The sequence below is a fragment of the Zobellella sp. An-6 genome (genome assembly GCF_052487945.1).
The window spans coordinates 1,985,524-2,042,179 of sequence record NZ_CP199259.1; the positions used below are offsets into that span (position 1 = coordinate 1,985,524).

A 56,656-nucleotide genomic window follows, 5' to 3' on the forward strand; every position below is an offset into this window, starting at 1 on the left:
GGCATCGTGCTTGCCGCCGACATGGAGGACAGGGCCCGGGAGGCCAAGCGCGAACTGGAAAACGACCTGGTGCAGACCCGCAACCGGCGCAGCCAGACCGAGGCCCAGCGCCAGGTGACCAAGCGCGAGATAGAATCGCTCGGCCAGCGCCTGGGCAAGGACGGCCAGGGCTACTTTGCCGCCCGCAAGGCGCTGGTGGCCCACAAGGCCAACTGGGCGAAAGTGGAGCGGCTGGCCCGTGAGCACGGGGTGGAGCGCAGCCTGAGCCGGCCGGAGCTGGCCTACCTGGACGCCGAGGAGCTGAGATCCATCTCCGACAAGGCGCTGGGCGCCCTGCGCATGGCGGTGAACCACGACGAGGAGCTGCGCGACGCCCTGCGCCTTAGCGAGGGCAACCGCAACACCCTGCAGAAGGTGCAGTTCTACATACTGGTGTTCAGCTACCTCAAGGCGCGCATCCGCCACGACATCATCCGCGCCGACGATCCGGTGGAGGCGCTGGAAGAGATGGAAGTGGAGCTGGGCCGGCTGGCCGACGAGCTGAGCTTGCGCGAAGGCCAGCTGTCGCTCTCCTCCCACGAGGTGGCGGCCAAGATCACCACCATCATCCGCCGGGAGCAGAACCGCATCCGCCTGCTCAACCAGGGCCTGCAGAACATCAGCTTCGGCCTGGTGGCCGGGGTGCGGCTCAACGTGAACATCCGCGACACCTACCAGCGCCTGCTGGAGGCCCTGAGCGACCCGGAGGGGCGCCACCAGGACCTGTTCAACAGCAAGGAGCTCAGCTTCTCCGAGGCCATGGGCAAGCTGTTCCAGCGGCTCAACCCGCAGCTGGAGCAGGGCGATCGCAGCCCGCAGGTGCTGGGCCAGGCGCTGCTGGACTACCGCAACTACCTGGATCTGGACATCGAGGTGCAGCGCGGCGCCGACGGCTGGCTGCGCGCCGAGAGCGGGGCGCTGTCCACCGGTGAGGCCATCGGCACCGGCCAGGCCATTCTGCTGATGGTGCTGCAGAGCTGGGAGGAAGAATCCCGCCACCTGCGCGCCCGGGAAGTGCTGCCCTGCCGCCTGCTGTTCCTGGACGAGGCCGCGCGCCTGGACGCCCGCTCCATCGCCACCCTGTTCGAACTGTGCGAACGCCAGGACATGCAGCTGCTGATTGCCGCGCCCGAGAACATCAGCCCGGAAAAAGGCACCACCTACAAGCTGATCCGCAAGGTGCACGGCAAGCAGGAGCATGTGCACGTGGTGGGCCTGCGCGGCTTCGCCGGCGCCGCCTGAGCCAAAACGCCCGGGGTGCGTATGAGACGAGCCGTAGGGTCGACTTCAGTCGACCAATAAACCCCAAGCGGCCGCATCCGCGGGCGTTGCGGACTGCTGACAAAGCTTCGTCGTTCTCTGTAGTCACTCCCGCGAAGGCGGGAGTCCAGTGCGCCATGTTATGGATCTCCGCCTTCGCGGAGATGACCAGGGTTCAACAACGGCGACAAAGGGGACTATCTGGCAAAAAGCAGGTAATGGACGTCTCCTGAAGCCCAACAGCCCGGCACCGCGTCCGCCTGACAATAGCTGTCATGAGAGTGTCATGATCCGCTCGCGCCTTTTTCTCCCCTTCTATACTTAATAGTGGCTGACAACCCTGCTAACCGCGGCCTACAAGCAACAAGGAGTGACGGCAAAGAGTGGCCGTTGTGGGCTGAATGCCCTTATCGAACAGGAAGTTGACCATGCGGGAATGCGGAAACATCAAAGTGCTTAATCAAACGTGATGATTAATCCGAGGAATTATCATGAACATTTTCAAGAAAGTTCCGCTAGCCATCCTCATTGGATCAACCCTGCTGCCCGCTTATGCCCTGGCCCAGTCGCAGATGGGAGGATCGGGCACAGTGGGCCCCAGCGCGGGCGACAGGGAGTTTTCCCTTTCGGGAACCGGCTCCAGCAACAAGGACTTCGACAGCAGCAGTTTTGGCATATCGGTTGACTACGGCTGGTACCTGTCGGACAGAATGCTGGCGGGTATTCGCCAGAGCATCAGCTACGCCGACGTGGAAGGCGAGGATCTGTCGGATGATTTCTGGAACGGCAGTACCCGCGGCTTTGTCGACTACCACTTCGGCCAGGGGGCGGCCCGTCCCTTCGTGGGCGCCACCTTGGGCGGCATTTACGGCGACGGCGTGAAGGACACCGGCACGGCCGGCCTGGAAGCCGGCCTTAAATACTATATGCTGCCTTCCACCTTCGTGCAGGCCAGGGCCGAATACCAGTTCCTGTTCGACAGTGGCGACAGCGCCAGCGACAACTTCGACAACGGCGCCTGGGCCTATGTGCTGGGCATGGGCATCAATTTCTGATCCGGACTCCTTGGCAGGGCAGCCGCCCCGCCAAGGATCCCTCGCCATCTCCACAAAAACGGGCATCCAACGCAAACCGGCCCGTCTTCCGTAGGCTCGGCTTCAGCCGACTAATAACCCCTCATGGACCTGCCATCACCAGTGTCCGCAGCGGCGGTTGTTTGCCGTCCTGCCCGCGAAGGCGGGCATCCAGAACAACCCCCCCATTTCGCAAACCAAAATGCCCGGCATGATAAAGTTTCATTTGAATTCCATGCCGGGCGCGGCAAAATACCCCATGACTACAGGGAAGGAGAGAGGCAAGGTCGCCCGCAAGATCCGGGCGGTAGCTTGCCCGAGAATAGACAAGGCGGGCGACCGGACACATATGCGGCGATGGCTACCCGGGCAGGTTGTCCAGCGGGCTGCTGGTGAAATGCCGACCGATCACCATAAAGCAACGAAAAAATCAGCCGGTTGCGCTGGTCAAGTTGCTCCAGGATCAAAGCTACCTCCGCCTGGGTGAGTACAATACGCCGGTATTGAGAGGCATGTTGGAAACCAAGCTCTCCCTGTTCGATATTCAGCACCTTGTGGTACATAAAGGCCAGCGCGTTCAGGGCCGTTTTCTGGGTGTTTACCGCCACATGCTGCGCATTGGCCAGCCACGAAAGAAAGGCGCGTACCTCGGGCGCTCCCATCTCGGCCGGATGTGACAGATGATGGAAACGGATGTAGCGCTTTATCCAATGCAGATAAGTCTTTTCGGTGCGGAGACTGTAGCCTCGCAGCCGCAGCTCTTGCCGGATACGATTGAGAAAAGGACCGCTTCCCATGGTGGATCTTCCTGCTGGCTCGTTACTATGTGATACTGCATAAATGCACAGTATTTTGGGATTCCAGTTTGCATGCGTGAATTGATGGTATAGGTTGCATATATATCATCAATACTTAAATGAAAAACCAATATTATCCGATAGTTATAAAATAAGTGCTGTAGATTGTGTGTCTTGTCAGGTACAAATATGTGCATACGCGTTTTTCGCAGTTGCTGATGGCCAACGACGTTGAAAATGCCATTTAAATCATTCGATTAACTTGTTGTTCTCACATAAACACGGGAGTGTTTATGCGCATGCGCAGTATTATAATGTTATGTGTAACTGGCAAAGCATAATTTGCTCTACTCGTTCAAATCGACTTCAATTTCAAGTTTTTACTTTTCGTTTGTGCTCAGCTTTGAGATATCCGCAGCAATAGAGCCGCCAATCGAATACACTAGTGCAACGGAGGGCGAATGGTAGAAATCAGCAAGAAAAGCATAGAAGCTACTAAGAACAATCATCACGTTTGGGCTAACTACATGAAACGGTGGTCGCCTGATAAAAAGCATGTTTTCTACACAACCAAGAAAAACAAGAAGACCGCTTTTGATAGCGTTAAAAACGTTGCTGTCGAGCGTGATTTCTATCGTGTTCAATACCTTACACCTGAACATATAGAGGCGATTAAAAACTTCTCGAAGAAAAGCCCGAAAGAGCTTCATGAACAGCATATGTCGTATCTAAGTGACTTTATTTTGATGCAACAGATTGAGGCTATGTATCGAAAGAGCAATGTAAAAGACAATACAGCAGATAAGATGCTAGAAGCATGGAAAAGTAACGGGATTGAAAGGCTTCATTCTGCGCATGAAAAAGAAGTGCAAATCGTTCTTGCTGGGCTGGCGGGTCATGACTTGTCTGTGTTAGATGACAGTAAAAACATGTGCTGTTTTACGCAGTTTTTTGCTCAACAGATCACTAGAACCAAGACGTTTAGAGATGCTGTCTTAACTGGTGTATCAAATAAAGCAACCACCGACGAAGAAAAGCACCTAGCCAAAATGATGAAAGAATGCTGGTGGTTTATCAGTTACATGTTCGGTATGAGCATGGGGCGATCAATATTTCTAGATAGACATGATGATAATCATTGCTTGCTAATCAATGATACAGACATTCCGTTCATTACATCTGACCAGCCGATTGTGAATGTTCATCAAGCATTGACTGACGAGATTAAGTCACCAGAAAACCATGAGTGTGACATGTACTATCCGATATCACCAAGCGTTGCTTACATGGTCAATAAGTCAAATCGCTTTCCACGCGGAAAAGTTAAAATATCAGTTGATGTCGTGGAAGAAATGAATATCAAAATAGCTAAACGAGCAAATGTTCATATCATTGGGAATAGTGAAGAATCGCTTAAGCCATACAAGAAGTATATCGGTATAAATCTCAATGCTATTAAGGCGTCTTAAAATGGCTGATTCGATATACATACACGAAAAATCTCGTATTTGCAGGCTTTTAGTTATATATCGATCAGATAGATGCATGCTGAATGTGCTTCAAAATTCTCATTGAATAATACATATAATAAATACGGATAAGTGTCGCTGTGCTCACTGGGGCTGGCTAACGTCGGCTCCTTAACAAAAAGTTATAAATAACAGGAGAATTCATGCATCCAAATAGACATGCAATAGCATTTGGCAGTTTGGTCTTTTTAGTCGTCACTTTTATTGCTCTTATCGTTTTGGCTCTTTGGGTATGGCCTAAATACAAAGTATACAAGCTTGAAATGAACGGCGTTGCTGCTCTGAAGGAAGCAGAGTGGAGTAAACAAATTTTAATAGAAGAAGCTAAAGCCAGAGAACAAGCTTCTTTAATGCAAGCCAAAGCTAGAGTTACATTGGCTCAAGCAGAAGGCGAGGCCAAAATTGTTCAAGCAAAAGCTGAGGGTAGGGCTGATATTGAAAGAGCCAAAGCAGCGGCTGAAGCAAATAAAATAATTGGTGAATCGCTGAAAGATAATGAGGAATATCTTCGTTACGTTTGGATTAAGGGGCTTCAAGATGGAAAGGGAGAACGAATTTATATTCCAACCGAAGCAGGTCTGCCAATTCTTGAGGCTGGTAAGTGATTTGTAATAAATTAAGTTATCATAAGCCATTCGCCGGCCTAAGGATAATGTGCTCTCACTTTGTACGGTTTGAGATGAATGTGAACATTATCAATCAGGTAGAATTGCATACAGGTTGTGGGATAGCTGCCTTCGCTACTGTTGCTGCTATAAAAAGTTACACTGAGGCACATCAATAGATGTTGGATAACCGGTGTTGTAAAGCGGGCCAGAAAGTAACAATCCCTCAAATGAAATTAGCTTTAAGAAAATGCTTTGGTTTAAGGGTTCAGGAAAAAATAAGTAACTTGAACGTCCTGAACGTCCTGAACGTCCTGAACGTCTTGAACGTAGAGGGCACTTATCTCTGTGATGTCCATTTCAATGGTGAAAATGGTACTCATCATTGGATCGTAATGCACAACAATAAATATTATGATCCATATTTAGGAAGTAGGATGCCGAGTGATAAAGTAAAACGTTGTATGTCAAGGACTTTGAGGCTGTGCAGCTAAAGAATATTTGAGAAGGAACTGGGCCTCACCCGCTGTCACGGACAGGTCCCGATAAACGACGATGCTTATCCCATCTGTTGCGGCAGGGTGGAAAATCGGCTGGGCATGCTCTTGCCCTGAGCTCTGTTTTGAATTATTTGGTAGTGAAATCATTGTTTAAGGTATGGTGGGTTTTAATATGGGGAATATATGTTAAACATTAAAAATCTGAGCGTGACCCTGAAGCTTTGCATCGGTTTTGGGTCGCTGTTGTTCTTTGTGCTCTTGTTGTCCCTGTTCGGGTTCTACGGGCTAAACAATAATGAAGCAACGCTGAATCGCATCAGTCAAATAGGCAACCTGTTCGACGAGATAGTGTTCACCCGTGAAGACAATTACCAGCAGGCACTGGCGGGTGACTATCATGCCGGCAAGTCGCACCATCAGCGCCGTCAAATCCTCCAGGATGCCATCAACCAGCTGCACTCCGACACCCAAACCGGCCGCTGGCCATCCGAGGACATGGCGGCGGTGGAAAAACTGAAAACGGATCTGGCGCGCTACCTGAAAGAGCGAGAGGCGGCGCGTACGCAGTCCGCCCTGCTGGCCGCCAACGAGTTGCTGTCCGATCTGCAGGACAACACCAACGAGCTGTATTACGCCGAGGAGGAGCGTGCCGCCGCCCAGGCCGAAAAAGTGCATTACCTGCTCGCTGGCATCACCCTGGTGATCCTGGCCATGGGCGGCGTGGTGACCCTGGTGATCAGCCGGCAGATCGTGCTGCCGTTGAAGCAGGCCGTCGATATTTCCCGGCGTATCGCCAAGGGCGATCTGGTGCTGGAGCAGCCGGACGGCAACCGCCGGGATGAATTGGGCGTACTGCTCGCTTCCCTGGCGGTAATGAACGGTAGTCTGCGCAATGTCGTTTCACAGATCGGCTCCGCGTCCTATGAACTCACCGCCTCGGCTTCCCAATTGACCTCGGTGACCGACCGTACCCAGGCAAGGATCAACGATCAGAAGAATGAAACCTATTTTATCGCCACGGCGATGGGGGAAATTGCCACCACGGTACAGGAGGTGGCACGCAACTCCGAGGATACGGCCACGGCCGCCAGGGGCGCGGCCGAAGAGGTCGTCAACGCCCAGGCATTGTCACAGCGGGCCATCGCCCAGATAGAGTCGCTCGCCTCGGAGATCACGAGCTCGGCCGACTTCATGAACCGGCTGCAGCAGGAATGCGGACGTATCGGCAGCATCCTCGACGTGATCAAGGAAGTCGCGGATCAAACCAACCTGCTGGCGCTTAATGCGGCCATCGAGGCGGCCCGCGCCGGCGAGGCCGGCCGGGGCTTTGCCGTGGTGGCGGACGAAGTGCGTCATCTGGCCCAGCGCACCCAGGTGTCGTCGAATGAAATCGGCAAGCTGGTGTCGGGACTCCAGGCCATTGCCGACGAAAGCACCCGTACCATGCAGGAGAGTGTGAAACATACCCAGGCTTCCGTCGCCGCCGTCCGCGATACGGGAGCCGCCCTGGCCGTGATCACCCGGCAGGTATCCGATATTCAGCAAATGAGCGAGCTGATCGCCACCGCTACCGAAGAGCAGGCCACGGTCACCGCCGAGAGCAATGAGCGGGTATCGACGGTGCGGCAGTCGGCCGAAGCCTCTGCCACCGCGAGTGCGGAAATTTCGTCTGCCAGCAGCCGGCTGGCGGGGCTGAGCCAGGAGCTGAACGGGTTGGTCAGGCATTTTAGCAACTACTGATGCCGCCCGGGCAGGGGGGATTGGCGGCACCGGTGCGGAACAGGCTGCCCCCTGCTGCAACCCGGGCACCATCCGGAGCGGCGGTGGAGCCGCTTGCCCGGGAGCAATTCGCCGGGGTCGGCACCCAGGGCTTGCCCTGAGTGGGTGCGGTGTGGCGCGGGGCCGGGTGGTGCGTCGTTCGCCGGTTAACGGGCGTCGGCCGGCCTGACGGTTAACTCTCGGAGGAGGTGATAAAGACAATGAATACGATACTCGGTGCCAACGGCGCCATCGCTCAAGCGCTGTCCCGGGTGCCTGCCCTGGGCTCTTCAGCTATTCGGCAGGTCAGCCGGCATCCTCGGAGGGTGAATCCGACAGACGAAACCGTGGTGGCGGATCTGATGGATGCCAAGGCCACCGCCCAGGCGGTGGCAGGCAGTGAGGTGGTCTACCTGGTCGCCGGCCTGAAATACGATACCTCCGTGTGGCGTGAGCAATGGCCTCGCCTGATGCGGAACGTGATTGACGCCTGCAGCCGCCATGGCGCTCGTCTCGTGTTCCTCGACAATGTCTATGCCTACGGACGCGTCGACGGGCCGATGACAGAGGAAACGCCGTTTAATCCAATCAGCAAAAAAGGGGAGGTCAGGGCAAGGATCGCCAGCATGCTGCTGGATGAAATGCGCAGTGGCAACCTGCAGGCACTGATCGCACGTTCCGCCGATTTCTATGGCCCCAATGTAGCGAACAGCTTCCCCCATAATACGGTGTTTTCACGGCTCAAAAATGGCAAGGCACCGCAGTGGATAGGCAATCCGCATAAGGTACACAGCTTCACCTACACGCCGGATATCGGCCCGGCGCTGGCCGTGCTGGGCGGGTCACCGGCAGCATATGGCCAAACCTGGCACCTCCCGACCACTAAGGAGCCGCTTACGGGAGCGGATTTCGTACGGCTGGCATGCGAGTCGGCGGGGCAGGCCTACCGGTTGCAAACCCTTCCCCGCTGGCTCCTCAAGTTCATGGCGGTCTTTATGCCGGTGCTTCGTGAAAACGAGGAGATGATGTACCAGTTTGATTCCGACTATCGTTTCGACAGCAGTAAGATTGAAACCGCCTATGGTTTGCAGGCAACGAGTTACCGCTGCGGGATCGATAACGCGGTGCGGGCGGTGATGCCACCGCCGGTGTAACTCGTGGGCCAAAGGCATGCCCCATATAAATAACTGTTCCTAATAGTGCTACATCGACCGGGCACTGCACGCAGACACGCCGTAAACCCGTCCCTGGGGGCTCCGCCGCGCCATCCTTGGCGCGAAGGGTCTGCTTAACAGCCCCCGCTCGCTGCCGGCAGTGATCTACTATTCGGAGCAGCTATTTATTCAATCGCGGGCACAACATGGGAGTTGAGTGCTGTGAATAAGGTATTGATGAGTGCCTGCCTCTTGGGAAAGCGGGTCCGATATGATGGCGGAAGCCTTTCCCTGACCGATGAGATAGTCGAGCGGTGGCGGTCTGAGGGAAGGGTCATTGCCGTCTGCCCCGAAGTCGAGGCGGGAATGACTATTCCCAGAAAGCCGGCGGAAATTCTCGCAGGCGATGGGGAAATGGTGTTGAACGGCGAAGCCGATGTTGTTGAAAAAGGGGGCGACAAGGTAACTGAGGCATTTTTGGCCGGTGCCTCTGTCGCCTTGGACCTGTGCAACCGCTTCAATATCAAAGTTGCCGTGCTGGCGGAATCCAGCCCCTCATGCGGCAGCTCGGTCATTTATGACGGGAGCTTTTCAGGTAGAAAGGTTCGCGGCATGGGGGTGACGGCAGCCTTGCTGCGCCGGCATGGCGTTCAGGTGTTTAACCAATATGAAATAGCGGATGCGAACAAGGCAATTCTCGCGTGAGCGGGGTCTTGCCTGTTGCTTTTCCCTTCGCCGTCTCCGGCTGCACCGCCCGGCCGGTTGTGGCGGCATGACACATTTTAAGGAGCCATCATGATTGTCGTTTACGGGATAAAGGAAAAACTGAATCCAATCAAGGCGGAGCTGTCGGACGTTATCCATGGCTGCATGCAAGCCGTGCTCGGCATGCCGGAAGACAAGCGCGCGCATCGGTTTGTGCCCTTGGAGAGGGAAGACTTCTATTACCCGGGCGGCCGTTCCGAAGCCTACACCGTGATCGAGATCAATCTGATGGCGGGCCGCAAGCCCGAGACCCAGAAGGCACTGATCAAGGCCCTGTTCCGGGAAATGGAAAGCCGGCTCTCATTGGCGCCGATCGATGTTGAAATCACCATCAAGGAGCAGGCGCCGTACCAGTGGGGATTCCGGGGCATGACGGGGGACGAGGCTCGCGACCTCAGCTACAGGGTCAAGGTATGACAAGGCAACGACATGTCGCCGGGCCGTGCTGCGGCCAGCCCGGACAGCGGCGTGATCCACACAAGCCAGGAGGAAAATATGAAAGGAAAATGTCTTTGCGGCGCGATAGAAGTGGTAGCGAATGACCACAACGAAGTGGGCCTGTGCCACTGCTCCCTGTGTCGGCGCTGGTCGGGCGGCCCCATGTTTGCCGTTCATTGCGGTACTGAGGTGGTGTTCAGCGGCGGCCAGCCGGCGAGGTACCGCTCGTCCGACTGGGCCGAACGCGGCTTCTGCCCCCACTGCGGAACCCACCTGTTCTATCATCTGCTGCCCAATGACGAATACATCCTGCCCGCCGGCCTGTTTCAGGATCAGGAATTCAGCCTGACCAATGAGATCTTTATCGACGAAAAACCGGCCTATTACGAGCTTAAAAATGACACCCGCAAGCTCACCGGGCAGCAGGTGTTCGAGCAATTCGCGGCCAAAGACTGATACAAACAAACTGATACAAACAAAGGGATAAAAAATGAGAAGAATAGGATCATACCTCGCCCTGGCGGTGCTGGCAGGGTGCGCCCAGCATGCGCCGCAAGAAACCACTTATACTCCCGCCGCCTGCCTGGGCAGCGCGGCACTGCCGGCGGCGGTTGCCGGTCAGTTCGACGCCATCGAGGATCCCGCGCTGCTCCAGCAGGCTTTGGGCGAGCCCGAGCAGGGAAAACTCTGCCAGGGGCAGGTTTACCGGAGCAAAGCCGACACCCGGGTGGAAATATTCCGGGCCTGGAACAGCACCAACCCCAACAGCCAGTACGGGCAATGGTGGGCCTTCGATCAGCCCAGCGGCCCGGTCGCGCAATACCGGGCCGATTACGAGATCTGCTACCAATGGTCTCCGCTGGATAAGCTGGCCAGCTGTACCCTCAAGGCCGGGACCAAGGTCGTGGTCGGCACCGGGCAAAGCGCGAAGTGCTCGGAGTACCTGAGCTACCCCGTGTCCGCAACCCAGCAGATCTTCATTGTGGATGCCGCCGATGCGGTTGCCGACTGCAGCATCAGTGATGGCATGCTGAGCTGGAATCCCTAGCGTCTTTTCCTGCGCTTATCTTGGACTGATTTTTCGGGACCGCATTAAGGACAAAGAAGGGCGATTGAAGAGGGAGCTATCCGAACAGGCCGGGCCAGGAGAAGTGGTCCGCCTGAGCCCTGTTGGAGCTGTATTGTCATGTTTATCGTTATCTACGAATTCGAGGTGAAGGAAGGGCGGGAACCGGCCTTTCGCGAGGCCTGGCTGGAGCTTACCCGGCTTATTTACCGGAGGGCCGGCAGCCTGGGCTCACGCCTGCATCACACCAATACTCCCGGGCTGATGCTGGGCTATGCCCAATGGCCAAGTCGCGAGCACTGGCGGCAGGCGGGCACCTTGAGCGACCCCGACGCCGCGCGGGCCCGGCAACGAATGGGGGGTTGCCTGCTGGGCTCCCGGGTGTTGCACGAGCTGGACGTGGCGGAGGACTTTCTGCAATCCCGGGCCTTCGCCGGCGGGGAAATGAAGTGACGGGGCATGAAGAAGAGTGAGCTGTCTCCCTGGCGTCGTCTATTCAGGAGAATAAGCCCGCGTTTGCGCCCGGCAAGGTCGTGCGGCGCATTAAACGTGATATACCAATAGCCCATTAACGGAGTCTGTGTGAATAACAGCACCCTCACTGTCGGCCTGGCTCAGATCCAGGCCGAGAAAGGCGATCTCGTCAACAATCTGAAGACCCACCTGGAGTTTATTGCGGCCTCTTCCCGGCTGGGGGCGGATCTGGTGGCGTTTCCCGAGCTTTCCCTCACCGGCTATGAGCTGGAGCTGGCGGCGGAACTGGCGTTGGAGGCGGGCTCATCCGTGTTGACCGAGCTGTCCCGGGCGGCAGTGCGGCACCGCATCGTGGTGGTGGCCGGCTGTCCGCTTAAAAACGGAGCGGGCAAACCCTTTATCGGTGCCGTGATCTGTTTTCCCAATGGGCGGGTAGAGTATTACGCCAAGCAGTATCTGCATCCGGGGGAGGATCAATATTGTGCTCCCGGTCATCGGAATTATCAGTTTCCGGTCAAGGGCCACCGGGTGGCCCTGGCCATTTGTGCCGACTTTGGCGAGGCCCGGCATGGGCAGGATGCCAAGGCCGCCGGGGCCGGGTTTTATCTGGCCAGCGCCCTGATCTCGGAACAGGGTTTTGCGGCGGACAGCCGGATGCTTTCCTGCCTTGCGGCCCAACTGGGGGTGCCGGTGCTGCTGTGCAATCATGCCGGCGTTACCGGCGGCTGGGCCGCCTGCGGCAACAGCGGCTTCTGGGATGGTGCCGGCAGGCCGGTGTTTGCGGCCCGGGGCGCAAACACCGGATTGGTGCTCTGTACCCTCGGCGAAGAGCCGCAGGCCGGCCGTTTTTATCCCATCCAGGCTGAACCGGCTCCCGCATGGGTTTAAAGGCCAACAAAAAAGTCCATTTTATGTCCATCAACACAAGAAAGCTCCACCGCCTGCTGGGGCTGGTGCTGCTGCTGCCGTTGTGCGGCTGGGCGCTCACCGGCGTGGTGTTCTTCATCAAACCGGGCTACCAGGGAGCCTATGAACAGCTGGCGATCAAAGCCCGCCCGCTGGCGGAAAGGGTGGAGATCCGTCCCGAGCCCCACTGGCGGCAGGTGCGGCTGGTCGGCACCGTGCTGGGCGCGCACCTGCTGGTCACCACCGAAGGGCCACCGCTGCATCTGCAGCCGGGCAGCCAGCAGCCCTTGCCGCCGCCGGACGAGGCGGGGCTGCGGCGGTTGCTGCAGGACGCGGTCTCGGTCAACCCGGCCCGCTACGGCGACATTGTGGCGCTCGAAGGCAACCGTGCCCGCACCAGCACCGGGGTGAGCCTCAGCCTGGACTGGAACACGCTCGGCTTGCGTCAGGAAGGGCGGGACACCCGGCTTATCAACGGCCTGTACCGGGTGCATTACCTGCAATGGTTGCCCTCGGCGGGGGCCAACCGGGTGCTGGGCCTGGCGGGCCTGGCGCTGCTGCTGGCCATGGCACTGGTGGGGCTCCGGCTTTGTTTTGGGTGGCGAGGGTAGGGCATCTGGCTTCAAGATGCTGTTCCGGGGCGCGTGAGCGGGGGCGGGCCTCGCGCCGGTTCCCCCGGCACCGATGGCGGTTTGCTGCCCTGGCACTTTGCCGGCACGTTACCGGTCTAATAAGGTTCGAAGACGAAACCGACCATCGACACGGAGGACTGGCAATGCATACGTTTTTCGAACGACGGACAGGGCTCGTGCTGCTTGCGCTGGTGGCGGGCGCTTTCCTGGCGCAGGGCGCCTGGGCGCACCATGGCTGGGGCTGGGCGACCGATGAGCAGTTCGAGATCACGGGCACCATCATCGAGGTACGGCTGGGCAACCCCCACGGCGAGGTGACGCTGGACGTGAACGGCGAACGCTGGGTGGTCGAAGTGGGGCAACCCTGGCGGAATAAACAGGCGGGACTGGCGGCGGAGCTGCTCGGCCTGGGGCAGGTGATCACCGCCCATGGTCATCGCTCCGCCAAGGCGGGCGAACGCCTGATGAAGGCCGAACGGGTGGTCATCGATGGCGAAAGCTACCTCCTCTACCCGGACCGGGCGTCCTGAGCCGCGGCCGGAGGCACCGAGGTGAGTGCAGACTGGCTGGTGGCGCTGGAGGCGACGGCGCTCGCCGGGGCGCTGCGCAACTCGGTCTGGGTGTATCCGCTGGTTAATGCGGCGCACATCCTGGGGGTGGCACTGCTGGTCGGCGCCATCGTCCCGCTCGATCTCCGGCTGCTCGGGGCCTGGCGCTCGGTAGCGCTGGCCCCGCTCTGGCGGGTGCTGACGCGCACCGCCGGCGCCGGCCTTGCCCTGGCCATCGTCTGCGGAAGCCTGCTGTTCATCACCCGGGCCACCGAGTATGCCGCCTCCGGCCTGTTCATCTCCAAGATGGCCGTGGTGGCCATGGGCACGGCGAATGCGTTGGCCTTGCGCTGGGTGCGGCCCGTGGATCCCGAGCGCATCTTGCCGGCGGGCGCCAAACCGCCGGGGCGGGTCCGGCTCGCCGGTGGCGTGTCACTGGCCGCCTGGCTGACGGCCCTGACCCTGGGGCGCCTCGTCGGCTACTTCTGAGCTGCCCGGGTACCTCAATTACCACGAGCGCCTGCAACGCCATCACATCCGCACTGGCCGGTTTATCTCCGGATTGTCCAAGCCGATGCCGCATCCGGTTGTGGTACGGGAAGGGGGATATCTCAGGATCCCTTGGTGCGGTTGTGCTCCCGCGCGGTGCCTTGTCGGTGAAGCACCATTAGGATCAGCCAGTTAAATAGCTGTTCCGAATAGTAGATCACTGTCGGCAACGACCTGGTTCCGCTAAGCAGACCCTCCGCGCCAGGGATGGCGCGGAGGAGCCCCTAGGGATGGGTTCACGGCGTGTCTGAGTGCGGGGCCCGGTCGATGTAGCACTATTAGGATCAGTTATTTAACTCAAGCATCAGGCATTAAAGGAATGACCATGCAATCAGATAAGAATCAGTTGTTAATCCTCGCTTCCTGCGCTAGTGGTTTGGCGGCACTGGCGCATTTGGGTTGTGTTGTTTTTGGTGGTGAGTGGTATCGCTTCTTTGGCGCAGGCGAACAGATGGCAATAATGTCGGAGCAGGGGCACTGGTATCCAGCCGTAGTCACCTCAGTCATGGTGATGGTATTGCTGCTCTGGTCATGTTACGGGCTGTCCGGAGCGGGCGTCATCAGGCGTTTGCCACTGCTGCGCGTGGGACTCTGTGTGATCACCGGCATTTATCTGCTCCGTGGCGTGGCTTTTATTGGCATCATGCCTATGTTCCCAGAAAACAGTCTGCTGTTCTGGCTGGTAAGCTCGGGTATTTGTTTAGGTGTCGGCATGCTCTATGCGGTGGGCACATATCAAGTCTGGCCGGCATTGGCTGGCAAAAACGTCGGGTACGGGTAATGGAAAGGGTAAAGCATCGTATATTTTGATTGTAAGTTCGGGGCTGGCTCCGAATAGTCGCAGCAGGGCCTTGGGGAAAGCTGCCAAGGATATCTCTACCACCTGGTGGTAGAGACGAAAATTGAATCAGAGAGCATCATGGAAAATAACCATATCAAGCTGTTGCCGCCGTCCCTCGAGCTGGTGCCCCAGGTGTTCGAGGCGGTAAAGGAAAGCGAGCAGGCGCTGGCAGAATTCCTGCCCTGGGTGAAATATGCCCTTACGGAGGAGGACTGCCGGGAAAGCATGCGGAAGGCCATCGCCAATTTCGAGGGCTTTAAGAGCGAGCTGCGCTTTTTTATCGTCGACCGGCGCGACGAACGGCTGCTGGGCGCCATCGGTCTGATTATTCGCGACAAGTCCGTACCCTTTTTCGAGCTGGGCTATTGGCTGCGTGACTCGGCCCAGGGCCGGGGCCATATGAGCGAGGCGGTAGCGCTGCTGGAGCAGTATGCCTTCGGCGAGCTCGGCGCCAACCGGCTGGAGATCCGATGTGCCGAATGCAACCGCAGGAGCCGGGCGGTGGCCGAGCGCGCCGGCTATGTCCTGGAAGCCACCCTGCGCCACGAACGGCGGCTGCCCTCCGGCCGGCTCGATCATACGGTCATCTACGGCAGGCTGCCCTCTCATTAACCCAGGATCAGCGGCACCGAAACGGCGCCGTGGGCCCGGGCTCCGCCGAGCGGCTCGTCCCGTTTTTGCCCGGCAACATCTTTGCCCGGCAATATAGAAAGGCGTGTTCTAGGATCAAATTGTTGTCACCATGGCTTGAAAACATCCGGAACCATGTGTTGTTCAACACGACGCTGATTTTTAGTCGCTGGGCTTGCCTATGCGGCTTCAATTCGCGGTACCAAGGTGTTTCTCGGAGGAGCAAGCATGAACAGTATCCGGCTGGGCCCTGCCGTCCTGGCGGCGGGCTTTCTGCTCGGCGGCTGCGGAGCGGAGGATAAGGGCATCGAGGATCTGGTGGCGAGCCACATGGTGGCCGAGGCGCTGCTGGCCGCCCATTTCGTGGCTGCCGCCGAGCAAGGGGGCATGGAGGCCGCCGCCATCAACGCGGTGTTGCAGGAGGTGGCCGCAAAGTCCGGTATCGATGAGTTCTGGATCACCGACTCGCAGGGCCATGCCTACCTGACCAACACGGGGGTGGATTTTACCTTCAGTCCCGATCCGGCGGTGCAGCCGCAGGCCTCGGTGTTCTGGCCGCTGCTGCAGGGCGCGGAGAACATCGTCATCCAGGAGGCCCGGGTGCGCGAGATCGACAACCAGAGCTTCAAGTACGTGGCCGTGTCGGGGGTCGACAAGCCGCGCATCGTGCAGGTCGGCGTCCGGGCCGATAACTTAAGGTAGCCGGGCCGGCGGGCGATGGCTCCCTCTGGCGGCCTTGTTTGCAACCACAGGCATAAGGAGAACATCATGAGCGAGAAAGAACTGTATCGGCAAAAGGTGCAGGCCAAGCTGGACGAATGGAAGGCGGATCTGGACCAGCTCAGGGCCCGGGCGTCCGCCGCCGGGGCCGACGCCAAGCTGGAGCTGAACGAGCAGATCCACCGGCTGGAGGCCAAGGTCAAGGAAGGGGAGAAAAAGCTGGCGGAGCTGGCGGATACCAGCGAAGACGCCTGGGATTCGGTCAAGCACGGCTTCGAATCCGCCTGGGAGGCACTCAAGGCCTCCTTCAAGGAGGCGGCCGACAAGTTCAAGAAGTAAGCCATGCCCCGGAAACCGGGGCATGGCCCGTTCTCAAGCCGCCGAGCCGTTCCCACTCAGCCGTTAGCCCTGCTTTACGGCGTGCGCCTGCACCGCCGCGGGCGCCAGCCGCCGCCGGGGCCGCCAGAACATCACCAGGTTGCCGACCAGGATCAGTCCCAGGCCCGCGAGTGCCGGGGCCGTCCAGCGGTAGCCTTCGAACAGGGTGGACAGCCCCAGGGCCACCAGCGGAAACAGCAGGGTGGTGTAGGCGGCGGGGCCGGGGCCGATGCGGCCCACCAGGGCGAAGTAGGCGCCAAAGCCCACCACCGAGCCGATGATGGCGAGGTAGAAGAGGGCGCCAAGGTAGCGGGGCGAGCCATCCAGCACCAGCGGCTGGCCGCTCGCCAGCACGATCAGCAGCATGGCCAGGGCGCCGTAGCCCATGGCGTAGGCGTTGGTGGACAACAGATCCAGCCCCTTCTTCTGGTGGCGCAGGCTCAGCATGTTGCCGAGGGAGAAGCCGTAGGTGCCGAGCAGGGCCAGGCCCAGGCCGAGCAGCACCCCGGGGTTGAAGCCGTCCCGGTGGATGTCGGGCCAGAACAGGCACAGCATGCCAAGCCCCCCCAGGGCGCCGGCACCGAGCAGGCGGCGGGTGATCGGCTGGCGGAAGAAGATCACCCCGTTCAGGGCGTTGAACAGCACCGCCATGGAAAACACCACGGCGTTCAGGCCGCTGCTGATATGGCCGGTGGCGGTGTAGAAACAGTAGAAGTTCAGGCAGAACACGCACAACCCCTGCAGGGCGCAGAACAGGTGATCCCGCCAGGCCAGGCGATGCAGCCGGCGGCAGAGGGCAAGCACCAGCAGCAGGGTGAGGGCGGCCAGGGCGAAACGGTAGAAGATGGAAACGGTCACCGGCACCTCGCCCAGCTGGAAGGCGATGGCCACCCAGGTGGTGCCCCAGATCAGCACGGTCAGCAGGTAAAGCATCAGGTTCATGGCGGTCCTCCTCGTGGAAAGACACCATCATGCCGCCGGCCGCGGCCGCGGGCGCCCGGATTCTTGCGGCGGCCTTGCAGATTCTTGCGCTTTTTTGCCGGGCCGGACCGCCGCCGGCTTGGCCCGGCCGCGTCGCCGCTGTACCATCGAACAGCATCGCCCGAGAGGAAACCCATGCCGCCCCGCTATCACGTTCATCACTGCCTGAGCCAGCACAAGGCCCAACTCAAGGACACCGTCGACCTCGACGACGGCATCGCCCTGGCGCACTGGCACAACGACGACGACTTCATCGAGCTGGAGCGGGCCGAGCACCACACCCTCAGCCTCTACGTGGCCGACGGCTACGAGTCCTACCGCAAAACCGGCGGCGGCTGGCGCAACGGCGGGGCGCCGGATCGCTTCTGCCTGATGCCGGGTCTGCACGAGTCCACCTGGGATATCCGCGGGCCGCTGGAATTCGTACACCTCTACTTTACCGATGCCCATCTGCGCACCCTGGCCGAGCAGGTGTGGGACAAATCCCCCGCCGGCCTGTTGCTGGAAGAGCGTACCTTCGCCCAGGACGACAGCGTCAAGGCGCTCTATCGCCAGTTCCTGCTGGCCTGCGACTGGCGGGACAACAGCGAGCGGCTGGCGCTCAGCAGCGCCGTCACCCTGCTGCTCACCCATCTGCTCAAGGGCTATACCCAGTACCGCTGGCAGGCGCCGGCGGTCAGGGGCGGCCTGGCGCCGGTCCAGCTGCGGCGGGTAAAGGACTATATCGAGGCCCACCTGGACCAGCCCCTGCCGCTGCGGGTGCTGGCCGGGGTGGCCTGCCTCAGCGAATACCACTTCGCCCGCATGTTCCGCCAGTCCGAGGGGCTGCCGCCGCACCAGTACGTGCTGACCCGGCGCCTGCTGCGGGCCGAGCAGTTGCTGCGCCACAGCGCCTTGCCGCTCACCGAGGTCGCCCTGGCCTGCGGCTTCAGCTCCGCCAGCCACCTGGCCAACCGCTTCCGCCAGAGCCGGGGGCTGGCGCCCTCCGCGCTGCGCGGCGGCTAGGGCAGGGGGCCGCGCGCGATCCGCACCCGATCGCGGCCCTCGGCCTTGGCCCGGTACAGGGCTTCATCGGCGCGGCGCACTATCTGCTCCCAGCCCAGGCCCGGGCCGCCGGCCACCCCTATGCTGGCGCTGATCCTGAGGATGTGCGCTTCCCCCAGCCGGACCCTGTGGTGGCGGATGGCCCGGCGCAGGCGGCGGGCCAGCAGGGCCGCCTCGCTCAGGCGGTAGCCCTCGATCAACACCGCGAACTCCTCGCCGCCGTAGCGGCCCAGGTGATCGTCCTGGCGCAGCTGGGCACGCATCAGCTCGGCCAGCTCGCGCAGTACCTGATCGCCGGCCGGATGGCCGTGGCCGTCGTTGATCGACTTGAAGTGATCGATGTCGAGCAGGATCAGGTGGGGGCAGTCCTGGCGCCGGGGGCTGGCCGCCGCCCGCTCGCCCAGCTCGTCGAGGGCACGGCGGTTGAGCAGGCCGGTCAGGCCGTCGGTCAGGGCCAGTTGCTCCAGCTCCCGGGTGAGCCGACCCCGTTCCCTCAGCCGCTCCGAGACCATTTCCATGGCATTGAACAGCCGCCTGACCTCGCCGGCTTCGCCGGGCCGCGGACGGGGCACGGCGGGCGCGCCGTCGGCCAGGGTCACCACGGCGTCGGCCGCCCGCAGCAGGGGGCCGAACAGCCGGCGCTGTACCGCCAGCACCAGGCCCGCCAGCAGGCAGAGCGAGAGCAGGGTGGTCAGTCCCAGCGCGGCCAGGGCCTGCAGCGCCCTGTGCTCCCGCTGCTCGTACTCCCGTACCGTCAGCGCCAGCAGCCGCTCGCGCAGTGCCTCCAGCGGTTTCATGGTGGCCACGTAGCGGTCGGTGAAGACCACGGCGTCGAACGAGTAGCCTCCGGAGGCGGGCGCCTCCGCCAGCAGGCGGTCGATCAGGCCGAGCCCGTCGCCGAAGTAGCGCGCTTCCGCCTGCCTGCGCAATTGGCGGAACTCGGCATCGAGTGGCAGGGCCTCGGCGCTCGGCCGGAGCAGCGCCCAGAGTTCGAGCAGGCGGCCGCGGGTGATCTGGCCCTGGATGCGATTACGCAGCGGAATGGGCTCATTCGCCGCCAGGGGGGCGATCAGGTAGGAGCCGAGGCGGCCGGCGTACTCGCGCAGGTTGCCCAGCATCATGGCCTTGAACAGGGGGGCGGTCAGCTCCTTGTCCCGGCGCATCAGCCCGGTGGCCTGCCACTGGATCAGCCGGAAGTAGCTGTCCCAGGCCGCGAACATGGCCTCGATGGCGGCCTGGAGATCCTCATGGCGGCGGGTGCCGGCGGCCTGGGCCGCCACCCCGTCCACCGCCCGGCGCCCGGCATCGAGCCGGTCGTGCACCGCCGCCAGCAGCTCGGGAGGAAAGGCGTCCCGCTCCAGCCGGTGCAGTCGGTCGTCCGTCTGCCGGCGCAGCTGCGCGAGCCATGCCCGGGCCCGGGGCCGCTGCGCCGCGTCGGCGCTCATCAGGGCGTTGGCCGGCCCGCGCTCGGCGGAGATCAGGTTGGCGGCCTCGAAGACGGTGGCGAACAGGCGGATGTCCCGGGCGCTCTGGCGGGCCTGGAGGAAGTCGTCGACGGAATGGTAGAGGGTGGTACCCGCCAGTATGGCGGTGCACAGGGCCGCCACCAGGGCCATGCACCAGAGTTTCCATTTCAGGCTGTGTTGTATCGCGTGATCCGGCATCTTGATTCGGGTTTGAATGCGAGGAATGGACTCGGCACCCGCCGAGCCGGCCCGGAGCGGGTCCGGGCCGGCTCGGCGGCTCAGGGCGCGTCGGCCAGCTCGGCGGCTCAGGGCGCGTCGGCCAGCTCCGTCGCCAATTGATCGGCCACCTGCTCCCAGGCGGCGCCCAGGGCGCGCACCAGGGCGGAGTAACCGTCGTCGGCCAGGGGCTGCTCGGCGCTGAAGGCGGCCTGGGCCAGCAGGCGGCCGTTGCCATCCAGCAGTTGCCACTGGCCCTCGGCCAGGGCAACGCCGTCGTAGCGACCCTGGAAACGGCTTACCTGTACCCGCAGATCGCGTACCGGGACGCCGTCCAGCAGCGGCTGGCCGCGGCTCACCACCTGGGCTTGGGGCAGGGCGTGGCCGAGCCGCTGCTGCAGTCCCCGCTGCAACTGGCCGGCGATGTCCTCGGCCCAGAGGTGCCGGCGCGCCTGGTACACCTCGATGTCGTTCAACTGCATGACGATGCCCTCGCTGTCCAGGTGGCCGGCCAGCCGTACCGGCGCTACCTGGATGGCCAGGCGGCGCTCGTAGTGGCGCTCCGGCACCGAACTCGGCAGCAGGTAGCTGGCGCTGTCGGGCTGGCTGCCGGCGCAGCCGGCCAGGCCGAGCAGGGCGGCCAGCAGCAGGGCTGGCAGGGCTGGGGTGCTCATTCTCATCTCGGGGCCCTCGGTTGTGGGTCTTCGGTCAGTTCCTTGTCAAAGATCAGGGCGTTGGGCTGATCGTTCAGGGTGCGCACCACCGGCTGCAGCTCGCGCATCAGCTTCTCCAGCCGGGAGAGGGTCTGGGTCAACTCGTCGTAACCCTGGGAGTCGGGGGCAAAGCCCTGCAGGGTGTCGCGCAGCTGGCGCAGGGTGGCGTTGGCGTTTTCCGGCAACTGGCCGGTGGCCGGATCGGCCAGCAGCGCATCCACCGAGGCGGCGATGCCGTTCACCTTCTCCATGGTCTGGCGGGTGGCCGCCAGGGTGTCGTTGAGGGTGCCGAGGAGCGGCTCCACTTCCAGGTTGTTCAGCTTGTCCAGCAGGTTGGACACCTTCTGCTCGATCTGGGCGAAGCTGCCGGAGGTGGTGGGGAACACCGGCCGCTCCACGAAGGTCATGCGCTGGAAGGGCACCACGTCCTTATGGAAGTTGAGATCCACGAACAGGGCGCCGGTCAGCAGGTTGCCGGCCTTGAGCGAGGCACGCAGGCCGTTGTGGAACATCCGCTCCAGGCGTTGGTACCACTGCTCGGTGTCGATCTCCTGCTGCTCCTCGTCGAAGCGCCGGGGCTCGATGCGGATCAGCACCGGAATGGCGAAGCGGCTGAGGGAGTCGGGCTGGGGCGCGCTGAAGTGCCAGGGCACGCTGACCACGGTGCCGATGCGCACGCCGCGGTATTCCACCGGGGCGCCGGGGCTCAGGCCCCGCACGGTGTCGTCGACCAGCAGCACGTATTCCAGGTACTGGTCGTAGCTGCCTTCGGAGGCGCTGTCTTCGTCGGGGAAGAGCACATAGCTGGCGCCCGGCTTGGCGGGACGGCCCATGGAGGCGTTCTCCGGCACCCCGAAGCTGACGCCGCCGCCCACCAGGGATTCGAGCGATGCCACATTGACCCTGAAACCCTGGGAGTCCAGGCGCACATCCACCCCCGAGGTGCTCCAGAACCGGGTGGTGCTGGTCACCAGCACCTCGTAGGGCGACTGGATGTAGAGCTGGTGGTGCATTTCCCGCTCCTCGGGATCGAAATGGCTGTCTTCCACCCGGCCCACGGTGTAGCCCTGGTAGCTGACGGGATCGCCGGTGCTGATGGCATTGCCCACCTGGCTCACCAGGTTGATGCGCAGGCCAGGGGCGTCGGGCGAGGCCACCGGCGGCTGCTCCAGCACGGTGAAGCTGCGCTGGGATTTGTCGCCGTTGCCCGGCAGCAGCTGGATATAGGCCCCCGAGAGCACGGTGCCCAGGCCGCTGATGCCCTCCCGGCCGATGCGCGGCTTGACCACCCAGAAGCGGGTCTCGTTGTTGAGCATGGCTTCGGCCTCGGGACTCATGCGGGCAGTAATTTCCGCATGGGCCAGATCGTCCGACAGGCTCACCCGCTCCACCCGGCCCACTTCCACGTTGCGGGTCTTGATCAGGGTCTTGCCCGCTTCGATGCCTTCGGCATTGTCCATGATCAGGGTGATGGAAGGCCCCAGCTTGCTGAGGTTGTCGTAGATCATCCAGGCGCCGATCAGCACGGCCACCAGGGGCACTATCCAGATGGGCGAGAGGGATCTTTGGGTCCGGCGTTCGGCACGCTGGCTGTCAGGCATGGTTGGATTCCTTGGAAGCGTTGGCATGGCCGGCGTTTGGCCGGCCGGAGTACGGTTCGATCGCGGTGCCGGCCCAGATGGCTCTGGGGTCGAACACCATGGCGGCCAGCATGGTCAGCACCACCACGGCGGCGAAGGCCAGGGCGGCGGGACCGGGCTCGATGGACATCAGGGAGCCGCTGCGGATCAGCGCCACCAGTATGGCCACCACGAAGACGTCCACCATCGACCAGCGGCCGACGAACTCGGTCACCCGGTAGAGGCGGATCCGGGTCAGGCGGTCGAGGGCATCCGGGCGGCGGCTGACCACGTAACAGAGCCACAGCAGCGCCAGCATCTTGCTCACCGGCACCAGCACGCTGGCGGTGAAGATGATGAAGGCGATGGGCCAGTCGCCGTGCTGAATAAACAACAGTACCCCGCCCATGATGGTGGACGGCAGGCTGCTGCCGAGCGAGGTGGTGATCATGATGGGATAGAGGTTGGCCGGCAGGTACATGATGAGCGAGGCGGCCAGCAGCGCCAGGGTGGCCTGGTTGCGCACCCCCCGGTAGGGGTGCAGCGGCTCGTCGCAGCGCAGGCAGCGGCCCTTGCCGGCCTGCGGCAGGCGGTTGACCAGGCCGCAGGTATGGCAGCCCACCAGTCCCTGCTCGGCGGCGGTGAGGCCGGTGCGGCTGCCTTCCGGCGCCATCGGCTCCCGGTCGAGGGAAAACCACAGCCAGTCGCTGTCGATGGACTGGGTGGTGAACAGCAGCAGCAGGGCGTAGGCGCAGAAGGTCCAGAACGACAGCCCCAGCTCGATCTGGGCCATGCCCATCACCTTGATCAGGCTCACCAGGGTGCCGATCACGAAGACGTCGGCCATCATCCAGGGGGTGACGTGGCGCAGGGTGCGGGCTATCTGCCGGCTCCGCGGCAGCGGCCGGCGCAGCAGTATGCCCAGGCACAGCCAGGCCACGCAGCACAGGTACACCGCCGGCAGCACGATGACGGTGAGCAGGACGCACAGGGCCACCAGCGGCTGGTGCAGGCCGATCAGGGTGGAGGCGGTGCTGGTCAGCTCTATCCGGTTGCCGATGCCGCTGAGGTCGAAGCCGACGAAGGGAAAGGCGATCGACAGCCCCAGGGTGAACAGGGTGGCCAGGCTGAGCGCCAGGCTGCGCTCGGCCGGGTTGGCATGGCGGCGCACCAGGGTGTGGCCGCAGCGCGGGCACTCGGCCTTTTCCCCCGCCTTCAGGGGCGGCAGCGACACCAGCAGATCACACTCGTGGCAGGCGCGCAGGCGCCGGCGGGACACGGAATGGCGCCGGTGCTGGCGGGAGCCGGCCGCCGCCACGGATAACGGCGTGGAGCTATGTTCGGGCAAGGTAAGGTTGAACCTCCGGAATACCGACTGCGAGTGGTTGATATTACGACAATTTTACCTGTTTGATAAAGCAGAACCGATGCGCCGGCCCGGCAGCGCGGCGGATGGCCACCGGCTCAGCCGGGGACGGGGATACCGCCGCCATCGAGACGGCAGCGAGCCGGGGAAAAAAGGAGACACCTGCCGAGGATATTATCTTGAGTTCCGGTGGTTACCGAGTGATTCCATCCTTTTTGTTTGAAAGCCGAGCTGTCGACTTGACGGACGTTAACAAATGGTGAAAATAGCGGCGATACGCCACCCTCGTCGCACCACGCAGTTGGTGCCAAGTGAGCCATTTTAATCCGGGTTGGCGCCCGTGCCCTTTATTACCTTGTGGAGTGATCAGGTTGCAGCTTCCCCGACAACCCGACGATGAAGTCAGGCGGCTGCAGCTGCTGAAGGATCTCGCCATCTTGGATACCGGGCCGGAGGAAGGCTTCGACGCCCTGACCCGGCTGGCGGCGGAGATCAGCGGCTGCCGCATCGCCCTGGTCACCCTGGTGGACGAGGCGCGGCAGTGGTTCAAGTCCAGCCAGGGGCTGGACGTCAGGCAGACCCCGCGGGAGCTCAGCTTCTGCGGCCATACCATATTGCAGCGCCAGCCCATGGTGGTGCCGGACGCCTGCCGGGATCCGCGTTTTGCCCAGAACCCCCTGCTCGAGCAACCGGGCTTCCGCTTCTATGCCGGCGTTCCCCTGATCGTGCACGCCGGCACCAGCGCCGTCGGTACCCTCTGCGTGGCCGATCCGCAGCCCCGGCCCGAGGGGTTGAGCGAGCTGCAGCTGCTGCAGCTGGCCACTCTGGCCGAGCTGGTGTGCGAGCGGTTGCGCAGTCGTCTGGTCATCCGTCGCCTGCGGGAGTCGGAGCGGGCGCGTAACCGTCAGTCCCAGTTGCTGGAGGCCATCAAGCGGGCGTCCGGCATCGGCTTCGCCCTGCTGGACCAGGGCGGCACCATCGTCGAGCTCAACGAAAAAGTCGCCAGCATCCTGGAGCAGGGCGCCGAGGCGCTCAAGGGCACGGATCCCCTGGCCCTGACCCTGCCCGCCGCCAGGGCGGGGGTGGCCCGGATGATCACCAGTTGCCTGGCCCAGGGCGTGAGGGTCAACGGCGACTGGCCGTTGCTGGACAAACAGGGGGCGCTGCGCATCGCCGGGGTCAATGCCGAGCGGCTGTGGCTGGATGAACAGCCTTACCTGTTCTGCGTGATCACCGACAAGACCCAGGAACGGCTCGAAGAGACCCTGCGGGATACCCAGGCCCGTACCCTGCGTGAGGTGACCCTGGAGAACTCCCTGTCCGAGATACTGGCTTCCATCGGCAATGCCATCCTCTATCACCGGCCGGGGGCCCGGGTGCTGATCAGCCACCTCACCGCCGACAGCCTGGATATCGAATACCTGTCCCAGCCGGAGCTGGCCGGGCTCGGGGTGCCGTCGCTCGCGGGCACCCGGCCGGTTTTTTACGACGGTGAGCAGGCCCCCTTTGCGACGGAGCTGGCCGGGGGCGCCTGCTGGCGCTTTCCGGTGCTGAGCGAGGACCGGCTGCGGATCCTGGGCGATCTGTGGATACTGCCGCGGCAGCCCACGCGGCCCGGCTCTTCCGAGTTCGTGTTTTTGGAGGGGCTGGCGCGGGTGGCGGGCTTTGCCATGGAGCGGCAGGATCAGTGGAAGGCCCTGCGTGAACGGGCCGAGTATGATGCCCTGACCGGCCTGGTCAACCGCACCCTGCTGGTGGAGCAGCTGGCCCAGGCCTTGTACGACGCCGCCGAACACCGGCACCAGCTGGCGCTGCTGTTCATCGATCTCGACGATTTCAAGCGGGTGAACGACAGCCACGGCCACCATGCAGGCGACAAGGTGCTGACCTGCCTGGCGGAGCGGATGAGCGAGACCCTGCGCAAGACCGATACCATCGCCCGCCTGGGAGGCGACGAGTTCGTGGTGGTGCTGCCCAAGGTGGATCTGACCACCGCCCAGCGGGTGGCACAGAAGCTGCTGGAGGTCTTGTGCCAGCCCATCCAGTGGGAGGAGCGGCTCCTGCCGGTCAGCCTGAGCATAGGACTGATCCTGTCGCGGCCGGGAGAGCTGGACGAGCAGGGCCTGATCCAGCGGGCCGATGCCGCCATGTATCAGGCCAAGCAGGCGGGCAAGAAGCAGGTGGTGTTGCTGCCGGCCTGAATAGTGTGTTTTCTCTTGAGTCCCTTCCTCCCGCCGGTGAGCGGACTTTTCATCCCGCCAAAGATTCGTTTATATCCATTTCAAACGGCCATATTTTCTCTATAATGGTGAGCTTGTTGCAATTTAAGCCGTTTTTTTGGAACCCATCGATGACCCAAGCCAAAGCCATGACCCTGCTGCTGGTAGACGACAGCAGAGTAGCCCGTCTCAGCCTGGTGCGTCAGCTGCAAAGCCTGCCGCTGACCCTGGAGATCCTGGAAGCCGCCTCCGCGGACGAAGCCCAGGCGCTGATGCAGCAGCGGCAGGCCGATGCGGCGCTGATCGACTTCAATATGCCGGGGCGCGATGGCATCGAGCTGGCCGGCCTCTTTCGCCAGAGCCATCCCCGGATGAAGCTGGCCCTGGTCACCGCCAACATTCAGGATGCCTTGGTGAAGCGGGCCCGGGAGCTGGACATGACCTTCGTCGCCAAGCCCGCCAGTCTGGATGATCTGGCCCGCTTCCTCGAGGTAGCCTGATGACATTGACCCTGAGCGCCGATGAACACGACGTCATCGTCGAGCTGATGAACATCGGTGTCGGCCGCGCGGCCAGCGCCTTGTCGCAGCTGGTACAGGACGAGGTGTTGCTGTCGGTGCCCCAGTTGCAATTCCTGTCCCCGGCCGAGGCCAGGGATATCTTCTGCCGTTCCATGCCCGGTCTGCTGGCCGGGGTGATGCAGGGATTCCGGGGCTTCATGAGCGGCCGCGCCGCCTTACTGTTTCCCGAAGATCGCAGCCTGGAGCTGGTCCGGGCCATGCTGGGGGCGGATCTGTCCGCCGACGAAATTTCTGAGCTGGAGCAGGAAACCCTGGCCGAGCTCGGCAACATCCTGCTCAACAACTGCCTGGCCACCCTGGCCAATATGCTCAACCAGCAGATTCAGACCGACCTGCCCCAGGCGTTCAATGTGGATACTCCCCATCTGCTCGGCCGGCTGTCGCCCGCGCAGGATGGCGAGGGCTCGATGATCATGCTGGTGCAGATCGACTTCAGCCTGCGAGAGAGCGCGTTGCAGGGATACCTGGCCTTCCTGATCGACCTGCACTCGGCGGACACCTTCATTGAGGCGCTGCGCCACTACCTGGCCGGACTCGAGTAATGATGTCGGAGCAGGATGCGGCGAAACTGCACTCGACCCGGTTGGCGATGAGCACCCTGGATCATATCGAGAGCGGCGTAATCCTCCTCGACCGGCAGCGACGGGTCCGCTTCTGGAACCATTGGCTGGAGCAGCACAGCGGCATCGGTGCCGGCGAGGCCATCGGTCGCCGCCTGGAACAGCTGTTCGGCGAGCTGCCGACGGTGTTGCTCGATGCGGTACGCGACGCCTGCGAACTCCGCCTGTCGCGGCTGCTTTCCCACCAGCTGCATCCGCAACTGCTGCCCTTGCGCCGCCAGACGGCCGCCGGGGTGGGCAGCCCGCTGTTCCACTCCATGTTGCTGCGGCCCCTGGCGGAAACGGAGGGGCTGACCCTGGTTCAGCTGCACGACATCACCAATGCGGTGCGGCGTGAGCGGCACCTGCGCGACAAGGAGCAGGTGCTGCGGCGGGTGCATCAGCGGCTGTCGGAGGAAAAGCAGTTCATCGACACCGTACTCAAGACCATCAGCGCCCTGGTGGTGGTCACCGATACCTACGGGCGCATCCTCAGCATCAACCGCAGCTGCGAGCAGCAGACCGGATTCAGCGAAGAGGAGGTACGGGGACAGCCCCTGAAGGTGCTGTTCAGCATCGATCTTTTCAACAACCTGGTCGACGGCCCCTGGCAGTACGAGGAGCCCCGTCCCTTCGTCTGCCGGATGCAGAGCGCGGCCGGGGAGCAGATGCATATCCGCTGGACGGTGAAAAGCGTCGGCGAGCCGGGCCAGCCGCCCCGCTACCTGATCTATACCGGCCAGGACATCACCGAACGGGAGCGCGCCGACGCCCTGCTGCGTCTGGAGCGGGAGATCCTGGAGATGGCCACCGCCGGCGAGCAGCCGGATAAAACCCTGAACCATATCTGCCTGGCGCTGGAGCGACAGCTGGAGCAGTGCCGGGTGGCGGTGCTGCAGTGGACGGAGGAGGACCGCCTGCAGGTCAGCAACGGTCCCGGCCTGGCGGAAGACTTTTGCCGCCGCCTGGGCGAGTTGCAGAGCGGGAGCCTGCTGAGCATACTGCTGCCGGGGCTGCAGAGCGGCCAGCTGCAGGTATTCGTGGCCGAAGGTTCGGCGCCCCGCTGGCGGCCCTGGCTGGCGCTGGCGCAAGATCATGACATGGCCGGTTGCTGGCTGATGCCCATTCACGACAGCTCCCATGCGCCGCAGAGTCTTTTTGCGGTGTTTCCCCGCCAGCGCACCCATCCGTCGGCCCACGAGCAGATGGTGATCCAGCGTATCGCCCACCTGACCGCGCTGATCCTGGAGCGCCACCTGCAGCAGGAGCGGATCCGTTACCTGGCCCTGCACGATCCCCTGACCGGCCTGGCCAACCGCAGCCTGCTGAACGAGCAGCTGCTGCGCAGCATTCACCGGGGCCGCCGGGAGCAGCACCCCTTCGCCCTGTTGTTCATCGATCTGGACGGCTTCAAGGCGCTCAACGACACCCATGGCCATGACGCGGGCGATGCCTTTCTGGCGGCCCTCGGCCATCGGCTGAAAACCAATTTGCGGGCCACCGACTGCTGTGCCCGCACCGGTGGTGACGAGTTCGTGGTCCTGCTGGAGGGGGTGGCCGACGAGGACACCGCCCGCCATGTTGCAGAGTCGCTGTTGCGGCTGGTATCCACGACCCTGGAATGGAACGGGCATGCCCTGCAGGTGTCGGCCTCCATCGGCCTCGCCCTCTACCCGGAGGACGGTGACGGCGCCGATGCCCTGCTGACCCGGGCCGACAACGCCATGTATGGCGCCAAGGCCGGGGGCAAGGGCTGCATAGTGCGCCTGCGGGGCTGAATGGGTCGGGATGGGGATGACCATGGAGAAACGAATGGCGTCAACACCGGGCGGAACAGGGCGAAACGGAGGAAGGGGACGGCTCCTGGTGGCCGTGGCGTTGGTGCTGGCGGTGCTGCTGGGCTGGTGGCACGGGCGCGACGACGGCTCGCTGCAGCGGATCCGGGAGAGCGGGGTGTTGCGCATCGGCTATGCGGTGGAGGCGCCCTATGCCTACTTGTCCGGCTCCGGGGAGGTGATTGGCGAGTCGCCGGCCACCGCCCGCCTGATCGCCGCCGCCATGGGCGTGGAACGGCTGGAATGGGTACTGGTCCCCTTTTCCCACTTGATTGCCGACCTGCAGGAAGGGCGTTTTGATCTGATAGCGGCCGGCCTCTTTATCACCGAGGAGCGCGGCTCCCAGGTGCGGTTTTCGTCCCCGGTGCTGGCCATCCGCTCCGGCGTGCTGCTGCGGCGGGGCGAGCAGGAGTCCTTGCGCGAGCGGCTGCTGACGGCAATGCCGGTGTCGCTGGCGGTGGTGGAAGGCGCGGTGGAGCACCAATGGGCATGGCTTCGGCCCGAGTTTAGGCCCGGCCTGGTGGTGGTTCCCGATGCCCTGAGCGGCCAAGTGGCGGTGGCCAGCCGGGAGGTTGACGCCCTGGCCCTGTCCTGGCCCGCGACCCGGCTCATGGCGGCGGCCGCACCGGCCACCTTCGAGGCAATGCTGCTGCCGGGCGCCGGCGAAACGGTGAACCTGACCGCCTTTGCCTTCCGTCCCCGGGACCTGAGCCTGCAACAAGCCTGGGAGCGGGCCCAGCGGCAGGTGATAGGCTCATCGGCCCACCTGGCAGCTATCGCACCCTACGGATTCACCCAGGTCGATCTGGCCGCGGGCAAGGAGACTGCCGACTGATGGAAAAAAATATGCTCGCCACGACCGGCCTGGGGGCCCGCAACTGGATCTGGCTGAGCATGGCCGCCGCCGTGCTGGTCTGTCTGCTCGTCGCCGGGCTGCACTATCACCACAAGAGCCGGCTCGGCCAGGCTGCGGTGCTGGTGCAGGAACTGGGCCGGGCCGGCGATGATCTGTCCCAGGGGCTGCTGCACCTGACCCTGAGCACCACCGCCGACTCGCCCTGGCAGCGGGAACGGGGGCTGGTACTGCTGCAGCAGGCCATGACCGGATACCAGCGGACCCTGGCGCGGCTCGACCCCACTGCCGATGCGAGTGCTTTTCGCCGCGATCTCGACGCCTTGCAACAGCAGTTGCAGCCCCTGCGGCAAGAGCCATTTTCTGCTGCCCAGAGTCTGTCGCTGCGATTGGCCATGTACCGCCTCAACAGCAGTGCGCAGCAGCTTGACGGCGAGCTGCGACGGCAGCTCGGCGAACTGTCGGGGCAACTGGATCTGTATTTCGACGGCGGGGTGGTGCTGGCGCTGCTGTTGCTGGGCGGTATCTGCCTGGGCCTGTTCCGGCTGGAGCAGAGCCGCAGCCGGCAACAGCAGCGCCTCGAGCTGCTGGAGGCGGCGGTCTCGCAGCTGAACGACATCGTCATGATCACCGAGGCCGGGCTCCTGGACGAGCCCGGACCGCGTATCGTGTTTGTCAATGCGGCCTTCGAGCGGCACACCGGCTATCGGCGGGAAGAGGTGATCGGGCGGACGCCGCGCATTCTGCAGGGCCCGGAAACCAGCGTCGAGGAGCGCCGGCGTATCCGCCGGGCCCTGGAGCACTGGCAGCCGGTGCAGGCGGAGATGCTCAACTACACCAAGGGTGGCGACAAGCTCTGGCTCGAACTGAGCATAGTGCCGCTGACCGATCGGCAGGGTCGCTACACCCACTGGGTGTCGGTCGAACGCAACATCACCGAGCGGCGGGAGCTGGAGGAGCAGTTGCACCAGGCCCGGCGGTTGGAGTCGGTAGGCCAGTTGACCGGGGGGATCGCCCATGACTTCAACAATCTGCTGACGGTGATCATCGGCAATGCCGAGCTGTTGCAGGAGCAACTGGCCGAGGCGGATCCCCTGCGCCCCCTGGCGGAGTCCATGCTTTCCGCGGCCCAGCGAGGTGCCGAGCTGACCAGCCGTCTGCTGGCCTTTGCCCGCCGGCAGGCCCTGGTGCCGCGGGTGGTGGCGGTCAATGAACTGATGGATGAGATGCAGTTGCTGCTGCGGCGGACCCTTGGCCACCATGTGGCCATCGAGGTAGTCCAGGAGCCGGGTCTCTGGCCGGCGCTGGTGGACCCGGCGCAGCTGGAAAGCGCCCTGCTCAACCTGTGCATCAATGCCCGGGATGCCATGCCCGGCGGCGGGCGGCTGACCCTGGAAAGTGCCAACATCAGCCTGGACGAGGAGGATGCCGGCCGCTACGGCGACGTGGCGCCGGGCGACTATGTGCAACTGGTGGTATCCGATACCGGCAGCGGCATCGCCGCCGAGCACCTGCACCGGGTGTTCGAGCCCTTCTTCACCACCAAGGAGCAAGGCCGGGGCACCGGGCTCGGGCTGTCGATGGTGTTTGGCTTCATCAAGCAGTCGGGCGGCCATATCACCCTGTATTCGGAGCCGGGAGAAGGCACCACGGTGCGCATGTACCTGCCCCGTTCTCCGGTGGCAACACAGCCAGCAGCCCCGGTGACGGCCCCGGGACGCCGGGGTGGGGACGAGACCATCTTGCTGGTTGAAGACGATGCCGAGGTGCGCCGCTATGCCGAGATACAGTTGCGACGGCTGGGTTATAGGGTGTTGCTCGCCGCAAATGGCTCCAGCGCGCTGCGGATACTGAGGGAGAGGCAGGATATCGATCTGCTGTTTACCGATGTGATGATGCCGGGCGGCATTAACGGGCCCGAACTGGTCGAGCAGACGCGCTGCCTGCATCCGCATATCAAGGTGCTGTACAGCTCCGGCTACGCTGCCAGCACCCTCCTGCACCAGGGGCGGGTGGCGCCGGAGTGGCAACTATTGACCAAGCCCTACCGGCGCGCCGAGCTGGAAGCCAAGGTGCGCCAGGCGCTGGAGCAGCGGCCATGAGGCGGTGGGGGTCGGACAAGGGAAGTTGGCTTCCGGTGCCGAACGGGCACCCCGCCTGGCGCTGGAGTTCGCTGGGGGCGCTCGCCCTGATCTTTGCGGCCGACGCCCTGACCCCACTCGGGTTTGCGCATGGCATCCTCTATCCGCCGGTCATACTGCTGGCCTTGTTCAGCGGCAGCATTCGCCTGGTGTCCGCCGTCAGCCTGGCGGCGGCGGTCCTCACGGTAGCGGGCGTGTTCATTTCCCCGGCGGCTCCCCGTGACTTCGCTCCTCTCTTTGTGCTGGCCAACCGGTTGCTGGCCCTGGTGGCCATCGCCCTGAGCGGCCTGCTGTCGGTCGCCATCATCCATTACCTGCGCCAGACGCATGACGCTTACCGGGCCCAGCAGCGGAGCCGTCAGGAGTCGGAGCTGCTGGCCGGGCGGCTTCGCAACACTCTGGAAAGCATGACCGAGGCTTTTCTGGTGCTGGACAGGGAGCACAGGATCACCTTTGCCAACCGGCGGGCGGAACGGCTGCTGGATACGAGGTCGCCGGCCATGCCGGGCCAGCCGCTGGTGGCCGTCTTTCCCCAGGTCCGGGCGTTGCTGGAGCAGGGGGGACCTGAGGGGGAGGCGGAGTTGTTCTACCCCCGACGCGAGTGCTGGCTGGCGTGCCGTTATGTGCGCACCGACGACGGCCTGGCGCTGACGTTGCAGGACTGCACCGAACGCAAGCGTAACGAGCAGAGCAGGCTGACCGAAGCCCGGGCATTGCAGATGATCTATGAAGGCGCCTCTCTGCGGGCGGTGCTCACCCAGATAGTGCTGGGTATCGAGCAGGTATTGCCCAACACCCTGGCCTCGGTGCTGCTGCTGGACGAAGCCGGCATCCACCTGCAGGAAGGGGCGGCGCCCAGCCTGCCCGAGTCCTACAATCGGGCGGTATACGGCCTGGCCATCGGTCCACGGGCTGGCTCCTGCGGTACCGCCATGTACCGGCGCGAAGCCGTGATCGTGGAGGACATTGCCACCGACCCGCTGTGGGCGGACTACAAGGCGCTGGCGCTGGCCCACGGCCTGCGGGCCTGCTGGTCTATTCCCGTGCTGGACGGTTCAGGCCGGGTGTTGGCCAGTTTTGCGCTCTACCACCAGCACCCGAAAGCTCCGAGCGAAGCCGATCGTGCCCTGATCGACCGTACCAGCCACATCGTCGGCCTGGCCCTGGAGCGTCATCGCCAGGAAGCGGCCCAACGCGCCCTGGAGGAGCAACTGCACCATGCCCAGCGGATGGAGGCCGTGGGCCAGCTGACCGGCGGTGTCGCCCACGACTTCAACAACCTGCTGACGGTGATCCTGGGTAACGGCGAACTGCTGCAGGAGCAGCTGGCGCGGGAGCCGGCGCTGGCCGAACTGGCGCAGATGATGGTGGTGGCCGCCCAGCGAGGGGCGGATCTGACTCAGCGGTTACTGGCTTTCGCCCGTCGCCAGGCGCTGGAGCCCCAGGTGATCCGGGTCAACGAGCTGGTCGAGGGCATGCACACCCTGCTGACCCGGACCCTGGGGCAGCACATCAGCATGGAACTGTGTCCGACCGAGGATCTCTGGCCGGCGCTGGTGGATCCGGCCCAACTGGAAAGCGCCCTGCTCAACTTGTGTCTCAATGCCCGGGATGCCATGCCGGGTGGCGGCCGGCTCACCATTGAAACCGCCAATGTCCGGCTGGACAGGGACTATGCCGCCACCCATGCGGAGGTGGAGCCTGGCGACTATGTGCTGCTGGCGGTGTCGGATAACGGCAGCGGCATTGCTTCCGAGCACCTGGGGCGGATTTTTGAACCCTTCTTCACCACCAAAGAGAAGGGCAAGGGCTCGGGGCTGGGGTTGTCGATGGTGTTCGGTTTTATCCGCCAGACCCGCGGCCATGTCAGCGTCTATTCCGAGCCGGGCATCGGCACTGTGGTGAGGATGTACCTGCCCAGGGCCGGGGCCGGGGCGCTTGAGGCGGAGCCGACCAAGAGGGTGGTACCCTTGCCGCGGGGCGGCGACGAGTGCATCCTGCTGGTGGAGGACGATGCCCTGGTGCGCCGTTATGCCGAGGATCAACTGCGGAGCCTGGGCTACCGGGTGCTGACCGCCAGCAACGGTGACGAGGCCCTGATCCTGCTGCGGCAGGAGCAAGACATCGATCTGCTCTTTACCGACGTGGTGATGCCCGGCGGCTTGGGAGGGCCGGAACTGGCGGCCCAGGCGAAGGCACTCAGGCCCGGGCTTAAGGTGCTGTTCACCTCGGGCTATACGGAGAACGCCATCGTCCACCAGGGGCGCCTGGACAAGGGGGTGCAACTGCTGGGGAAACCCTATCGGCGCGCGGAGCTGATGGTGAAAATACGCCAGGCGATGGATAATTCATAAAAAAAGCGGGGTTTCATGATGGCGAAGACAAGGCTGTTGATCCTGGACGATGATCCCATGACCGGGCAGACCATAGCACGCATCGCCGAGTTCGCCGGGGCCGAGGTATGCTTTACCACGGATCCGGAGGAATTTTTCCAACTGGTGGAGACATGGCAGCCGACCACCATTGCGCTCGATCTGGTGATGCCCCGGATGGATGGGGTACAGGTGATGGCGGCCCTGGCTGACAAGGGCTGTTCCGCCCGCCTCATCATCAGCAGTGGGGTGGGCACTCGCGTGCTGGATGCCGCCGGCCGCTCCGCCGCCGAGCATGGCCTCAATATTGCCGGCGTGCTGCCGAAGCCCTTTACTCCGGCCGAGCTCAGGACCCTCCTGGCAGAGGAGCCGTTGGCTGATGCCCCGTCTTTACGCCGGGCCCCGGGCCCCGGGCCGCGCCAGCCGACCCTGAAGGAACTGCACCATGCCCTGGCCCAGGGGGCCATCGGCGTGGTGTATCAGCCCAAGGTGGCCTGTCGGGGTACCGAACTGGCCGGCTTCGAAGTCCTGGCCCGCTGGCAGCACCCGGAGCTGGGTGCCATCGCTCCGGACGTCTTCATCGCCCTGGCCGAGTCGGGTGGGTTGATCGACGAACTGACCGAGCAGGTGCTGGAGCAGGCGTTGAACTGGTTCGCCGGGCTGAATCGAGCCAAGGGAGCCCTGGCGGCGGTGCCGGCTTGCTCTCTGAAGAAACTGACCCTGTCCATCAATATTTCGGCCCGCTCTCTGGGCAACCTGGCCCTGTTCGAGCGCCTGGAGCAGCGTTGTGAGGCGTTGGGACTGGCGCCGGAGCGCCTGATCTTCGAGCTGACCGAAACCAGCGCCATGGAGGATCCGGTGGCTTCCCTGGATATCCTGACCCGGTTGCGGATGAAAGGATTCCAGCTGTCCCTCGACGACTTCGGTACCGGCTTTTCATCGATGTTGCAGCTGGTACGATTGCCCTTTTCCGAACTCAAGGTAGACAAGTCCTTCGTGATGACCGCCATGCAGTCCCAGGAATCCCGGGCGGTGATCAAGTCGGTGATCGAGCTGGGACACAGCCTCGGCCTGCAGGTCACGGCGGAAGGCATCGAGGATAGGAAAACCCTGGACTATCTGCGGCAGTCGGGCTGCGATCTGGCTCAGGGGTACTTTATCGGCAGGCCCATGGCCGAAGCGGCGCTGCCGGCCTGGATCCACGACTACCAGGCACAAGCCAGGGAAAACGGCTGACCGAAACCAGAAAAAAGCCCCGCCGAAGCGGGGCTTTTGTCGTCGGGGGGAGGGCTCAGATCACCGCGGCGATGGCGTCGCACAGGGCGTCGATGTTCGACTTGGTGATGCCGGCCACGCTGATGCGGCCGGAGCCGACGATGTAGATGCCGAACTCGTTCTTCAGCCGCTCCACCTGCTCCTTGTTCAGGCCGGAGAAGGAGAACATGCCGTTCTGGCGGGCGATGAAGCTGAAGTCCTGATCCACGCCGCGGCCGGACAGTTTTTCCACCAGCAGGGTGCGCATTTCCTGGATGCGGTCGCGCATTTCGGCCAGCTCGTTCAGCCAGTCCTGGTACAGCTCCGGATCCTCGGCCACCAGGGCCACCACGGCGGCGCCGTGGGAGGGCGGGTTGGAGTAGTTGGCGCGGATGATGGTTTTCACCTGGCTGAAGGCGGTGTCGGCCACGGCGGCGTCGCTGGCGACCAGGGTGAAGGCGCCCACCCGCTCGTTGTACAGGCCGAAGTTCTTGGAGAAGGAGCTGGCGATCAGCAGCTCTTTATTGTGCTCGGCGAACACCCGCAGGCCGTAGGCGTCTTCCTCGATGCCCTTGGCGAAGCCCTGGTAGGCGAAGTCGAACAGCGGCAGCCAGCCTTTCTCGGCGGACAGCTTGGCCAGTTGCTGCCATTGCTCGGCGGTGGGGTCGATGCCGGTGGGATTGTGGCAGCAGCCGTGCAGCAGCACCACGTCGCCGGCCTTGGCCTGGGCCAGGTCGGCCAGCATGGCGTCGAAGTCCAGATCCTTGGTGTCGGCGTTGTAGTAGCCGTATTCCTTCACCTCCAGGCCGGCGGCGGTAAACACGGCTCTGTGGTTGGCCCAGGTGGGGTTGGAGATCCACACGGTGTTGCTGTCGAGCTGGCGGGCGATGAACTCGCCGGCGATGCGCAGGGCGCCGGTGCCGCCCGGTGCCTGGGCGGTGCGGGCGCGGCCGGCTTCGGTCACGGCGGAGCCGGCGCCGAACAGCAGCTGCTGCACCACGCGGCCATAGGCCTCGGTGCCTTCAATGCTGAGGTAGTTCTTGGTGGTCTGCTCCTGCACCAGGCGGGCTTCGGCTTTTTTTACGCAGCGCAGCACCGGGGTCTGGCCGGCTTCGTCTTTGTAGATGCCCACACCCAGGTTGATCTTGTCGGTACGGGGATCCTGGCGGAACGCGTCGGTAAGGCCCAGGATGGGATCGGCAGGGGCGGCGGTGACCTTCTCGAACATGGTAGTGTTGATTCCTTGTAATGATAAATATGGTCCGGGTCGCGGGCTGCGACAGCCCCTAGTTATAACATTTGCGTCCCCATTAAAAAACGGCTTTCACCGGGGAATTTATGCCCGGGCCTTCAGCGCCGGATGCACCAGCAGCCAGTAGCTGGACAGGGCCAGCCAGGTGCACAGGCTCATCACCAATGCCATGGGCAGGGCCGACAGCAGGTGGCTGGCATTGACCGCGAAGGCCGCCACCGCCCCCAGGCCGAAACGGGTGGTGCCGGCCAGGGCCGAGGCGGTGCCGGCGGTTTCCGGAAAATGGCTGAGCAGGCCGGCCATGGCGTTGGCGCCGATCAGGCTGATCTGGGCGATCAGCACCATGATCGGCAGTACTATGCCCCAGAGGCCACCCGTGCCGGTGGCGGCATTGAATATCAGCGCGAGGGCGGCAAGGGCCGCCACCGTGAGGCCGACCTTGAGCAGGCGATCGCTGCCGAGGCGTTTCACCAGCCGGCTGTTGCCGAAGGTGAGCACCATCATCAGCAGGATATTCAGGCCGAACAGCAGGCCGTAGTGCTGGGCCGGGACCCCGAACAGTTCGATGTACACCAGCGGCGAGCCGGAGATAAAGGCGAACATGGAGGCGGTGGTCAGGGCGCCGCACAGGATGTAGCCCAGGGCCGCCCGGTGGCTCAGCACCTTGCCGTAGTTGCGCAGTATGGGCAGTAGCCGGAACGGTTGGCGCAGCTCGGGCTTGAGGGTTTCCGGGATCTTGAATGCCAGGGTGACGGCGACCAGGGCGCCGATGGCCGCCAGCAGCACGAAGATGCCGTGCCAGTGGGCCACCAGCAGCAGGTAGCCGCCGACGATGGGGGCGAGCAGGGGGGCCAGCGTCATCACCAGTATCACCATGGACATCACCCGGGCGAACATGTCTCGTTCGAACATGTCGCGCAGCAGGGCGTTGAGCACCACGGATCCGGCGGCGCCACCGATGGCCTGCAGCAGGCGGAAGGCCATCAGTGCCTCTATGCTGTCGGCCAGGGCGCAGCCGATGCTCGCCAGGGTAAAGAGCGCGAGGCCGCCGAGCATCACCGGCTTGCGGCCCACGCTGTCGGCCAGGGGGCCGTAGAGCAGCTGGCCGAGGGCGAAGCCGGCGAGGAAGACGCTGATGGTGAGCTGGGCCTGGGCCACCGGTACGCCCAGATCCCGGGCGATGGTGGGCAGGCTCGGCAGGTACATGTCGATGGCCAGCGGCGTCAGGCCGGCGAGGCTCGCCAGCAACAGCAGCAGGGAAAGGGGCAGACCCATGAGGAACATCCAGAGGTAACAAGTGCAACCAATTTAAACATGATAAGCATTATCATGCAAAAGATGTCCGTATTAGGGCCGGTAGGGGTAGATATGCAGCCGGGGAATGAGCGGCTCGTCCTTGATGCGGGCTTCCCGGCGTTTGCGGGGAGTAGCCGGCGGATAGTCCGCAAGCGGGGTCAGCGCCGGCGGCTCGTCCTGGCACAGGATAAGCGGCAGGTGGGCCTTGACCTGCTGCTGGCGGGGGCGGATCTCCTCCTGCCAGCGCACATTGACCATGGGGTGGGTCTTGACCGGCCGGCGCAGGCGCAGCTCCACCCCCGGCGGCAGCCGCTTGACGTCGTAGATTTCCCGGTCCACGCATTGCAGCCAGGTCTGGGCATCGACCAGGGGCGGAGGTTTGAGCCGGGACTCGGTGAGCTGGCGCACCAGCTGGTCCTTGTCCAGCTTCTGGATGATCTGCTTGTTGGCCCAGGTAAAGCCCAGCCGGGAGGCGGGGCGGGGCAGCAGCACCAGCTGGCGGTAGACCTGCAGGGTGATGAGGCCGGGCAGGGTGTCGTGCACCAGGGCGAACTTCTTGTCGCGGCCCTCGGTTTCCTGCACCAGCGCCCGGAACGCCAGCTTGAGTCGGTTGACCTCGTCCACCAGGGCGGCGACATCGTCCCCGAGGGCGGCGGGCAGCAGCAGCAGGCCGGGCAGACGGAAGCTTGCTTTGGCCGAGCAGTCCGGTTGCAGGTGCCACCGGCGATAGGCCGCCAGGGCGGCGTGCAGGGCGTCCTCGTCTTGCAATGGGCTGACGGGGATCCGCGCCACCGGCTCGTGCTCCTGGCCAAGCGGCACGGGCGGCAGGGCATAGCAGCGGGCGAAGGGGCTGGCCCCGGCCAGGAACTGGCAGAGGGCGCTGGTGGTGCTTTCCAGCTCGGCGAAGGCGTGGCGCAGGCGGGCGGCGAGGGTGAACATAATTTATGCCAACATACTTTGGGTGCTTTTGAATCTAGCAGGCGAGACGGCGCGGCGCAAGCAGCAGGACCGGGTGGTGCGCCAGGCCGGCAGGATGGGGCAACGGGGTTGCCTATTTTACATAATGTGCGCATGGGCGAAATCAAAAGAAAAAGGGGTCGGAGTCAATTAAAAAACTCCGACCCCTTTTAGGGGAGGGCTTACTTGTGCCGCGCTTTCAGCTTGTTGACCACGTCGGTCAGTTGCAACCCTTCCTGCTGCAGCAGCACGGTGAGGTGGTAGAGCAGGTCGGCGGACTCGCTGACCAGCTCTTCGTGGTCGTGCACGGTGGCGGCCAGCGCCGTTTCCACTCCTTCCTCACCCACCTTCTGGGCGATGCGCTTGGTGCCCTTGGCGTAGAGGCTGGCGGTGTAGCTGGTGGCCGGATCCGCGCCCTTGCGGCTGGCCAGCACCTGCTCCAGCTCGGCGAGGAAGGCCAGTGACGGCACTTGCTGGTCGTTGAAGCAGGACACATTGCCCAGGTGGCAGGTGGGGCCGATGGGCTCCACCAGCGCCAGCAGGGTGTCCTGATCGCAGTCGGTGCTGAGGTCGCGCAGCTGCAGCACGTGGCCGGAGGTTTCGCCCTTGGTCCACAGCCGGTTCTTGGTGCGGCTGAAGAAGGTGACTTCCTTGGTGGCCAGGGTTTTTTCCAGCGCCTCCCGGTTCATGTAGCCGAGCATCAGCACCCGGCCGCTGCGGCTGTCCTGCACGATGGCCGGCATCATGCCGTCGACCTTGTCCCAGTCCAGTTGTTTGGCATCAATCACGGATCACCACTCCTTCCTTTCTCAGATACTGCTTGAGCTCACCGATATCGATGATGCCCTTGTGGAACACCGACGCGGCCAGGGCGCCGTCCACGTCCGCCTCGAGGAAGGCGTCGCGAAAGTGCACCATCTCGCCGGCGCCACCGGAGGCGATCAGCGGCACCTGGCACAGGGCGCGCACCCGCAGCAGTTGCTCGATGTCGTAGCCCTGGCGCACGCCGTCCTGGTTCATCACGTTGAGCACGATCTCGCCCGCGCCGCGTTGCTGCACCTCTTCCACCCAGTCGAAGGTGCTCCACTTGGTCACCTGGGTGCGGCTCTCGTCGCCGGTGAACTGGTGTACCTGATACTGGCCGGTGGCCTCGTCATAGTAGGAGTCGATGCCGACTACTATGCACTGCACGCCGAAGGTATCGGCCAGCTCGGTGATGAGCCCGGGATTGGCCAGGGCCGGGGAGTTGATGGAGATCTTGTCGGCGCCGAATTCGAGGATGCGGGCCGCGTCCTCGATGGACTTGATGCCGCCGGCCACGCAGAAGGGGATGTCGATCACCTCCGCCACCCGGCTGACCCAGCTCTTGTCCACCACCCGCTCCTGGCTGGAGGCGGTGATGTCGTAGAACACCAGCTCGTCGGCGCCCTCGGCGGCGTAGCGCTCGGCCAGCGGCACGATGTCGCCGATGATTTCGTGGTTGCGGAACTTCACCCCCTTGACCACCTGGCCGTCCTTGACGTCCAGGCAGGGGATTATGCGTCTTGCCAGCATGAAATGGCCTCCTTGACGGTGAACTTGCCCTCGAGCAGGGAGCGGCCCAGGATCACCCCGGCCACGCCGGTGCCCTTGAGCGCCTCGATGTCATCGATGTTGCCGATGCCGCCGGAGGCCTGCCAGAGGATGGTGGGGTAGCGGGCGGCCAGCTCCCGGTACAGGGCGACGTTGGAGCCGGACAGGGTGCCGTCCCTGGAGATGTCGGTGCACAGCACGTGGCACAGGCCCGCGGGCAGGTAGTGCTCGAGCAGGGCTTCGATGGTGATGCCGCTGTCTTCCTGCCAGCCGGCGATGGCGATCTTCTTCTCGCCCTCGGGGGTGATGTTGATGTCGAGCGCCAGCACGATGCGCTCGGGGCCGTACTGCTTGATCCAGCCGGCCACCAGCTCCGGTTTTTTCACTGCGGTGGAGCCGATCACCACCCGCTGGGCGCCGATGTCGAGCAGGTCCTTCACGTCCTGCTCGGTGCGGATGCCGCCGCCGATCTGCACCGGCACGGCGGTGTTTTCAATCAGGCTTTTAATCACGGCAAGCTGGCGCTGGTCGCTGTTTTTGGCACCGTCCAGATCCACCAGGTGCAGCTGGCTGGCGCCTTCGGCCACATAGAGGTCGAAGCGCTCCTGGGGCGAGGCGGTGTATTCGGTTTTCTGCTGGTAGTCGCCCTGGTACAGGCGCACCACCTTGCCATTGATAAGGTCTATGGCGGGAATGATCATTTACAGCTCCAGAAAGTTTTTCAGCAACTGGGCGCCGGCGGCACCGGAGCGCTCCGGGTGGAATTGCACGCCGAAGAAGTTCTCCTGGCCGATGGCGGCGCTGAAGGCCTGGCCATACTGGCAGGAGGCCAGGGTGTATTCGCCCACCGGCACCGCGTAGGAGTGCACGAAGTAAAAGAAGCTGCCTTCGGGAATGTCCTTGAACAGCGGGTGGCCGGGCAGGGGAGTGACCTGGTTCCAGCCCATGTGCGGCAGGCGGATGCCGTCGCCGCCTACCATTTTGGTGCAGTCGGCGTCGATCTTGCCCAGGCACTCGACCTCGCCTTCCTCGGAGCGGTTGACCAGCATCTGCATGCCGAGGCAGATGCCCAGCACCGGCTGGTGCAGCCGGTTGATGAGCTCCACCAGGCCGCGCTCGCGCAGGTTCTTCATCGCCTCGCGGGCGGTGCCCACGCCGGGCAGGAACAGCTTGTCGGCCCCCAGCACCACTTCCGGATCCTTGCTCACTTCGACCTGATAGCCCAGGCGCTCGATGGCGTAGCGCACGGAAGACAGGTTGGCGCAGCCGGTATCGATAATGACGACCTTCACAGTACCCCCTTGCTCGACGGCAGATCATCGCCTTCCACCCGGATGGCCTGGCGCAGGGCCCGGCCGAAGCCCTTGAACAGGCTTTCCACCATGTGGTGGGTGTTGTCACCGGTCACCCGCAGGTGGATATTGGCGGCCAGGCTGTCGCTTAAGCTACGGAAGAAGTGGGGCACCATCTCCACCGCCATGTCGCCCACGCTGTCCCGGTGGAACTCGCCCTCGAACACCAGGTAGGGGCGGCCGGACAGGTCCAGGGTGATGGCGGCCTCGCACTCGTCCATGGGCAGCACGAAGCCGAAGCGGCCGATGCCGCGTTTGTTGCCGAGCGCCTTGCGCAGCGCCTCGCCCAGGGCCAGGGCGGTGTCTTCCACCGTGTGGTGATCGTCGATGTGCAGGTCGCCCTCGACCGCCACTTCCAGGTGGAAGCCGCCGTGGGTGGCGATTTGATCCAGCATGTGGTCGAAGAAGCCAAGCCCGGTGTGGATCTTGTTGCCACCGAGTCTATCCAGATCCAGCTTGATGCGGATGTCGGTTTCCTTGGTGGTGCGGGTCACCTCGGCGGTGCGGCCGCGGCTCAAGAGGCGCGCCACTATCTCGGGCCAGTCCAGGTCATGATGGCCGTAGTGCAGGCCCTTTAGTCCCATGTTCTCGGCCAGCTGCATGTCGGTCTGGCGATCGCCGATCACCCAGGAGTCGGTGAAGTCGATGCGGCCGGCTTGCAGGTAGTCCTTGACCAGTCCCAGGCGCGGCTTGCGGCAGGCGCAGTCGTCGTGCTGGAAGTGGGGGCAGATCAGGATGTCGTCGAAGCGCACACCCTGGGAGGTCAGGATCTGCATCATCAGGTTGTGGGGGGCGTCGAAGTCGGCTTGCGGGAAGCTGTCGGTGCCCAGGCCGTCCTGGTTGGTGACCATCACCAGGCGGTAGCCCGCGTCCTGCAGCTTGAGCAGGGCCGGGATCACGCCGGGCAGGAAGGCCAGTTTGTCGAGCCGGTCCAGCTGTTTGTCGACCGGCGGCTCTTCCACCATGGTGCCGTCGCGGTCGATGAATAAAATACGTTCCTTAGTCACTTATTGCTCCTGTTGCAGTACGGCCAGTACCGCGTCCATTTCGGCCTCTTGGCCGATGGTGATACGAATACAGTCGGCAAGCCCCGGCTTGCTGGAAAAATCACGCAGTATGATACCCGCCCTGCTCATGCGGGCAAAGACGGCACTGCCGGGGGTGAAGCGCACCAGCAGGTAGTTGCCGTTGGGGGCGAATACTTCCTCGACCTGGGCGTTGCCGGCGAGTTGCCCGGCAAGCTCCGCCTTGAGCCGGTTGATCTCCGCCACCCGCGCGCGCATCCGTTTGATCCCGTCCTCGCTCAGGGCCTGGGCGGCGATCTGGGCCACCGGCTCGGGGATGGGGTAGGGGGCGATCACCTTCAGCAGCAGGCCCACCACCTCCGGGTTGGCCAGGGTGAAGCCGCAGCGGATGCCGGCCAGGCCGAAGGCCTTGGACAGGGTGCGGATAAGCACCAGCTCCGGGTAGTCGGCCAGCAGGCCGGCCTGGCTGTGCGCGGGGCAGAACTCGATATAGGCCTCGTCCACCACCACCAGGGCGCGGCCGCGGGCGGCTTCGAGCAGGCGGATGAGGCCGTCCTGCTCCACCAGATCGCCGGTCGGGTTGTTGGGCGAGCACAGGAACACCAGCTTGGCCTCGCCCAGGCGGCCGATGATGCCGTCGAAGTCGGGCTGGCGGGAGGCCTTCAGCGGCACGTCGATGATGCCCACGCCGTTGGTCTCGGCGCTGATGGCGTACATGCCGTAGGTGGGGGTGCAGATGATGATGCTGTCACGGCCCGGCTCGCAGAAGGTGCGGATCAGCAGTTCAATGCCTTCGTCGCCGCCGCGGCTGACCAGCACCTGCTCGGGGGCCACGCCGGCGTAGGCGGCATAGCCGTTGATCACCGCGGGCGGCTGGCACTCGGGGTAGCGGTTCAGGCGCGAGCAGTCCAGGCGGAAGTCGCCGCTGTCGGCCGCCTCGTTGGCGTTCAGCCAGATGTGGCCCTGGCCGCCGATGCGGCGGGCGGACTGGTAGGGGGTGAGCGCCTGAACCTGGGCGCGGGCCAGTTGGGTGAGGCTCATGCTTGTTTCTCCAGTTTGGCCAGCCGCAGGCTGACCGCGTTTTTGTGGGCATCCAGGGTTTCGGTGGCGGCGAGCAGCTCCACCGCCGGACCTATGGCTTGCAGTCCCGCCGGGCTCAGCTCCTGCACCGTGTAGCGACGCTGGTAGTCGGCCAGCCCCAGGCTGGAACAGGTGCGGGCATAGCCGTAGGTGGGCAGGGTGTGGTTGGTGCCGCTGGCATAGTCGCCCACCGACTCCGGAGTCCAGGCGCCGAGGAAGATGGAGCCGGCGTTCCTGAGCTTGGGCAGCAGGGCGCGCGGGTCTTCCGTCTGCACGATGAGGTGCTCGGGCGCATAGGCGTTGGAGATGGCGGCGGCCTGGGCCAGATCGTCGCAGATAAAGGTGCGGCTCTCGGCCAGGGCCCGGCGGGCGATGTCGGCCCGGGACAGGGCGGCCAGCTGCTCGGCCAGGGCGGCATCCACCCGCTCGGCCAGGGCGCGGCTGGGGGTGACCAGTATCACCTGGGAGTCGGGGCCGTGCTCGGCCTGGGACAGCAGATCCGAGGCGATAAAGGCGGCGTCGGCGGACTCGTCGGCGATCACCAGCACCTCGGAGGGGCCGGCGGGCATGTCGATGGCGGCCCCGTCCACATCACCGGACACCTGGCCCTTGGCCTCGGTCACCCAGGCGTTGCCCGGGCCGAAGATCTTGTCCACCTTGGTCACCGTCTCGGTACCGTAGGCCAGGGCCGCCACCGCCTGGGCGCCGCCCAGGGTATAGATGGCGTCCACGCCGCAGCGCCGGGCGGTATAGACGATGGCGTCGTTCACCGGCGGCGGCGAGCACAGCACCACCCGCTCGCAGCCGGCGAGCTTGGCCGGGATGGCCAGCATCATCACGGTGGACACCAGGGGCGCGCTGCCGCCGGGCACATAGAGGCCGACCTTTTCGATGGGCTGGTAGTGCAGCTCGCAGCGCACTCCCGGTTTGGTGTCCAGCACCACGGGGGCGGGGAGCTGGGCCCGGTGGAAGGCGCCGATATTGTCGATGGCGAGCTCGATGGCGGCTTTCAGCTCCTCGCTCACCCGGCTGCCGGCGGCCGCGATCTCCTCGTCGGTCAGCTGCAGGCGCTCGAGCTCCACCTTGTCCAGGGTGCGGGTCAATTCCCGCAGGGCGGCATCACCGCCGGCGCGCACCTGGCTGATGATGGCGGCGACCTGGGCGTCGCGCCCGCCCTGGGCCAGGGCGGGGCGGCGCAGGGCGGCGGCCTGCTCTTGCTTGCTCAGTCGGTTCCAGTCGAAAGTCTGCATGGTTTACTCCATCATCTTCTCGATGGGCAGCACCAGGATGGAAGAGGCGCCCAGGGCCTTGAGGCCTTCCATGGTTTCCCAGAACAGATCCTCGGTGCTGACCACATGGATGGCCACCTGCTTGGTCTCGCCGGCCAGCTGCATGATGGTGGGACGCTCGGCGCCGGGCATCAGGGCGATCACCTCCTCCAGCTTGTCCTGGGGCGCGTGCAGCATGATGTACTTGCTTTCCCGTGCCTGCTGCAGGCCCTGGATGCGGGGCAGCAGCTTGTCGATGACCTTTTGCTTGTTGGCGGCGAGGGGGTTGGCGCTCTGGATCAGCACCGCCTTGGAGCGATAGATGACGTCGGTTTCCACCAGGCCGTTGGCCTCCAGGGTGGCGCCGGTGGACACCAGGTCACAGATGGCGTCGGCCAGGCCGGCGCGGGGCGCCACTTCTACCGAGCCGTTCAGCATCACGCTCTTGAACTTGACGCCCTGGCTGTCCATGTAGCGCTTCAGCAGCCAGGGGTAGGAGGTGGCGATGCGCTTGCCTTCCAGGCTCTTGGGTCCTTGATAGTCGAATTCCTCGGCGACCGCCAGCGACAGCCGGCAGCCGCCGAAGTCGAGCCGCTTGAGCACGCTGTATTCGGCGGACTGGCCGGTGGCCTGGCGCTCCATCACGGTTTCTTCCAGCACGTTTTCGCCGACGATGCCGAGATCGACCACGCCGTCCATCACCAGGCCGGGAATGTCGTCGTCCCGCACCCGCAGCAGATCGATGGGCATGTTTTCGGCATGGGCGATGAGGCGCTGCTCACGCAGGTTGAGCTTGACGCCGCAGCCTTTCAGCAACTGCTGGCAGTCGGTGCTGAGGCGGCCGGATTTCTGAAGGGCGATGCGAAGGCGATTCTGATCCAATGTCATGTGCTGTGTTCCTTGTGATAAACCGTAAAGCCGTAAAACGAAAAACCCCCGGAAGGGTAGCTTCCGAGGGTCTGGTATTTCTGTCCTGCTGGAAGCCGCCAAGCGCAAGGTCTTCCAGAATAAGTATCCTGAAAGACTAGTCGGGATGATGATGGTGCTTGGCGTTGTGCAGGAAGTTCATATAAAGGCGTAACCTGAATCTCTCTGATGGTCTGGGCTCACCATAGCAAGCCGGGCGGGCTTTGCCAACCCCGGATCCGGATAAACTTGGCGGAGAAAAGCGGCGGGCGGCGGGCGGGACAGGACGCCGGGGATAAGGTTTTGGAGATATGCTCCATATTTTTGTTATTTATGGTGATTTTGTTCCGCAGTAATGTGCGCTGGTAGCGTTGAATATTGAATTGCGCCCATCGTCTCGGTTGCCCAGAGTGGTGCGGAAAAGCGGTGGCGAACAGACCGACGAAAACGGCACCGCGAGCCCGACTCGCTACACTTAGGGATGTCGTGTTTCCGGTCTCAAGGTGACCCATGCCTCCGTTTAAGCCGAGCGTGCTGTCGATAGTCTTGCTGCTGATGGCGCCGCCGGCCGGTGCGGAGGTGCCGGTCTTGCCGGAGCAAGGTTGGTCGCGGGAACAGAAGACCTGGGCGCTCAACCTGGCGATAGTGGGCGGGGCCACCGCCTACGGGGTGGCGGTGTGGGACTGGGGTGAGTCCAGCTTCGGCACCCAAAGCGAGGGCTGGTTCGGCCGCGATACCGAGCACGGCGGCGCCGACAAGCTGGGCCACGCCTATACCGGTACTGCGGCCACGGCCCTGTCGGCCGCCCTCTACCGCCGCTGGGGCTACGACGATGCCGAGGCGGCCCGGCTGGGCGCCCTGGGCGGCCTGCTGCTGACCACCACGGTCGAGCTGGGCGACGGCTTTTCCCCGGAGCACGGCTTCAGTTGGGAAGATCAGGTGGTCAATCTGGCCGGGGTGGGGCTGGAATATCTGCGCCAGCGCCACCCGTCCTGGCGCGAGCGGATACAGTTCCGCTGGGAGTACTGGCCGTCTCCCGCCGTGCGCCGGGGCCGGCACCAGGATATCTTCACCGATTATTCGGGATCGCGCTGGCTGCTCGCCTTTCCGCTGAATGCCTGGGGCGGCCGGGACTCGGCACTGCGCTGGATTGAGTTGCAGGCGGGCTACGGCAGCCGTGGTTTTGCCGAGCGGGATCGCGACTTTTTCGACCGGCCCAGGCGGCACCCCTTTATCGGCGTCGGTCTTCACCTTCCCCTGGCGCTCGAGCGCCTCGGCGCCGGCCCCGCCACCCGGCGCTGGTTCGAGTATATCCAGATCCCCGGCACCGCCCTGCCGCTGCCGCCCTAGCCCGGGCGGCCATGACGCCGCTCAGAAATCAGAAATACTGGCAGTGATCGGCTTTTTGCGCCTTTTCGGACAGAAACCAGCCCGGATCGACGATACCCGAGGCCGCCGGCATCAGCTCGGCCGGCGACACCTCGAAGGTCTGGGCCGCGTAACGGCAGCCGTAGAGCCGTACCCGCCCGGTGTCGGCCAGCAGTTGCAGGAAATCGGCGATCTCGGTGGGCTCGCCATCCGCCGCCAGCCGGGCGCGCAGCCAGGCGGCGTCGGCGGCATGGGCCCCTTCGATGCGCCGCGACGCTGCTCCCGCCGGGGTCAGCACCCGCACCGCCCAGAGCACGAACAGCATGTCCACCTGCACCCCCTGCAGCGCCTGGGTATAGGCGAAGGTGAGGGGCGTCAGCAGTTTGTCGTAGGCGTCCTCGCGCACGACCATGGCAAGGTGTTTCATCGTTGCCTCCCGGGGCGGGCATCGCCCCCTCGTGGGTCAGGATAAGGCCGCCGTGCGGCTTCTCGCCAGCAGGCTGCGGTTGATGCCGCTGTGGGGCTTGAGCGCCAGGCGCTCCCGGGCCAGCGCCTCGCCCAGCCGGTCCAGGCCGCCGCGCAGGGCCGCCTCGGCCAGGGTCAGATCGATGATGTCCCGCTGGGCGTGGCTGCCGCCGAAGCGGTTGACGATGTGGCGCGCACCATAGAGCAACTCCACCGCCAGCGGGTAGTCCCCGTGCCGGAAGGCGGCGAAACCCTCGATCAGCGGACGGCCGGTTTCCCGGGCCCAGGTCGTCGCCTCGCTCTCCTCGTTGGTCTGGTACTGGGTCAGCAGCCGGGCGACCTTCTGCTCTTGCCCCGCGCCCAGGTAGGCCATGGCCGCATGCCAGTCGTTGAAGGGATAAAGCCTGCCGTCGGCATGTTGCTCCCAGGCTTCGGCCAGCTCCCGCCAGCGCTCGCCCGGCTCCAGGCCGGCCAGTTGCAGCCGCCACAACAGGGCCGTGGCATCGACCAGATCCAGGGCGACGGCGCTGTGCCCTGCGCGCACCGGTCCGTCATAGAGCGCCAGGGCCTGGTCGGGCTGGCCCAGCTCCAGGTGGCACAGCGCCTTGTGCCACCAGTTGTGCACCTTGAAGAAGTTGTCCTCCCCCGACCAGCAGGATTCCCGGCTCTGCATCCAGCCGATGCCGTCTTCGGGCCGGCCCTGCATCTCCATCACATGGGCCACGGCGTGGTGGGCCCAGCAGTCGAGGGGTTCCAGCGCCAGGGCCTGTCGCCCCTGCTCCTCGGCCCGGCCATAGTCACCGCATTCCTCCAGCCCGAAGGCATGCATGCCGAGCAGGACGGAATAGCCGGGCAAGTCGGGCGTCCAGAAGGGCAGGGCGCGGGCCAGTCGATCCCGCAGATCCCGGGCGTTGGCGCGATAGAAGTCCAGCAGGTGGCCGCACTGCAGCGCCACCATGTCCCTGGGGTGGTCGATGCCGTGCCGGTCGAGGGCGAGTGCCGCCGCCGTCCAGCGCCCTTCGAGCAGCAGCCCGAGGGCGACGAGGTGAGAGGCCTCGCGTTCGTTGAGGCGCATGGCGCCGAGCCGCCGGACCAGGATGGCGGCCTCGCGCGAGGCCGCCGGTTCGGTGGCCCCGGCCAGGATATGCGCCTTCATGATGGCGGCCATGGCGAACTCGGGCGCGAGTTCGAGGGCGCGGTCGAGCAGGCCGATGGGATCCCCCCGGTAGAGATTGAACGCGGTCACGGCCTGGTCGAACAGGGCGACGGCCTCCGCCGAGGCGCCGCTGAGGGTATTGCCTTGCTGGTCGCTGAACATCATGGTTGAACTCCCGGTAAGCGAACCGAATCGAGCCCGGGCCGCCTGCGCGGGCCTTTGGCTCCCCTGTGCTAAGATTAGGCGCGGGGCATTGCCTGAACAATGCGCGGGGCGCCGGGACTTTTGCCCGATCCGCCGCCCCTTCGGAGCCGTCCATGGATCCCATTTCCGACATAGTGCATGGCCTGCACCTGAGTGGCGGCCTCTTTCTCGATGCGCAATTCAGCGCGCCCTGGTGCATCGTCGCCCGGGTCGGGCCGGAGGATTGCCATCCGTTTTCCGCCATTCCCCGCCATCTCATCGCCTATCACTACGTGACCGAGGGCCGACTGCAACTGCAGCTGGCCGGCCAGGCGGCGGTCAGCCTGAGCCGCGGCCATCTGGTGCTGTTGCCTCATAACGATGAGCACCGTCTGGGCAGCGATCTGACGTTGCCGGCGGTGGATGCCGACGGCCTGATCCGGCCTGCCGGAGGAGGCTTGGACCTGCCCTGTATCCGCTACGGGGGGGAGGGGCCCCGGGCCCGGATCCTCTGCGGCTTTCTCGGCTGCGATGGGCCGGGGGACCCCTTGCTGCCGCTGCTGCCGGGGGTGCTGGTGCTCAGGGTGGCGGAGGCGGCCACCGGGGACTGGATCGAGAGTTCCCTGCAGTTCGCCGCCCGGCAACTGGCGAGCGGCCGGCTGGAGTCCCCGGCCATGCTGGCCCGGCTGGCGGAACTGCTGTTTATCGAGGCGGTCAACGGCTGGCTGCGGGCACAGCCGCCGTTCCCTCAGGGATGGTTGGCGGGCTTGCGGGATCCCGTGGTCGGGCGGGCGCTGGGGCTGCTGCATGGCCGACCGGGCCAGCGCTGGACCACGACGCTGCTGGCGCGGGAGGCGGGGTTGTCGCGCTCGGCCTTTGCCGAACGGTTCCGGACGCTGCTGGGCGAGCCGCCGATGACCTACCTGGCCCGCTGGCGGATGCAGGGGGCGGCCCGGCAATTGGCGGAATCCGCCTTGCCCCTGTCCCGCATCGCCTTCGAGGCGGGCTACGACTCGGAAGCCGCCTTCAGCCGGGCCTTCAAACGCGCCTTCGGGCTGCCCCCGGCGGCCTGGCGCCGGCGGCAGCGGGGGGAAGGCCGGGAACCCTGAACCGGTCGCTTCTCGCCCGCGCGGATACCGGATCCTGCCCGTTGCCGCGCTATTTTGCTATCATCGGTTTTTTGCCAGCGGATACAGCTTGCCCGTGGACGATCAGAACAGTTCAACGCTATTTGCCGAGCAGGGTCCCCTGGCCAGGGCCATCGACGGCTTTACCCCCAGGGCGGCCCAGGTGGCCATGGCGGCGGCGGTCGCCCGGGCCCTGGACGACAAGGTCCCGTTGGTGGTTGAGGCGGGTACCGGCACCGGCAAGACCTATGCCTACCTGGCACCGGCGCTGAAAACCGGCAAGAAGGTGGTGCTCAGCACCGGTTCGCGCAACCTGCAGGAGCAGCTGTTCCACCGGGATCTGCCGACCCTGGTCGAGGCCATGGACTATCACCATCCGGTGGCCCTGCTCAAGGGACGGGCCAACTACCTCTGCCTGGAGCGGCTGGCGCTGTTGAACGACGCCGTGCCCGCGCTTTCGCCTGAGGGCCTGGCCGATCTGCAGAAGGTCAGGCGCTTCGCCCCGCTGACCACCAGCGGCGATGTGGGCGACATTCCGGGCCTGCCCGAACGCAGCGAGATACTGCCGCTCATCACCAGCACCAACGACAATTGCCTGGGGCGAGACTGCGGCCATTACCAGGACTGCCACCTGGTCAAGGCCAGGGCCAGGGCGATGGAGGCCCAGGTGGTGGTGGTCAACCACCATCTGTTCTTCGCCGACATGGCGGTGCGGGACACCGGGTTCGGCCAACTGATCCCCGATGCCGAGGCCTATATCCTGGACGAGGCCCACCAGTTGCCGGAAATCGCCGGCCAGTACTTCGGCCAGAGCCAGTCCAGCCGCCAGTTTATCGAGCTGGCGCGAGACCTGCGCCTGGCCCAGAAGGTGGAGGCCAGGGACATGGCGCAACTGGGGAAAGCGGCGGATCAACTGGAGCGCAGCGCCCAGGACCTGCGACTCGCTTTCGGGCTGGAATCCGGCCGCGGCCAGCTGCGGCCCATGTTGGCCCGACCCGGGGTGGTCCAGGCGCTGGCGCGTCTTCGGGAAAGCCTGGAATTCTGCTACGAGGTGCTCAAGCTGGGCCTGGGGCGGGGTGAACAGCTCGATCAGTGCTTCGAGCGGCTGATCGGCCTGCGCACCCAGCTGGAATCGGTGACCCGGGTCGAGGAAAACGGCTATTCCTACTGGTTCGACTGCAGCCGGCTGCATGTCAGCCTGCACAAGACCCCGTTGTCGGTGGCGGATCGCTTTGCCGCCGAGTTGGCCAAGGAAGGAGTGAGCTGGGTCTTTACCTCCGCCACCCTGGCGGTGGGGGACAGTTTTGCCCACTTTTGCGCCGATCTCGGGCTCGAACGCTGCCGCACCTTGCAATTGGACAGCCCTTTTGATTACCCTCGCCAGTCCCGTCTGTGTGTGCCCCGCTACCTGCCCGACACCAACGGACCCGGGCGCGGCCGGGTGCTGGCCAATACCCTGGTCGACACCCTGGCACGGGTACCGGGAGGCAGTTTCTTTCTCTGCACCAGCTACCAGGTGATGAATGAAGTGGCCGAGGTGCTGCGCGCCCGGCTCGACCGGACCGTGCTGGTGCAGGGTGAAGACAACAAGGTGCGGCTGCTGGAGCTGTTCGGCCAGGATGGTCGGGCGGTGCTGGTGGCTACCGGCAGCTTCTGGGAAGGCATAGACGTGCGTGGCAACGCGTTGCAGTGCGTGGTAATCGACAAGCTGCCGTTCAGCGCGCCGGACGACCCCCTGCTCAGCGCCCGGCTGGAGGATTGCCGGCGGCGAGGCGAAGATGGCTTCGCACGGGTCCAGCTGCCCAAGGCCATCATCACCCTGAAGCAAGGGGTGGGGCGCCTTATCCGCGACGTGCAGGACAAGGGGGTGCTGGTGATCACCGACGGTCGCCTGGTCAACCGGACCTACGGCGCCGACTTTATCGCCAGCCTGCCGGCTATGCCGCGTACCCGTTCCCTGGAGCGGGTGGCCGAATTTTTATCAACCTTGGAGTGACCAACAGCATGACCCGACTACTGGCCATCGACACCGCCACCGAAGCCTGCTCCGCCGCCCTCTGGCAACAGGGCGAGGTGCTCTGCCGCTATCAGGTCGCCCCCCGCGGACACACGGATCTGATCCTGCCGATGGTGAACGAACTGCTGGCCGACGCCGGGATCTCGCTCGGCCAGCTGGACGGCCTGGCCTTCGGCCGGGGACCGGGCTCCTTCACCGGCGTGCGCATTACTTTAGGGATCGCCCAGGGCCTCGCCTTCGGCGCCGACTTGCCGTTGCTCGGCGTGTCCAATCTGCAGGCGCTGGCGCAGGGGGCTCACCGGACGAGCGGCTGCGAGCGGGTGCTGGCCGCCATCGATGCCCGCATGGGGGAGATCTATGTCGGGGGCTTTCATCTGCACCAGGGGGTCATGGTTGGCGAGGGTGAAGAACAGGTGCTGGCTCCGGCCGACTACCTGGCAAGCGCGACCTCGTCCTGGGAGCGGGGTGCCGGCAGCGGTTTTGTCACCTATCCTGAACTGGCAGGACGGGTCGGGCAAGGATGCGAGTCGGTGCCTTTCCCCGAAGCGCGGGACATGCTGCCTCAGGCGCTGCGGGCGCTGCAGGCCGGGGAGGGGGTCGGCGCCGCCGAGGCCAGACCCGTCTATCTGAGGGACAAGGTGACCTGGCAGAAATTGCCCGGTCGCTAACAGGAGCCGGGGTGGCAAACTTACCAGAACCGCAGCCGGAGGAGCAGGAAGAATCCCTGCTGATTTTCCCGCAACGACCCTACCATCGGGCGCTGTTGTATCGCCGGCGTCGCAAGCGCAAGCAGCAGCGCCAGCTCCGGCACTGGCATCTTCGTCGCCGCTGACGTTAGTTTCATCACATCCTTGTTAAAATTTCGTTGTGTTTAATGTGACGCGAAGGTAACTTTTTAGAGCTAAAGCTTTAAACGGATGATTTAAAGTTATCCCCCTGTCGCAGGAGACTGATATGGAACAGATCCCGTCCGGCACAGCGCCGGCTCCCTTATCCGACAAACACTGGCTGCGCCGCTACCCGGCGGACGTGCCCGCCGAGATCGATGCGGATCGCTTCGGCTCGCTGATGGAGATGTTCGAGCAGAGCGTGGCCCGGTTCGCCGAACTTCCCGCCTACACCAACTTCGGCAAGACCGTCAGTTACCGTGAGCTGGATGCCCTGTCCCGGGATTTTGCCGCCTATCTGCAGCAGGGGCTGGGGCTTGAACCCGGCGAGCGCATCGCCCTGATGATGCCCAACCTGCTGCAGTATCCGGTCTGTCTGTTCGGCGCCCTGCGCGCCGGTCTGGTGGTGGTCAACGTCAATCCCCTCTATACCGCGCGTGAACTCGGGCATCAGCTGCGGGATTCCGGGGCCCGTGCCATCGTTATCGTGGAAAATTTCGCCCACACCCTGGACCAGGCCATCAAGCAGACGGCGGTGGAGCGGGTGATCCTGACCCGGATGGGGGATCACCTGGGATGGATGAAGGGAACCCTGCTGAACTTCGTGGTCAAGCATGTCAAGAAGATGGTGCCCGACCACCGGCTGCCGGCCTATGTCGGCTACCAGGAGGCCATGGCCAAAGGGCGGGGCATGGCCTATCGCCGCCCCGAGCTGTCCGGTGATACCCTGGCGTTTTTGCAGTACACCGGTGGCACCACCGGGCTGTCCAAGGGGGCCATGCTCAGCCATCGCAACATGCTGGCCAACGTGGAGCAGTGTCTGGGCGTCTATGGCCCGGTGCTGAACGAGGGCAAAGAGCGGGTGGTCACCGCCCTGCCGCTCTATCACGTGTTCGCGCTCACGGTGAACGGCTTGCTGTTCCTGCGACTGGGCGCCCACAACCTGTTGATCACCAACCCGCGGGATATTCCCGGTTTCGTCAAGACGCTGAAGGGCTTCGATTTCACCTGCCTGACCGGCGTCAACACCCTGTTCAATGCCCTGGTGAACAATCCGGACTTCCAGAGCCACGACTTCGGCAGCCTGAAGCTGACCATCGGCGGCGGCATGTCGGTGCAACGGGTGGTGGCGGAGCAGTGGCAAACCATTACCGGCAGCAAGCTGCTGGAGGGCTATGGCCTGACCGAGTGTTCGCCGCTGGTGACCGTCTGCCCCTACGACATGGACGGCTACAACGGCTCCATTGGCCTGCCGGTGTGCTCCACCGAGGTGCGGCTGGTGGATGACGCGGGCGAGGTCATCACCCTGAGCCAGACCCCGGGCGAGATGGAGGTGAGGGGACCTCAGGTGATGAGCGGTTACTGGGGCCAGAGCGGCGCCGACGACGCCAGCTTCCACGACGGCTGGCTGCGCACCGGTGACATCGCCACCATGGACAGGCAGGGCTTCCTGAAAATAGTGGACCGCAAGAAGGACATGATACTGGTGTCGGGTTTCAACGTCTTCCCCAACGAGGTGGAGGACGTGGCCATGCTGCACCAGGCGGTGCTGGAGGCGGCGGCGGTCGGCGTGCCCAATCGGGAAACCGGTGAAATGGTCAAACTGGTGGTGGTGAGAAAGCCGGGAGGCGAGCTGGACGAAAAAGCGCTCATCAGACACTGCCGGCAACATCTCACTGCCTATAAGGTGCCTAAGGTGATAGAATTCCGCGACGAATTGCCCAAAACCAATGTCGGCAAGATATTGCGCCGGGAACTGAGGGAACAAGCAGCCTGAGCCGCGCATGGGGTGTTGGACGTCCGCCCCGCGGCCTGCTTACTGGGGATGGCTTTCTTCCATGTCCTGCCGGGGAGTAAGCCACCCTTTTTGGGGTTCTGTCTCGGGCTACCCGGGCTTTATCTTGCCGTAATCGAGCACCCATGACCTATACAGTGATCACCGATAACCAGACCCTGGCCGACTTCTGCGCCACCGACGCCAGCGTGCTGGCGGTGGATACCGAGTTTGTCCGGACCCGCACCTTTTACGCCAAGCCCGGCCTCTATCAGCTCCACGATGGCCGGCAGACCGCCCTGGTCGACCCGTTGGCGGTGACCGATCTGTCGCCCTTGTGGCGGTTGCTGCACGATCCGGCCCGGCTCTGTCTGCTGCACGCCGGCGGCGAGGATCTGGAGCTGTTCCAGCACCAGAGCGGCGCCCTGCCGGCCCGGGTGCATGATACCCAACTGGCGGCGGCCTTTCTCGGGCTCGGGACCCAGCTCGGCTTCGCCGCCCTGGTCGAGCAGTTGCAGGGCGTCAGCCTGGACAAGGCCCATGCCCGCACCGACTGGCTGGCCCGCCCCCTGTCCGTCGAGCAACTGCGCTATGCCGCCGACGACGTCATCTATCTCTATCCCCTCTACGAACAGCTGTGGGAACGCCTCGAACAACGGGGGTTGAGCGCCTGGTTCGAGCAGGAATGCGAGTGGACGGTGAGGCGGCGCAGCGTCAGCACCCCGCCGGAGCTGGCCTACCTGGATATCAAGAATGCCTGGACCCTGGAGCGGCAAGCCCTGGGCATACTGCAGTGTCTCTGCCAGTGGCGGCTGCTGGAAGCCAAGCGGCGGGATCTGGCGGTCAATTTCGTGGTCAAGGAGGCGCACCTGGTGCGGGTGGCGGAGCGGGCACCCCGAACCCTGTCCGATCTCAACCGCCTCGGACTGGAGCCGATGGAGATCAAGCGCCACGGAGAGACCCTGCTGGCGCTGGTACAGCAGGCCCTGGGGTGCCCCGAAAGCTGGCCCGAGCCGGTCAAGCGGCTGGTGGATTATCCGGGTTACAAGA

The 56,656-nt window shown here is 64.0% G+C and carries 54 protein-coding genes and 1 other annotated feature (2 of these 55 running past the window's edge); of the genes, 35 read left to right on the forward strand and 19 right to left on the reverse strand.

Annotated features, from left to right (window positions below):
* Both mukB and ACT7DK_RS09190 read left to right on the forward strand, forming a co-directional pair.
* Window positions 1–1,281, forward strand: the end of a protein-coding gene (mukB, locus tag ACT7DK_RS09185; protein WP_445398426.1) for a chromosome partition protein MukB. Its footprint begins 3,135 nt before the window's first position; only the last 1,281 of its 4,416 coding nucleotides appear in the window; its start codon lies beyond the left edge, outside the window; its stop codon occupies window positions 1,279–1,281.
* Window positions 1,282–1,790: 509 nt separating this feature from the next.
* Entirely contained in the window at window positions 1,791–2,354 is a 564-nt protein-coding gene (locus ACT7DK_RS09190) for a hypothetical protein (RefSeq protein ID WP_445398428.1), read from the forward strand.
* Between the two features lie 281 nt (window positions 2,355–2,635).
* Here the strand turns inward: ACT7DK_RS09190 and ACT7DK_RS09195 are convergent, their stop codons facing one another.
* On the reverse strand, window positions 2,636–3,169 hold the full coding sequence (locus ACT7DK_RS09195; RefSeq protein ID WP_445398430.1) for a site-specific integrase: 534 nt from the start codon (window positions 3,167–3,169) through the stop codon (window positions 2,636–2,638).
* A gap of 461 nt (window positions 3,170–3,630) precedes the next feature.
* Between ACT7DK_RS09195 and ACT7DK_RS09200 the strand changes: the two genes are divergently transcribed.
* From ACT7DK_RS09200 to ACT7DK_RS09280, 17 genes are all read left to right on the forward strand, one after another.
* Window positions 3,631–4,638, forward strand: a complete 1,008-nt coding sequence (locus ACT7DK_RS09200) for a DUF4238 domain-containing protein (RefSeq protein ID WP_445398432.1) — start codon at window positions 3,631–3,633, stop codon at window positions 4,636–4,638.
* Window positions 4,639–4,841: 203 nt separating this feature from the next.
* Entirely contained in the window at window positions 4,842–5,303 is a 462-nt protein-coding gene (locus tag ACT7DK_RS09205; RefSeq protein WP_445398434.1) for a hypothetical protein, read from the forward strand.
* A gap of 683 nt (window positions 5,304–5,986) precedes the next feature.
* Entirely contained in the window at window positions 5,987–7,543 is a 1,557-nt protein-coding gene (locus ACT7DK_RS09210; protein WP_445398436.1) for a methyl-accepting chemotaxis protein, read from the forward strand.
* 239 nt (window positions 7,544–7,782) lie between these two features.
* Window positions 7,783–8,715, forward strand: a complete 933-nt coding sequence (locus ACT7DK_RS09215; protein WP_445398438.1) for an NAD-dependent epimerase/dehydratase family protein — start codon at window positions 7,783–7,785, stop codon at window positions 8,713–8,715.
* 237 nt (window positions 8,716–8,952) lie between these two features.
* Window positions 8,953–9,420, forward strand: a complete 468-nt coding sequence (locus ACT7DK_RS09220) for a DUF523 domain-containing protein (RefSeq protein WP_445402314.1) — start codon at window positions 8,953–8,955, stop codon at window positions 9,418–9,420.
* A gap of 90 nt (window positions 9,421–9,510) precedes the next feature.
* Complete coding sequence (locus tag ACT7DK_RS09225; RefSeq protein ID WP_445398440.1) at window positions 9,511–9,897, forward strand: tautomerase family protein; 387 nt, start codon at window positions 9,511–9,513, stop codon at window positions 9,895–9,897.
* 78 nt (window positions 9,898–9,975) lie between these two features.
* Entirely contained in the window at window positions 9,976–10,374 is a 399-nt protein-coding gene (locus tag ACT7DK_RS09230; protein WP_445398442.1) for a GFA family protein, read from the forward strand.
* A 34-nt stretch (window positions 10,375–10,408) separates the two neighbouring features.
* Complete coding sequence (locus ACT7DK_RS09235; RefSeq protein WP_445398444.1) at window positions 10,409–10,966, forward strand: hypothetical protein; 558 nt, start codon at window positions 10,409–10,411, stop codon at window positions 10,964–10,966.
* A 138-nt stretch (window positions 10,967–11,104) separates the two neighbouring features.
* Window positions 11,105–11,437 (forward strand): antibiotic biosynthesis monooxygenase family protein, encoded by a 333-nt coding sequence (locus tag ACT7DK_RS09240; RefSeq protein ID WP_445398446.1) that lies wholly within the window; start codon window positions 11,105–11,107, stop codon window positions 11,435–11,437.
* A 129-nt stretch (window positions 11,438–11,566) separates the two neighbouring features.
* Window positions 11,567–12,346, forward strand: coding sequence for a carbon-nitrogen hydrolase family protein (locus ACT7DK_RS09245; protein ID WP_445398448.1), 780 nt, complete (start codon window positions 11,567–11,569; stop codon window positions 12,344–12,346).
* Between the two features lie 23 nt (window positions 12,347–12,369).
* Window positions 12,370–12,975, forward strand: coding sequence for a PepSY domain-containing protein (locus tag ACT7DK_RS09250; protein WP_445398450.1), 606 nt, complete (start codon window positions 12,370–12,372; stop codon window positions 12,973–12,975).
* Window positions 12,976–13,139: 164 nt separating this feature from the next.
* The gene (locus tag ACT7DK_RS09255) at window positions 13,140–13,526 is read left to right on the forward strand and encodes a DUF6152 family protein (protein ID WP_445398452.1); all 387 of its coding nucleotides are present in this window, start codon (window positions 13,140–13,142) and stop codon (window positions 13,524–13,526) included.
* A gap of 21 nt (window positions 13,527–13,547) precedes the next feature.
* Window positions 13,548–14,033 (forward strand): hypothetical protein, encoded by a 486-nt coding sequence (locus ACT7DK_RS09260; RefSeq protein ID WP_445398454.1) that lies wholly within the window; start codon window positions 13,548–13,550, stop codon window positions 14,031–14,033.
* A 385-nt stretch (window positions 14,034–14,418) separates the two neighbouring features.
* A complete protein-coding gene (locus tag ACT7DK_RS09265) occupies window positions 14,419–14,874 on the forward strand; it encodes a hypothetical protein (protein WP_445398455.1) in 456 nt (151 codons plus the stop codon).
* A 138-nt stretch (window positions 14,875–15,012) separates the two neighbouring features.
* Window positions 15,013–15,546, forward strand: coding sequence for a GNAT family N-acetyltransferase (locus ACT7DK_RS09270; RefSeq protein WP_445398457.1), 534 nt, complete (start codon window positions 15,013–15,015; stop codon window positions 15,544–15,546).
* 246 nt (window positions 15,547–15,792) lie between these two features.
* Complete coding sequence (locus ACT7DK_RS09275; protein ID WP_445398459.1) at window positions 15,793–16,266, forward strand: hypothetical protein; 474 nt, start codon at window positions 15,793–15,795, stop codon at window positions 16,264–16,266.
* 66 nt (window positions 16,267–16,332) lie between these two features.
* Complete coding sequence (locus ACT7DK_RS09280; RefSeq protein ID WP_445398461.1) at window positions 16,333–16,623, forward strand: hypothetical protein; 291 nt, start codon at window positions 16,333–16,335, stop codon at window positions 16,621–16,623.
* 63 nt (window positions 16,624–16,686) lie between these two features.
* On the opposite strand, the gene ACT7DK_RS09285 is transcribed toward ACT7DK_RS09280, so the two are convergent.
* The gene (locus tag ACT7DK_RS09285; RefSeq protein ID WP_445398463.1) at window positions 16,687–17,604 is read right to left on the reverse strand and encodes a DMT family transporter; all 918 of its coding nucleotides are present in this window, start codon (window positions 17,602–17,604) and stop codon (window positions 16,687–16,689) included.
* A gap of 174 nt (window positions 17,605–17,778) precedes the next feature.
* On the opposite strand from ACT7DK_RS09285, the gene ACT7DK_RS09290 reads away from it, so the two are divergent.
* Window positions 17,779–18,648 (forward strand): helix-turn-helix domain-containing protein, encoded by an 870-nt coding sequence (locus ACT7DK_RS09290; protein WP_445398465.1) that lies wholly within the window; start codon window positions 17,779–17,781, stop codon window positions 18,646–18,648.
* Here ACT7DK_RS09290 and ACT7DK_RS09295 read toward each other — a convergent pair.
* From ACT7DK_RS09295 to ACT7DK_RS09310, 4 genes are all read right to left on the reverse strand, one after another.
* A complete protein-coding gene (locus tag ACT7DK_RS09295) occupies window positions 18,645–20,351 on the reverse strand; it encodes a diguanylate cyclase (RefSeq protein WP_445398467.1) in 1,707 nt (568 codons plus the stop codon). The two genes, ACT7DK_RS09290 and ACT7DK_RS09295, sit on opposite strands and share 4 nt — an antisense overlap.
* A gap of 107 nt (window positions 20,352–20,458) precedes the next feature.
* A complete protein-coding gene (locus ACT7DK_RS09300; RefSeq protein ID WP_445398469.1) occupies window positions 20,459–21,043 on the reverse strand; it encodes a PqiC family protein in 585 nt (194 codons plus the stop codon).
* 2 nt (window positions 21,044–21,045) lie between these two features.
* A complete protein-coding gene (gene pqiB / locus ACT7DK_RS09305; protein ID WP_445398471.1) occupies window positions 21,046–22,683 on the reverse strand; it encodes an intermembrane transport protein PqiB in 1,638 nt (545 codons plus the stop codon).
* Complete coding sequence (locus ACT7DK_RS09310) at window positions 22,676–24,049, reverse strand: PqiA/YebS family transporter subunit (RefSeq protein ID WP_445398473.1); 1,374 nt, start codon at window positions 24,047–24,049, stop codon at window positions 22,676–22,678. The genes pqiB and ACT7DK_RS09310 overlap by 8 nt, the downstream gene beginning before the upstream one ends.
* A gap of 389 nt (window positions 24,050–24,438) precedes the next feature.
* On the opposite strand from ACT7DK_RS09310, the gene ACT7DK_RS09315 reads away from it, so the two are divergent.
* The 8 genes from ACT7DK_RS09315 (at window position 24,439) to ACT7DK_RS09350 (ending at window position 35,903) form a co-directional block, all read left to right on the forward strand.
* On the forward strand, window positions 24,439–26,268 hold the full coding sequence (locus tag ACT7DK_RS09315; RefSeq protein WP_445398475.1) for a diguanylate cyclase domain-containing protein: 1,830 nt from the start codon (window positions 24,439–24,441) through the stop codon (window positions 26,266–26,268).
* Window positions 26,269–26,417: 149 nt separating this feature from the next.
* Entirely contained in the window at window positions 26,418–26,786 is a 369-nt protein-coding gene (locus tag ACT7DK_RS09320; RefSeq protein WP_445398477.1) for a response regulator transcription factor, read from the forward strand.
* The gene (locus ACT7DK_RS09325) at window positions 26,786–27,409 is read left to right on the forward strand and encodes a chemotaxis protein CheC (RefSeq protein ID WP_445398479.1); all 624 of its coding nucleotides are present in this window, start codon (window positions 26,786–26,788) and stop codon (window positions 27,407–27,409) included. The genes ACT7DK_RS09320 and ACT7DK_RS09325 overlap by 1 nt, the downstream gene beginning before the upstream one ends.
* A complete protein-coding gene (locus ACT7DK_RS09330; protein ID WP_445398481.1) occupies window positions 27,409–29,244 on the forward strand; it encodes a diguanylate cyclase domain-containing protein in 1,836 nt (611 codons plus the stop codon). The genes ACT7DK_RS09325 and ACT7DK_RS09330 overlap by 1 nt, the downstream gene beginning before the upstream one ends.
* Window positions 29,245–29,332: 88 nt before the next feature.
* The gene (locus ACT7DK_RS09335; protein WP_445398483.1) at window positions 29,333–30,136 is read left to right on the forward strand and encodes a transporter substrate-binding domain-containing protein; all 804 of its coding nucleotides are present in this window, start codon (window positions 29,333–29,335) and stop codon (window positions 30,134–30,136) included.
* A complete protein-coding gene (locus ACT7DK_RS09340) occupies window positions 30,136–32,256 on the forward strand; it encodes an ATP-binding protein (RefSeq protein ID WP_445398485.1) in 2,121 nt (706 codons plus the stop codon). The genes ACT7DK_RS09335 and ACT7DK_RS09340 overlap by 1 nt, the downstream gene beginning before the upstream one ends.
* A 35-nt stretch (window positions 32,257–32,291) precedes the next feature.
* Complete coding sequence (locus ACT7DK_RS09345) at window positions 32,292–34,649, forward strand: ATP-binding protein (RefSeq protein WP_445398487.1); 2,358 nt, start codon at window positions 32,292–32,294, stop codon at window positions 34,647–34,649.
* 15 nt (window positions 34,650–34,664) lie between these two features.
* Window positions 34,665–35,903, forward strand: a complete 1,239-nt coding sequence (locus ACT7DK_RS09350; RefSeq protein ID WP_445398489.1) for an EAL domain-containing response regulator — start codon at window positions 34,665–34,667, stop codon at window positions 35,901–35,903.
* Between the two features lie 55 nt (window positions 35,904–35,958).
* Here the strand turns inward: ACT7DK_RS09350 and ACT7DK_RS09355 are convergent, their stop codons facing one another.
* From ACT7DK_RS09355 to hisG, 11 genes are all read right to left on the reverse strand, one after another.
* Window positions 35,959–37,149 carry an amino acid aminotransferase gene (locus ACT7DK_RS09355; protein WP_445398491.1) on the reverse strand — a complete coding sequence of 397 codons (1,191 nt, stop codon included), beginning with the start codon at window positions 37,147–37,149 and terminating at the stop codon, window positions 35,959–35,961.
* A 108-nt stretch (window positions 37,150–37,257) separates the two neighbouring features.
* The gene (locus ACT7DK_RS09360; protein WP_445398493.1) at window positions 37,258–38,448 is read right to left on the reverse strand and encodes a Bcr/CflA family multidrug efflux MFS transporter; all 1,191 of its coding nucleotides are present in this window, start codon (window positions 38,446–38,448) and stop codon (window positions 37,258–37,260) included.
* Window positions 38,449–38,520: 72 nt separating this feature from the next.
* Complete coding sequence (locus ACT7DK_RS09365; protein WP_445398495.1) at window positions 38,521–39,408, reverse strand: DNA replication terminus site-binding protein; 888 nt, start codon at window positions 39,406–39,408, stop codon at window positions 38,521–38,523.
* 200 nt (window positions 39,409–39,608) lie between these two features.
* Entirely contained in the window at window positions 39,609–40,214 is a 606-nt protein-coding gene (hisIE, locus tag ACT7DK_RS09370; protein ID WP_445398497.1) for a bifunctional phosphoribosyl-AMP cyclohydrolase/phosphoribosyl-ATP diphosphatase HisIE, read from the reverse strand.
* The gene (gene hisF, locus ACT7DK_RS09375) at window positions 40,207–40,980 is read right to left on the reverse strand and encodes an imidazole glycerol phosphate synthase subunit HisF (RefSeq protein ID WP_445398499.1); all 774 of its coding nucleotides are present in this window, start codon (window positions 40,978–40,980) and stop codon (window positions 40,207–40,209) included. The genes hisIE and hisF overlap by 8 nt, the downstream gene beginning before the upstream one ends.
* Window positions 40,962–41,699 (reverse strand): 1-(5-phosphoribosyl)-5-[(5-phosphoribosylamino)methylideneamino]imidazole-4-carboxamide isomerase, encoded by a 738-nt coding sequence (hisA, locus tag ACT7DK_RS09380; RefSeq protein WP_445398501.1) that lies wholly within the window; start codon window positions 41,697–41,699, stop codon window positions 40,962–40,964. The genes hisF and hisA overlap by 19 nt, the downstream gene beginning before the upstream one ends.
* Window positions 41,700–42,290 (reverse strand): imidazole glycerol phosphate synthase subunit HisH, encoded by a 591-nt coding sequence (gene hisH / locus ACT7DK_RS09385; protein ID WP_445398503.1) that lies wholly within the window; start codon window positions 42,288–42,290, stop codon window positions 41,700–41,702. It lies immediately after the preceding gene.
* A complete protein-coding gene (gene hisB, locus ACT7DK_RS09390) occupies window positions 42,287–43,357 on the reverse strand; it encodes a bifunctional histidinol-phosphatase/imidazoleglycerol-phosphate dehydratase HisB (protein ID WP_445398505.1) in 1,071 nt (356 codons plus the stop codon). The genes hisH and hisB overlap by 4 nt, the downstream gene beginning before the upstream one ends.
* Window positions 43,358–44,416, reverse strand: coding sequence for a histidinol-phosphate transaminase (gene hisC, locus ACT7DK_RS09395; RefSeq protein WP_445398507.1), 1,059 nt, complete (start codon window positions 44,414–44,416; stop codon window positions 43,358–43,360).
* Window positions 44,413–45,705: a histidinol dehydrogenase gene (hisD, locus tag ACT7DK_RS09400; protein ID WP_445398508.1), complete on the reverse strand. Its 1,293-nt coding sequence runs from the start codon at window positions 45,703–45,705 to the stop codon at window positions 44,413–44,415. Before hisD ends, hisC begins: the two co-directional genes overlap by 4 nt.
* Window positions 45,706–45,708: 3 nt before the next feature.
* A complete protein-coding gene (gene hisG / locus ACT7DK_RS09405) occupies window positions 45,709–46,605 on the reverse strand; it encodes an ATP phosphoribosyltransferase (protein ID WP_094038234.1) in 897 nt (298 codons plus the stop codon).
* Window positions 46,606–46,647: 42 nt separating this feature from the next.
* Window positions 46,648–46,772, reverse strand: a sequence feature (His leader region).
* A gap of 367 nt (window positions 46,773–47,139) precedes the next feature.
* Between hisG and ACT7DK_RS09410 the strand changes: the two genes are divergently transcribed.
* Entirely contained in the window at window positions 47,140–47,979 is an 840-nt protein-coding gene (locus ACT7DK_RS09410; RefSeq protein ID WP_445398510.1) for a DUF2279 domain-containing protein, read from the forward strand.
* Between the two features lie 28 nt (window positions 47,980–48,007).
* On the opposite strand, the gene ACT7DK_RS09415 is transcribed toward ACT7DK_RS09410, so the two are convergent.
* Window positions 48,008–48,424 (reverse strand): hypothetical protein, encoded by a 417-nt coding sequence (locus ACT7DK_RS09415; protein WP_445398512.1) that lies wholly within the window; start codon window positions 48,422–48,424, stop codon window positions 48,008–48,010.
* Window positions 48,425–48,460: 36 nt separating this feature from the next.
* Window positions 48,461–49,783, reverse strand: a complete 1,323-nt coding sequence (locus ACT7DK_RS09420) for a tetratricopeptide repeat protein (protein ID WP_445398513.1) — start codon at window positions 49,781–49,783, stop codon at window positions 48,461–48,463.
* Between the two features lie 152 nt (window positions 49,784–49,935).
* Between ACT7DK_RS09420 and ACT7DK_RS09425 the strand changes: the two genes are divergently transcribed.
* The 6 genes from ACT7DK_RS09425 to rnd form a co-directional block, all read left to right on the forward strand.
* Window positions 49,936–50,910 (forward strand): AraC family transcriptional regulator, encoded by a 975-nt coding sequence (locus tag ACT7DK_RS09425; protein ID WP_445398514.1) that lies wholly within the window; start codon window positions 49,936–49,938, stop codon window positions 50,908–50,910.
* A gap of 94 nt (window positions 50,911–51,004) precedes the next feature.
* Entirely contained in the window at window positions 51,005–52,924 is a 1,920-nt protein-coding gene (locus tag ACT7DK_RS09430) for an ATP-dependent DNA helicase (protein ID WP_445398515.1), read from the forward strand.
* 8 nt (window positions 52,925–52,932) lie between these two features.
* Window positions 52,933–53,613 (forward strand): tRNA (adenosine(37)-N6)-threonylcarbamoyltransferase complex dimerization subunit type 1 TsaB, encoded by a 681-nt coding sequence (tsaB, locus tag ACT7DK_RS09435; RefSeq protein ID WP_445398516.1) that lies wholly within the window; start codon window positions 52,933–52,935, stop codon window positions 53,611–53,613.
* 11 nt (window positions 53,614–53,624) lie between these two features.
* Window positions 53,625–53,777, forward strand: a complete 153-nt coding sequence (locus ACT7DK_RS09440; RefSeq protein WP_445398518.1) for a hypothetical protein — start codon at window positions 53,625–53,627, stop codon at window positions 53,775–53,777.
* Between the two features lie 122 nt (window positions 53,778–53,899).
* The gene (gene fadD / locus ACT7DK_RS09445; RefSeq protein WP_445398519.1) at window positions 53,900–55,609 is read left to right on the forward strand and encodes a long-chain-fatty-acid--CoA ligase FadD; all 1,710 of its coding nucleotides are present in this window, start codon (window positions 53,900–53,902) and stop codon (window positions 55,607–55,609) included.
* Between the two features lie 143 nt (window positions 55,610–55,752).
* Window positions 55,753–56,656, forward strand: partial view of a ribonuclease D gene (gene rnd, locus ACT7DK_RS09450; protein ID WP_445398521.1) — the 5' portion only. The gene runs 194 nt beyond the window's last position; 904 of the gene's 1,098 nt are visible here — the first part of the coding sequence; it begins with the start codon at window positions 55,753–55,755; its stop codon lies off the right edge, out of view.

Coding starts and splice junctions, on each gene's coding strand:
- ACT7DK_RS09190 (WP_445398428.1), top strand. CDS start 1,791: ATGAACATTTTCAAGAAAGTTCCGCTAGCCATCCTCATTGGATCAACC.
- ACT7DK_RS09195 (WP_445398430.1), bottom strand. CDS start 3,169: ATGGGAAGCGGTCCTTTTCTCAATCGTATCCGGCAAGAGCTGCGGCTG.
- ACT7DK_RS09200 (WP_445398432.1), top strand. CDS start 3,631: ATGGTAGAAATCAGCAAGAAAAGCATAGAAGCTACTAAGAACAATCAT.
- ACT7DK_RS09205 (WP_445398434.1), top strand. CDS start 4,842: ATGCATCCAAATAGACATGCAATAGCATTTGGCAGTTTGGTCTTTTTA.
- ACT7DK_RS09210 (WP_445398436.1), top strand. CDS start 5,987: ATGTTAAACATTAAAAATCTGAGCGTGACCCTGAAGCTTTGCATCGGT.
- ACT7DK_RS09215 (WP_445398438.1), top strand. CDS start 7,783: ATGAATACGATACTCGGTGCCAACGGCGCCATCGCTCAAGCGCTGTCC.
- ACT7DK_RS09220 (WP_445402314.1), top strand. CDS start 8,953: ATGAGTGCCTGCCTCTTGGGAAAGCGGGTCCGATATGATGGCGGAAGC.
- ACT7DK_RS09225 (WP_445398440.1), top strand. CDS start 9,511: ATGATTGTCGTTTACGGGATAAAGGAAAAACTGAATCCAATCAAGGCG.
- ACT7DK_RS09230 (WP_445398442.1), top strand. CDS start 9,976: ATGAAAGGAAAATGTCTTTGCGGCGCGATAGAAGTGGTAGCGAATGAC.
- ACT7DK_RS09235 (WP_445398444.1), top strand. CDS start 10,409: ATGAGAAGAATAGGATCATACCTCGCCCTGGCGGTGCTGGCAGGGTGC.
- ACT7DK_RS09240 (WP_445398446.1), top strand. CDS start 11,105: ATGTTTATCGTTATCTACGAATTCGAGGTGAAGGAAGGGCGGGAACCG.
- ACT7DK_RS09250 (WP_445398450.1), top strand. CDS start 12,370: ATGTCCATCAACACAAGAAAGCTCCACCGCCTGCTGGGGCTGGTGCTG.
- ACT7DK_RS09255 (WP_445398452.1), top strand. CDS start 13,140: ATGCATACGTTTTTCGAACGACGGACAGGGCTCGTGCTGCTTGCGCTG.
- ACT7DK_RS09265 (WP_445398455.1), top strand. CDS start 14,419: ATGCAATCAGATAAGAATCAGTTGTTAATCCTCGCTTCCTGCGCTAGT.
- ACT7DK_RS09270 (WP_445398457.1), top strand. CDS start 15,013: ATGGAAAATAACCATATCAAGCTGTTGCCGCCGTCCCTCGAGCTGGTG.
- ACT7DK_RS09275 (WP_445398459.1), top strand. CDS start 15,793: ATGAACAGTATCCGGCTGGGCCCTGCCGTCCTGGCGGCGGGCTTTCTG.
- ACT7DK_RS09280 (WP_445398461.1), top strand. CDS start 16,333: ATGAGCGAGAAAGAACTGTATCGGCAAAAGGTGCAGGCCAAGCTGGAC.
- ACT7DK_RS09285 (WP_445398463.1), bottom strand. CDS start 17,604: ATGAACCTGATGCTTTACCTGCTGACCGTGCTGATCTGGGGCACCACC.
- ACT7DK_RS09290 (WP_445398465.1), top strand. CDS start 17,779: ATGCCGCCCCGCTATCACGTTCATCACTGCCTGAGCCAGCACAAGGCC.
- ACT7DK_RS09295 (WP_445398467.1), bottom strand. CDS start 20,351: ATGCCGGATCACGCGATACAACACAGCCTGAAATGGAAACTCTGGTGC.
- ACT7DK_RS09300 (WP_445398469.1), bottom strand. CDS start 21,043: ATGAGCACCCCAGCCCTGCCAGCCCTGCTGCTGGCCGCCCTGCTCGGC.
- pqiB (WP_445398471.1), bottom strand. CDS start 22,683: ATGCCTGACAGCCAGCGTGCCGAACGCCGGACCCAAAGATCCCTCTCG.
- ACT7DK_RS09320 (WP_445398477.1), top strand. CDS start 26,418: ATGACCCAAGCCAAAGCCATGACCCTGCTGCTGGTAGACGACAGCAGA.
- ACT7DK_RS09325 (WP_445398479.1), top strand. CDS start 26,786: ATGACATTGACCCTGAGCGCCGATGAACACGACGTCATCGTCGAGCTG.
- ACT7DK_RS09330 (WP_445398481.1), top strand. CDS start 27,409: ATGATGTCGGAGCAGGATGCGGCGAAACTGCACTCGACCCGGTTGGCG.
- ACT7DK_RS09340 (WP_445398485.1), top strand. CDS start 30,136: ATGGAAAAAAATATGCTCGCCACGACCGGCCTGGGGGCCCGCAACTGG.
- ACT7DK_RS09350 (WP_445398489.1), top strand. CDS start 34,665: ATGATGGCGAAGACAAGGCTGTTGATCCTGGACGATGATCCCATGACC.
- ACT7DK_RS09355 (WP_445398491.1), bottom strand. CDS start 37,149: ATGTTCGAGAAGGTCACCGCCGCCCCTGCCGATCCCATCCTGGGCCTT.
- ACT7DK_RS09360 (WP_445398493.1), bottom strand. CDS start 38,448: ATGGGTCTGCCCCTTTCCCTGCTGCTGTTGCTGGCGAGCCTCGCCGGC.
- ACT7DK_RS09365 (WP_445398495.1), bottom strand. CDS start 39,408: ATGTTCACCCTCGCCGCCCGCCTGCGCCACGCCTTCGCCGAGCTGGAA.
- hisF (WP_445398499.1), bottom strand. CDS start 40,980: ATGCTGGCAAGACGCATAATCCCCTGCCTGGACGTCAAGGACGGCCAG.
- hisA (WP_445398501.1), bottom strand. CDS start 41,699: ATGATCATTCCCGCCATAGACCTTATCAATGGCAAGGTGGTGCGCCTG.
- hisC (WP_445398507.1), bottom strand. CDS start 44,416: ATGAGCCTCACCCAACTGGCCCGCGCCCAGGTTCAGGCGCTCACCCCC.
- hisD (WP_445398508.1), bottom strand. CDS start 45,705: ATGCAGACTTTCGACTGGAACCGACTGAGCAAGCAAGAGCAGGCCGCC.
- ACT7DK_RS09410 (WP_445398510.1), top strand. CDS start 47,140: ATGCCTCCGTTTAAGCCGAGCGTGCTGTCGATAGTCTTGCTGCTGATG.
- ACT7DK_RS09415 (WP_445398512.1), bottom strand. CDS start 48,424: ATGAAACACCTTGCCATGGTCGTGCGCGAGGACGCCTACGACAAACTG.
- ACT7DK_RS09420 (WP_445398513.1), bottom strand. CDS start 49,783: ATGATGTTCAGCGACCAGCAAGGCAATACCCTCAGCGGCGCCTCGGCG.
- ACT7DK_RS09425 (WP_445398514.1), top strand. CDS start 49,936: ATGGATCCCATTTCCGACATAGTGCATGGCCTGCACCTGAGTGGCGGC.
- tsaB (WP_445398516.1), top strand. CDS start 52,933: ATGACCCGACTACTGGCCATCGACACCGCCACCGAAGCCTGCTCCGCC.
- fadD (WP_445398519.1), top strand. CDS start 53,900: ATGGAACAGATCCCGTCCGGCACAGCGCCGGCTCCCTTATCCGACAAA.